Raw genomic sequence first — 57,671 nt, 5'->3', positions numbered from 1 at the left:
CTTGATATCCCCAATCGACCCCAGCAGTCCAGCGATAATCTGGATGCTGATATTCTCCACCTAATTCACGTATGGTGCCATCTTCACGCTCCTGGTCGAAACTATTTACCCAAGTCAGGTTGTAGCTCAAACCGAATTCGCCCACATTAGTGGTTGCCAACTTATATTTAATATCGAAATCAATACCATCTGTGGTTTGGCCACCTAAATTGCCAAATTGGTCATAAATTCTAATAATACGACCAGGAATACCGCCCGCAGATGGCTCACGCAACACTGCACTTGGGTTATTTCCTTGGGTGTTGACCAAGTGCTGAGTATCAGAGGTGATCAAGCCGTCTTGGTCATAATTCCAATAATCTATACCCACGCTCAAGTCATCGGTAATCCCCCACACAGCCCCTAAGTTATATGAGGTTGATTCTTCTGGTCGAAGGTTTGGGTTACCAGAGAAAATCACCGTACGCTCTTGGGGGCTACAGTCGTCTTCAATCCCTGTCATAGGACAACGTACTGAATCAACAAGCCCAGGAGATTCCTGTGCTGCACCAAGACCTAACTGAACTAGCGAGGGCGCTCGGAAAGCCTCCCCCCAACTTGCACGCAAAGTTAAGTTATCAAGGGGTGTATAGCGCAGCGCAATTTTGGGGTTAGTGGTGTCACCAAAGTCACTGTAGTCCTCATAACGTAGCGCAAGCTGCGCTTCCAGACGTTCAAATACCGGTACCGCAAATTCAACAAATAATGATTTTTGATCCCGAGTTCCGCTGGCCTCTGTCGCTTCTGTACCAAAAATCTCACCGCGCTTAAAGAGTTCATCGGGGTTATCTGACAGCTCTTCTTCACGATATTCAAAACCTACTGCCATGGCGACCGCACCCGCTGGCATTTCAAATAAGTCACCGGCAATTTTTCCGTCAACGGCATTTGTTGTGGATTTGCCACTTCGAGTCGTACTCACACTAAGTCTATCTATGATATCCCCTTGCTGAGTCGTTGCTAACGGATTAAAGGCGCCAGAATTAATCGCCTCTTGCAAACGCGGAGTCCATACGAAACCTTGCTCACCAAACTCATGATTTCTATTATATGAATAGGTGTAGGCCAGTTCCCATTCCCATTCTGAAAGCATGCCATTTAATCCCATCACTATCCGGGCGCTATCAGACTCTGATGATTTTTGTCTAGCACCAGCTTCAGTCAGGCGACGATTCATGGTTAAGTCTTCACCAGGAAATGGGTTTATTGCTGCACCGCTAACAAAAAGAGGATTATCTTTAAGCATATAAAATTCGCCAAAAGAAGGACTCGCCGCCCCTTTCACCACACTTTCATTATGCTGATACATCATTTCCGCAAATAGTTTAAGCTCATCATTAAATTCATAATTTTGGAAAACTGATAAGCCAACTCGGCTAGATTCAGGGGTCGAAGTCATTCCTGCTGCATAATCAAAACGGCAAAAATCACCTCTAATACTGCTGGCAGCGCAATTAACATCTGGGGTCCATTTAAATGAGCCAGTATTAGGTTCAATCTTTCCATTGGCATCTATTGTTGCTGGGATATAAGTACCAGGATTTCCTGCTGATGAACGTAAGTCTGGGCCGCCATTGGCCGTTTGGTTAGCGGACTTGGAATAATCACGGTCACCAAACAGGGTTTCATTTTCTTTAAAGTAATCAAATATGACCGTAGTGTGCGATTTTCCGTTATCAGCATCGGTACCAAACAAAATGGAACCAGATTGTTGACCGCCACCGTCTTCTACATTCTCAGCCACTTTGCCATTAACTTCAAAACCTTCGAAGTCTTTCTTCAAGATAATATTAATAACCCCGGCTATGGCATCTGAACCATAGGTTGCTGAAGCGCCATCTTTCACAATATCAATTCGTTTAACAGCAGAAATGGGGATCGAGTTAATATCGACGAAGGCTGTATCGATGGATTTAGCAAAGGATGAAACGGCGATACGACGACCATTTAATAAAACGAGAGTGGAGTCCGCACCTAAGCCACGTAAAGACACGGCCGCGCCGCCGTTTGCAGTATCATCTGAGTTATTACCTTGAGTAGAGAAGGTACCGCTACCAGCAACGGGCAATTTACTCAATAGCTGAGAGATATCTTGGGCTCCAGAGCGAGCAATATCCTCCGCAGTCAAAACTGCCATAGGAGATGCGCCTTCCATATCGGTACGTTTAATGTGGGTACCAGTGACTTCAATTCTCTCCACGGCTGCATCGGCGGCAACCACTTGTGGAGCTAATGATAATGATATTGCGATAGCGCAAGCACTGCGTAAGAGGTGAGCTGTATTCATGATCTTCCTTAATTCATTTTATGAGTCATTATTATTTGATATATGCAGAACCTAAATTGATACATCAAATACACATTAAACATACATTTAATTAACATTCACAAACTAAACTAAAGATTTATATGAAAAAGTCAATTTCAAATTTACACTCATATGTTACAAAAATTAGCATTTACATCCCCTGCATATGCCAGTAGTGAACATTCTTTTTTATACGATATTAACTATTGGTCTTAATCGATGCTCAAAATAACATTTCACACGGTAAAGTTATCAAACCATGAGCGATACAGTTATACTGTGAGTTCTATAAATTGACAGCGCCCATGCGCCAGAGAAACCTATGATTAACAATGATATTCTTCGCCGCGTTCGTTTTGTATTTGATTATTCAAATGCCAAAATGATCACTATTTTCGCTAAAGCTAAAGTGGAAATCTCTACCGAGCAAATTATTGCTCTGTTAAAAAAGGAAGAAGAGGAAGGCTACCAAGCCTGTAATGACACCTTGATGTGTCAGTTTTTAGATGGGTTAATCATAGAAAACCGTGGCCTTAAGCCTGGTGCTGAAATCCCTACACCACTTAAGCAGTTGACGAACAATTTAATCTTTAAGAAGTTACGCGTCGCTCTTGAACTGCGTGAAGAAGATATCATAGCCGCATTAGCCTCAGCTGACTTCGCCATGTCAAAATCAGAATTAGGCGCGCTCTTTAGAAGCCCTGATCATAAAAACTATAAAGCGTGTGGCGATCAAGTGCTACGCAACTTCATCAAAGGCTTATCGATTAAACACAGAGGCGTATAAGGTCTTTGTTTAAACTTTAGTAAAAAGCTTTATCTAACGCACCGTTTTCGGTGCGTTTTGCTATCTAATACAATGCTATTACTGTTTAAATCCTCCCAATAAGAGTTAATTTAAACTCTGCTCTGTTAAAAACAGTGAAAAGCCTCACATAACAGACCACAAAGTTTTTAAGACGTGATAATCTTACTTCATTAACAAATGTTAAATTGTGAATCATCATAAAAGGTTATCTATGGACGATAATAAACGCCCTCTCTATCTTCCTTTTGCAGGCCCAGCGATCCTTGAAGCCCCTTTAATCAATAAAGGCAGTGCTTTTAGCGAAGAAGAACGCATTTTCTTTAACCTTGAAGGGTTACTTCCTTACGTTATTGAGACCATTGAAGAACAAGCTTTCCGTGCCTATGCTCAGTTCAGCAATTTCAGTAATGATCTTGATAAGCATATTTATTTAAGAAATATTCAAGATACTAACGAGACGTTATTTTACCGATTAGTGCGCAACAATATCACTGAAATGATGCCCATCATCTATACCCCAACAGTGGGTCTGGCTTGTGAACGTTTTTCTAAAAACTACCGCCGTAACCGTGGCCTGTTTATCTCTTATGCCAATAAAGACAGAATTGACGACATCTTAAACAACTCGACTCGCCACAAGGTAAAAGTCATTGTTGTCACTGATGGTGAACGTATTTTAGGTCTTGGGGACCAAGGTATTGGTGGTATGGGGATCCCTATTGGTAAGTTATCCTTGTACACAAGTTGTGGTGGCATTAGCCCAGCCTACACCCTGCCCATCACATTAGACGTAGGTACTGATAATCAAGAATTATTAGACGACCCTATGTACATGGGCTGGCGTCATCGTCGCATCGAAGGCCAAGATTATGCTGACTTTGTTGAAGCCTTTATGGAAGCCGTACACCGTCGATGGCCAGATGTATTGATCCAATTTGAAGATTTTGCCCAACGCAATGCTATGCCATTACTTGAGCGCTACAAGGATCAATACTGCTGCTTTAATGATGATATCCAAGGTACAGCGGCTGTAACTGTCGGCTCATTATTAGCGGCAAGCAAAGCAGCCAAGACTCAGCTCAGTAAGCAACGAGTTGTATTTTTAGGCGCAGGTAGCGCTGGATGCGGTATCGCCGAAGCCATAGTGGCACAAATGATTTCTGAAGGCATAAGTGAAGAGCAAGCACGCTCACAGGTCTTCATGGTTGACCGTTTAGGCCTACTACAAGATAACACCTTGAACTTATTGCCATTCCAGAAAAAACTTGCCCAAAGTAGTGCGGCGGTAAGTCAATGGCACATTGAAGGTGATAGCGTGTCATTGCTTAATGTCATTAATAACGCAAAACCTACTGTATTAATTGGTGTTTCTGGTGCACCAGGGCAATTTACTGAAGCCGTTATTCGCGCTATGCATTTGCATTGCCCACGGCCGATAGTGTTCCCGCTATCAAATCCTACTAGTCGTGTTGAAGCCACACCAAAAGACGTATTGAACTGGACTAACGGCCAAGCATTAGTGGCGACGGGTAGCCCATTTGAGCCTGTCACAGTTGGTGATGAAACCTTTGAAATTGCTCAGTGTAATAACAGTTTCATCTTCCCTGGTATTGGTTTAGGTGTATTGGCTTGTCGCGCTAAACGCGTTTCTGATGAGATGTTAATGGCATCAAGCCGTGCCTTGGCTGAATGCTCCCCCCTTGGCACCACTGGGGTGGGTTCACTATTGCCTAAGTTAGGTGATATTCAAAAAGTCAGTAAATATATTGCCTTTGCGGTTGCTAAAGTCGCTATGGGTCAAGGCCTTGCATTACCACTGACCGACGAGCTATTGAATAAGGCTATCGAGAAGAACTTTTGGGAGCCTAAGTATCGCCGTTATAAGCGTACCTCGTTCTAATTACTCATCAACTTAGTAACAAAATCCCAGCAATAGCTGGGATTTTTGTTGAAAGTGACCACTGTAAACAAGAATTATGGCGCCATCACTTGCTTAAAGCTATTGAGCATAGAGCGTTCGGTACGGGCTTTTTTAAGCTTACGTAAGCACTCTTTTAATGATTGCTCAGCCAAACGTCCAAACACTCCATCGTACTCATTGTTATTCATCTCTTCTTCGTTTTCAGCACTGTCGGCAATCTCTTGCGCGACTCGGCTAAGTTGCATCCACGCATTGGCAATATAGAAACCATGGAATTCAGCTTTTGGCATCAGTTTTTGCGCACTAGCAGGTAATGCTTCCCAGCTGCGAGTGAATAATCCGGCTTTATCTTCAATTAATTCACTGAATAGCCCTTCATAAGCTTCCGCTAAGGTTTCGGGTAGTTTTGCCATAGGTAAGACTTTATTGGCAACATTATAAGCAATGCTCTTGGCCGTAGCTTGGTACTCGGAGCTAACTTGGGTCATGATTTTTCTCTATACAAGGATCCCATGCAGGACCACAGTAAATAAAAGGGCTGCATTTATACCTTGAGCAGCTTAAAATTGCAAAATGCTTAACTTAAGTATTTTTCTACCATTCTAATTTTCCAGCTAAAGCATATTCACTAACTATACTTAAGCCGACACCACAACATGAGACGAGTCTTTGAAAATATTTTTATACAAAACAATGCTATTGATGAGCCTAGTCTGCTTATTTATAAGCCCTAATAGCATGGCTTGGAAAAATAATGAGCGAGCCGATAAACTGCTCAATATCCTCTATCGTGGCGATCTGAATACAGAAGAACAAATCAAAAAATATTTATCAGAATTAGAACAGCTCATTCCTGCTGATGACACTGTACGCCAAGAAAAATTACTAACCCATCAATGTTGGAACCATGAAATTGATACAATAGCAAAGCAAGAGCTGGCGTTAGCTTTTGCCGTTACTCATGAAGCTAAGTTTCAATCCCAAGCCCCCTCGGTAACCCACACCGACTTACTTTTATGCAAGGCCTTCTTTTTAGAATATGCAGGTCAAGCCGATGACGCTCTTATTCACTACAACGCGGCGATAGAAGAAGCCTATAAGCTGGAAAGCCCCAAACTTATCGCTGATGGACTAAACCTCAGGGGAGCTATGCTCTCCTACAGGGGGGAGTTCACACCTGCGCTTAAAGACCTCATCACTGCCCAAAGTATCTACGATGATTTGCACCTAGATTATTGGGCCCGTAATAATATGAATCAATTAGCCACCAGCTACCGGCGTATGGGGGATACAAAAACAGCCATTCAGTACTTTAAAGCGTTAGAGAAAACCTACAATGAACATGAAAACTTTAATGAGGCCATTGAATCCAATCAACAAATAGCATTTGCTTTTGAGGAACAAGGACAATATCAACAAGCTTTAGTGCATTATCAGAAAAGCTATGATTACTGGCAAAGTAAGAATAATCTGCTTCAGCGCAGTGTTACCGCAGTGCACATGGCTGGCAGTTTGCTTAAATTAAACCAAATCAAAAAAGCCAACAAATTATTAAACGATGCTCTGCTGTATATCACTATTAACCAAGATAATCCCTATAGTTATATGCAGCTGTATTTTGCCCAGATTAAGCTGCTAGAAAATCAGCCACAATTAGCATTAGCGCATATAAAAGAAGCTGAAGGTGCGTTCAATTTAAGCGACAACCAAAGAGGACTCGTTGAGCTATTACAGATCAAAACAACGACTCTTGCTCAACTGGCACTGTGGAAGCAAGCCTTTGAAGTGCAATCAGAATATGTACAATTGCACTTAAGCTTAGATAAAAAATCCATTTCTAAGTTAACCACAGAAATGCGTACACGCTTCGATGTCGATCTGGTGGAAAAAGAAAATCGCATGCTCATCGAAGCTCAAACCCAAAAACAAAAAATGCTCGATACATTGCAAGAAAATGAATATCTTCAACGCATTATCATCATGCTTGTTGCTCTCATTCTGGTGATTGTTTCTATTTTTGCGTATGTGCAGCTAAAACGTAAAACTCGCTTTAAGCACTTAGCCCTCACCGATGAACTCACCAAGCTTGCCAATCGCAGGCATTGCTATGCTAAAGCCAATATTTACTTAAAAAATGCACTCAAACACAAGAGCCCGCTTTCAGTGATTTCATTTGATATTGACCATTTTAAATGGGTCAATGATAAATGGGGTCACGATATAGGAGACAAAGTGTTGATTGCCATGGCTGATATTTGCAGTAAGTTAATGCGCAAGAGCGATATTATAGGTCGCATCGGTGGTGAAGAGTTTCTTGTGGTACTCCCCAATGCTAATAGAGAGCAAGCCTTAGAAATTGCAGAGCGTATCGTCACCAGTGTTGCTCAGGCTCAATGGCAACATTTAACGCCAGAGCAGCCTCAAACTATCAGTGCTGGTGTAGCAAGCTTGACGAATGAGTCTTCTTTAGGGCAATTACTATTAAAGGCAGATCAAGGTTTATATTTGGCTAAATCCGCAGGACGCAACTGTGTTAGGCAGGTATAATACTAGGGTCTTTCCTTAACCTTATACAGCCTTATGTCCACAGCCTCCACTGAAACTCACCATCATGTTATTTCAGCCAGCGAATTAAGCTTACTGGCAAGGCAAGTTAAAGTCTGGGGACATGAGCTAGGCTTTGCTCAGGTGGGAATCACAGACACAGAACTCAAGGACGAAGAAGCTAAACTCCAGGACTGGCTCGATAAGGGCTACCATGGCGAAATGGGTTACATGGCCAACCACGGCATGATGCGTGCCCGCCCCGATGAACTCCATGCTGGCACCAAACGGGTAATCAGCATGCGCATGGACTACCTGCCTCCCAGCGCGGGCTTTGCCATGAATCTGACCAATCCTAATTTAGGTTATATCTCTCGTTATGCTGGCGGCCGTGATTATCACAAATTGATGCGTCAGCGGATCAAAAAACTCGGTGATAAAATTGAAGCCTATTGCCAAGAGCAAGGCTTTGGCGCCACAGACTCACGTCCTTTTGTGGACTCTGCCCCTGTGATGGAGCGTCCGTTAGCCGCCAAGGCTGGGATCGGTTGGACAGGTAAACATTCATTAATCCTTAATCATAATGCTGGCAGTTGGTTCTTTTTAGGTGAGCTGTTTATCAACCTGCCGCTACCTATAGATATCCCGATTGGTGATGGCTGCAATACCTGTGTCGCTTGCATTAAATCTTGTCCCACAGGCGCCATCGTTGAGCCCTATGTGGTAGACGGCAGGCGCTGTATTTCTTACCTCACCATTGAACTTCAAGGGGCTATTCCTGAAGAGTTTCGCTCTTTAATGGGCAACCGTATTTATGGCTGTGACGATTGCCAATTGGTGTGCCCTATTAACAGCCAAGCCCCACTGACCGAAGAACATGATTTCCATATTCGCCAGCAAATTCTGCAACCTGAATTATTGACCTTATTTAATTGGAGCGAGAAAACCTTCTTATCCCTCACCGAAGGCAGCGCCATTCGCCGCATCGGCCATAAACGCTGGCTAAGAAATATTGCCATCGCCCTAGGTAATGCGCCGGCTAACCCAACTATTATTGAGGCGCTTAACGCAAGAAAATCATCCGATGAAGTGGATGAGGTCGTGCTGGAGCACATTGACTGGGCGCTGGCTCAACAGCAGGCTAAAGCACAGCAAGCCGTACAACTAGAACCTGTAAGAGAATCATCCGCCCAGCGTAAAACTGCGCGGGTTATTCGCAGCATAGAAAAAGGCCTCCCAAGGGACGCCTAATACCATTCAAGACTCAATTTAAGACATCAAGTCAGGCTGCGTCTCAGGGTTTTGGCCGCGGCGACCATGTTTTTAAGGGCGGGCTCCACTTCATCCCAAGTGCGTGTCTTAAGACCACAATCTGGGTTTACCCATAATTGCGCCACAGGTATTTTGGCTGCGGCTTTATTAATAAGCGCCACTATTTCATCCTCAGTTGGGATGTTGGGAGAATGGATATCATACACACCAGGGCCAATATCATTGGGATAATGAAAACCCTCAAAGGCATCGAGCAGGTCCATATGAGACCGTGAAGTCTCTATGGTAATAACGTCTGCATCCATGGCGGCGATAGCGGCAATAGTCTCATTAAACTCGCTGTAACACATGTGAGTATGAATTTGAGTACTGTCTTTAACCCCTGAAGCGCTGAGCCTAAAGGCATTCACCGCCCAAGCTAAATAGTCATTCCAGTCTGAAGCTTTAATTGGTAAACCTTCACGAAACGCAGGCTCATCGATTTGAATAATATTGATCCCCGCACGTTCAAGGTCACAAGCTTCATCACGAATAGCCAGCGCTATCTGCTTTGCAATCACTTCACGGCTAATGTCTTCTCTGGCAAATGACCAATGCAAGATAGTCACTGGACCCGTTAGCATGCCTTTAACCGGTTTTGTAGTGAGGCTTTGTGCATAAGTAGTAATATCCACTGTCATAGGCGCTGGCCGCGACACATCGGCGTAGATAAGTGGCGGCTTAACGCAGCGCGAGCCATAACTTTGCACCCAAGCAAATTCGGTGAAGGCAAAGCCTGCCAACTGCTCACCAAAATATTCCACCATGTCGTTTCGCTCAGCCTCACCATGTACCAATACATCGATACCTATATCCAGTTGACGCTTGATGCTGTCTTGGGTTACTTGGCGAATTTGCTCTTGATACGCTGACTCACTCATTTCGCCCTTGCGCCAGCGACTTCTCAGGCCACGAATAGCAGGCGTTTGTGGAAAAGAGCCAATACTCGTGGTGGGCAGCAGCGGCAGTTTCAAACTCGCCTTTTGCAGTTTAATGCGTTCGCTATAGGCCAGATTGCGTTCACTGTCATTGGGCGTTAATGCGGCGACTCTGGCTGTGACTGCCTTGTCTTCTGCTTGGGCTTTTAGTTTTCTAAGGCTTAAGTTAGCGCTGATTAACTCATCAATGCGCTGGCGATTCTCACCTAAGAGCAACACCCGCAAGTTCTTAAGCTCTTGCAGCTTTTCCTTAGCAAAAGCCAGCTGAGCTTTAAGTGCTGGTGCTAGTTTGGTTTCAGTCTCTAAGGTGACTGGGCAATGAAGTAAAGAGCACGAAGGCGCGAGCCATGCCCTGTCTTTGAGCTCAGTCACAAGCTTTGCAAGGGATGTGCTTATGGCTTGCAGATCGGCCGCCCACACATTTCGGCCATTGATCACCCCAAGGGATAATACTTGGTCAGGCTTAAGCTTGCTGGCAAACAAGGATAATTGCTCCGGCGCTGCGACTAAATCTAGATGTAATCCCGCCACAGGCAGTTCACTCACCCAAGCTTGATTATGGGCAATCGACGCATAGTAACTTGCCAGTAATAGATTAATTTTATTGCCTTTATTCACATTCCGCTCTGCATTCACCTCTTGATCCAGTGCAGCATTCAGTTCGGTATAGCTCCACTGCAGTGCTTGTTGCCACTTTGGGGATAAATCAAGCGCCAGTACGGGCTCATCCAATTGCACCCAAGTAACACCTTGAGCGGCAAAACGCTGCAAAATTTCAGCATAGGTTCGCACTAAACTGGGTAAAAGGCTTAACTTATCAAAACTTGAAAGCGTCTTGGATAAATGCAGATAACTCACAGGCCCAAGCAGCACAGGTTTTACCTTATACCCAAGTTGCTGCGCCTGCGTCACCTCTTCAAAAATTTGCTCAAAGCCAATAGAAAACTGCTGGCCTTCATCAAGCTCTGGCACTTGGTAGTGATAGTTAGTATTAAAATATTTAGTCATCTCAGCGGCGCAAGCCTGATGGCCACTTGGGGCGCGGCCACGGGCAACCCGAAATAAGGTATCTAGGCAAATAGGCAGTGGATTACCTTGGCTGTCCTTTTCTCTGTGACGAATGGGCAGCGCATTTAAGGTCGCACTTAAGGTGAGCACCTGATCGTAATAGGCAAAATCCCCCACAGGGATCAACTCAACCCCCGCATCGGCCTGCCACTGCCAGTGGGTGCGCTTAAGCTCATCAGCCACTGCAATTAATTCAGCTTGAGTTATTTCGCTACGCCAATATTTCTCTAAAGCGAATTTCAACTCACGCTGGCGACCTATCCTTGGAAATCCTAAATTTGCAATCTTCATGCTCAACACTCCTGACATAGTGGCTAACCTTAATTTAAACGCACTGAAAATAAATAAATCAGGCGTCTGGACGTCTAGAAGTTTATTGTGTTAGTCTCAGTTCAAGCAATGGAAATAAATTCAGCAGCAAGATGAGTAAAACTCATGTGGAGCGCAAAATGATAGAATTAAGACACCTTCGCACCCTGATGGCCCTTAAAGAAAGTGGCAGCCTAGCTGCGGCGGCGAAAAAGCGTTTTGTTACCCAATCAGCTTTATCTCACCAGATAAAAGAATTGGAAACCCGCATTAATTCATCGCTTTTTGTGCGTAAGAGTAAACCACTCACTTTTACCCATGAGGGCGCACGCTTGCTGCACTTAGCCGAGCAAATCCTGCCCCAAGTGCTTGCCACCGAATACTCCCTCAAGCAGGGTCTCAAGGGTGATGAACATAATTTAGCTTTAGGGATCGAGTGTCATAGCTGTTTTCGCTGGTTAATGCCGGTTATCGAACGCTTTAAAGAGCAAGTCTATGATGCACAAATTGATCTATCGACGCGGCATTTGTTCGATGCCATTCACGCCCTTGAAACTGGCGCTTTGGATTTGGTGTTAACTTCAGATCCTGTGCTAGGTCATAACATTGCCTATCAGCATCTATTTGATTTTGAAATGAAGTTGGTGGTGTCTGTGGATAATCCGTTAGCTCAAGCTAGCCATGTAACGCCAGCGCAGCTTGCAGGGGTGAACTTAATCACTTACCCTGTGCCACTAGCAAGACTGGATATTTACAAGCATTTTTTGGAGCCTGCAGGAGTCAATCCAGGACCACAAAAACAGTGTGATTTGACCAGCACTCTACTGCAACGCGTCGCCTGTAATGATGGCGTCGCCGCATTGCCTAGCTGGTCAATAAAGGAAGCCTATGACCTAGAATTAGCCACGCTAAATTTAGGTGTTGATGGCCTTAAGCGGCCACTATTTGGTGCCTACCTACAAGACACCAGTAAAGCGCACTTAATCAAGCGTTGGCTTGAGCAAGTAACGCTCCAAGGACAACAACAAGAATAAGGAGAATGAAATTATATATGCATGGGATTAATCAATAAATTCTTAGCCGATAAAACCCGCCTTAATAACAAACCAGGTGAATCAGGGTTGTGAGTTTGGCGTAAATTATGCGCAACCATAAACTCATTACGTAACTCTTCATCTAAGCCTAGTGCGTCAAAGGCTTCAATTGAAAGCGTTTGCTGTTGGTGCTCTATGATGGATTTAATCACCCCGATTGAAATGGCTTTTTCTGAATCAGCATTTAAAAAAGCAAAGGCGGTTAAGGTAATAATCTGACCAAACACACTGAACAGCGCTAAGGTTTGCACTTCATCAGCATCCACATTAGGCGCAGTGCCTTGCTCATATTCTTCTCGCAAAAACTCTAATGCATCCACGGCGATGGCTTCGGTCAGCTTCCAATAACCTTGCACCAATTTTTTATAGGGCTCGTCTAATGCATCCAAACGCTCTTTTAAGTAAAAAGAAAATGCATAACGGTAGATGTTCACCTGCCCTAAACGGATAAGCGCATCTTTTATCGTGCGGTTTTTACTGTTAACCGCGCCTGAGGCTTGAGCTGTATTGCTGCGCCACAACAAGTGTGCCGCCAAGGCGGGATCCGTAGAAACAGTATCTATGATAATTCTGATATCAGCTTCATTAATCAAGGCTTTCTTAAGAGGAACTAGAATGCCACGACGACCAATTACTTGCTCTTCGTTGCCAATAATTGCCCTGACTTGAGTAAAAACTTGCTGCTCAAGATATGTCATAACCTCTTGTTACCTTTTAATAAAATGACGATACACCCGGCTAATATACCCACACTTTCGCACTCAAGGTCAAGCTGTCAGGGTAAATAAGCTGAAAATAAAAAAACCAGGCTAAATGCGCCTGGTTTCAAACTGAGTATTTATTCAAAAAAGTGCACTTTTTAGAAGCGATAACCCGCGGTTAAGCGAATACTGCGTCCATCACCTGAATAAAAACTGTTGCCCCATGCGCTATAAAAACCGGCACTAGCATACTCTTCATCGAAGAGATTATCTAATCTTAAACTGGCCGACCATTCATCTTGACGATAATTCAGCGCCAAATTCCCTAGCACATAACTGTCTAATTCTGGCTCAAGATTAGCGTTGTCGCCACCAAGATAACGCTCACCCGTATAGCTAGCTTCTGTATATAACTGCCATGCATCACTAATGTCATAACTTAAATAACTTCTACCGCTATGAGCGGCTACCCAAGATAGCGCTTTGCCTTTATTAGGCCCTTGAGTGAACTCAGCGTCAACATAATGGTACTCAAGACCAAACCCTAAGTCAGGCATTAACTGCCAATTCCAATTTGCGCTCGCGCCATAGCGGCGTGATGCATCAGCATTCACGTTAGCGCCATCAAAAAAGCCGCCATTTGGCTTGGGTGCACTAGGGTCAAACACTATCTCATCTTCGAGGCTAAGACGATACAAGCTAAGTTTCACAACGTGACTTGCAAGCATCAAATCCCAACCCGCCTCATAGGAGCGACCAGTTTGTGGCTTAAGCCCGATCACACCTGCTGAGGTATAAGCTTGCTCGTCCACTTTGGCAAAACGGAAGTTATCTTCAGCGCGCAAATAAAAACGCTGAGAGGCAGAGGGACGATAATTTAGTCCAAGCTCAAAAGCCTTAGCATCTTGATCAAGCTCGACACCATTAGGGTAAGCGCTGCCATCCACAAGTTCATCTTCAGCCTTAGCATAACGACCGCCCACCACATAACTTAAGTTTGTGGCTAATGGTACTGTTGCTTGTACATAAGCCGCTGTTTGTGTTTGAGTATTACTACGCCCCCAACTGAACTCAGATTCACCTAAGTGGTAATCAATACCAGAGACAATCTCTAAACTGCCTTTTGCCGTAGCAAAAGTCGCCACAGCTTTAGGTGTAATGCTCAATTGACTGCGTTGGTTATCACCCGCAAAGCCAGAGTTTGTCGTATTCGTACTTGAATCTGTGTAGCTCACATCAGTACCAAGTAACCAGTTTTTAGTGGCTTGCTGTTGATAACCACTGCGTACTGAAGTCGTTATTTCATGCTGGTAATCTTTACTGCTGGTCAAGGCTGCAGCTCTTGGATTAACACTAAACTCAGCTTGGCTCAAACCTCCAGCCAACAAACGATGATTATCAAAATAGCCCGCCTCTGAGTAAAAGTGAGCCTGTTCAGACTGATAATCTAAGCGGCCAAAAACTGAGCCGGTTTCGCTATCATTATGATAGCGAAAGTTATCAGTTTCTTTATAATTAGCCGCAGCCACATAACGCCACTGCTCAGTAATAGCACCAGAAATATCACCTTTGTACTCTGTAGTATCAAAACTGCCTGCCGACACTTGCAAGCCTGCTTGAGCGTGCTCCGACGACTTAGTGATGATATTAATCACCCCGCCTACAGCTTGATCACCATAAAGCACACCAGCGCTGCCAGAAAGTATCTCAATACGTTCTATTTGATTAAGGGCTATAGCATCTAAATTTGGCGCGGCTAAATCAATATTATTAAGGCGGCGGCCATCAATTAGCACTAAGGTATTCTGACCTGCTTGCTCACCAGAGAAACCACGCATCGCAAACACAGCACCTGAGTTACTATCCGACACTTGTATGCCACTGCGGCCCCGCAGCAACTGTACCAAATTTGTCGCGCCGCTAGCTTCAATATCGCTAGCATCAAGCACGGCGACATTAGTCGCAATATTTAACACCGACTTATCACTGCGGCCGATAACTGTCATAGTGTCATCAACGTTGGCCACAGGTTCATTTAAGGGCGCTGCATACACAGGGGCGCCCCAAATAGATAAACCTAAAATGGTTGCTAGTGATAACGAAATTTTTGTTGGTTTAGAACCCATTTACCTTTAACTCCTGCAAGGAAAAATGGGGCAAATTGTCGTAATCCCAGCAATAGCATAAGTCCGCAATAACATGTGAAACTTGAGGAATACATTTCGAGATCTGCCCACCGAAATCATCGAAATCACCTTAAGGGCCGGTCTCCGGACTTGATCCTATTTCGGCATTGCCTCAGTAGGATATTCACCGTTGCGGGGGCAGCACCAGATTTTCACTGGTTTCCCGATTATCCTCGGCCTTTAAGGCCTGCAGGCACCACAAAAGATTGACTAATTATTGAGTCGAACTCAATTAAGGAGGGAGTATATCTTGCTCTGGAAGTTTTAGGGGATAAAAACAAGCTAACGACCAGATTATTCATGATTCGAGGATAAAATATTCGGTTGCAGATGCTCAATAAAAGCTAAATAGTTATCTTCCGTTAATGGAGCATTATCGTTACTAAAAGCGCCACCGCGCATAGATTTATGCAGCATCATTAAATCATTATCCAAGCTCACTACTGCGAAATAGCCCATCTCGCCTTGCAACTGACTCATAGACGAAGCATGCTCTGCTTGATGTAAATTAGGCAAACTGCTGCAGCCTAATAGTGCATGGTATGCATTTTTATCACCGAATTGAGTCTCTCCTAATGGCTGATAAATTAATTCACCTTGGCAATTACCTTTATATGAGCCAACCATTTCAGCGAAGAAGACTTTTGGGCTGGCATGACGCCCCAGACCTTTAAAACCTTGGACACAAATCATTTCAGACCACATATTTAAGCTGCTTTTAGTGGATATAAATTCAGATGTGCTCATATTATTTTCACTGCGACTAAATGCCAGCTGCCAATCTTGTGGTAACTGAAATTGCAGTTTATTGGTAAAAATGTCGACACTACCAATTGAAGATAACCCATCAGGCTGAGTTTTGAATACCTCAACTTCAGTATTGGCATTAAAGAATTGATCACCGCCATCCATTAGGCTGGCAAAAACATAGTTCTTAGGAGATAAATAGGCAATGCCTATGATGACTATTACGCTAATAGAGAGAAAAAACCATTTCATGCCAAATTCATCCTTGTAAATGGAACGGTATCGCTGAGTTAAAGAGGTTATATCGCAAACAACTAGCCCTTACCATCCTGATAAGGGCTAAATAACAACCTATTTCTGATTACTGCACTAACATCTGCAGATTTTTAATCGCAAGATGCAATAAAATATCCTGCTCAGTTCCAGATTAACCTAATTCTTCATCGTCTAGGTCATCTTCAGAGTCGCTTTCTTCAAACTCTTCGTCCACTGCTGATTCTGCAGCAATGGCGGCGGCTAATGATTTAGCCTTTAAATGTTTTTCAGTCTTACGCTTATTGCGCTCCATTTGCGCAGACAGGAAACCTTTCAGTTCCAACTCGCCCCACGCTGTCGCCTCGGCCTCGGTGGCAAAACCATCATGGCTCTTAGATACCACGGTTTTTGTGGCCGTCATGCGGCGAGTAATTTCAGTTTTCCAACCATTATCTAGCTGGCTAACACGAAAATCATACTTCTTACTTTTGCTCATACTCTACTCATTATTGATTTAGCCGTTCGAGTAGCATACTCAAACACAAACTCTGGCTAGTTTACGTTAAATTGATTATTAAGGGCAGCGATTCGCAGCCTGCCTTAAGATTTAATTATTGACTCGCTTGCTTAACCTGCTGATTAGTGCCAACAATCATCATTTCGCATTTTTGACAGTCAAACACTAGCTTAAGCTTATCTTTACCAACATCTAAAAACATAGGGTCAGCCTTAATGCCTTCAACTTCCTTAGGGCAAAGGTTAAAACTGTATCTCAGGCAATGCTTAGTCACCATTAAAGGCGCATCGTGCAAAATCTTGTTCTTTTCATAGGTGTCTTCAATCTGAATAACTCCATGTTGCTCATAAAACGACTTGGCTTTTTCATTAGCGACATTAGACAAGAAGCTTAATGCTTTTTGCGGGAAGCGGGCATTTTTATCATGCTGCCAACGCTCGGGGCGCTGATACGACTCAAGACGCAATGTCATTAACGCCTCAATGGCATCACGGCGCAGCTCATTTAGCATAGACGCAGGCAAAAACCACATTTGCGCTAATTTAAGGTTAATTTTATTGAGCACAAAATCACTGCTGCCAAGTTTGCCCAGCTGCTTGTTAATATTTTCAGCAGCTTTGGCTTGATCGTTTGCCGCCTCTTTTGGACACGCGTGCGTCACAGTTACGCTATGACCATGCTGATCGCTCATGCTAAGGCCAACGCCTGTCTCGGTATCAAAAAACACCATATCAACACTGATTTTGCGCTTAGCAGACTCTTTATTTAATGTCGCTTCAAATTTATGATCAAAATTACGGTACAGCACCACGCCCACTTTTAAATCTTTAGGCACTTCTGTTAAATGCAGAATATTTCCTTCGGCGCGGTTGACCCTAAGGCCTGCTAATTTATCATCGGATAACCTTTGCTTTTCAAACTGCTCGACGAAAAAGCACAAGCCATCGCCATTATTAAATTGAATATCTTTACCGCTTTCGCTGGTATCCACAGTGACAGAGTCTTTGCCCACTTTAGTAATGCGGCCTACTTTTTCACCGATAAATTTAGGCGAGCTAAAGTGCTCGATGGCTTCAGTGCGTTCATTAACAAAGTAATCGGTTTTACCGCGGTTAAAGCTTTTATCGGGATCGGGGGTGAAGTTAAACTCGCAACGACCATGGGAGATGGATTCAAGATCGTCACGCTTGGCGATTATGGCATCGAGCTGCTGGCGATAATGAGCCGTCACGTTTTTAAGGTAGGTGATATCTTTTAAGCGGCCTTCAATTTTAAATGAGCTTACGCCCGCATCAATTAAGGCTTCTAAGTTATCGGTTTGGTTATTGTCTTTTAAGGACAACAAATGCTGATTCTCGGCCAGCACATCACCATCACGGGTGGTGAGATTGCAAGGTAGGCGGCACATCTGTGAGCACTCGCCACGGTTTGCACTGCGATTTGAATAGGCATGGCTTAGGTTACATAAACCTGAATAACTCACGCACAGCGCCCCATGGATGAAAAACTCAAGCTTCATCTTAGTGCTGGCAGCAATATCAGCAATTTGTGGAATATTAAGCTCACGGGCTAATACCACCTGAGAAAACCCCACCTGCTCTAAAAATACCGCTTTCTCTGGAGTGCGGTTATCCATCTGAGTACTGGCATGCAAAGCGATGGGGGGTAAATCAAGTTGCAACACCCCCATGTCTTGAATGATCAAGGCATCGACACCTGCATGGTACAAGTCCCAAATCAGTGCTTGAGCCTTATCTATCTCGCTATCCATCAAGATGGTATTGAGGGCGACAAAGACCTGAGCATGATAACCATGAGCGAATGCGGTCAATCTTTTAATATCATCAACACTGTTACCCGCGTTATGGCGGGCACCAAACGCCGGCCCCCCAATATAAACCGCATCGGCGCCATGACGTATGGCTTCGATACCATAATCAGCATTTTTAGCCGGTGCTAACAGCTCTAATTGTCGCTTAACCAGAGGCTCTTTTGCCGCTGGAGCTTGAGTTATTTTCGTTGGGGTAAAGATTTCTACCGCTGCCATACTTTTCATCACTGCCGCTGAGTAAAAACAAAAATGCGCCAACACTGATGTCGGCGCACGGTTTAGAATCCAGATTTTAGCAAAACTTTAGCAATTCAGCACAAGCTTAAATGAATAAGTGTTGAATATTTTTAAAGTCGCCTTTGCCTTCAGCAATCTCTTTTGGATCAAGGCCTGAGACTTCATGGGGAAACACCAACCACTCTTCAGATTCATGAATAAAATAATCTGGCTTTAACGGCACCGCGGTGTTTTTAGGCTTGTAATAAGGGCAAGCAATCCGGATATCTGTTGGAGTATTTAAACGCATAAACTTCTGTAATTTACCAATAAGCGCATGAATACTGCGGCCCGAATCAAACACATCATCGACAATCAATAGGCCGTCACTGGCATTGGCATTTTCAATAATATAATGCAGACCATGGACTTTAATGTTCTTGTCTTGCTTGTCTGTGCCTATGCCGTAATAGGATGAAGTTCGCACTGCAATGTGGTCAGTTTCCACTTTTTTGAAATCAAAATATTCCTGCACCGCAATACCAATAGGTGCGCCGCCACGCCAAATACCTACGATAAACTGTGGCCTAAAACCACTGTCGTAGACCTGTGCTGCTAATCTAAAAGAATCTTCGAGTAACTGTTGTGCGCCGATATAATGCTTATCTGTCATGGAAAGGGCCCCTTATTTTTATTGCGGCGAATTTTATACCAATTTGCCATAGCTTGCCTGCTGTAAATTTGCCCTACAACACAAAAAAGATAAAAACACAGCTGTAAAAATCTACTTTGACTCCCACTTAGGCTGTGGCATAGTGGTTTTTATCGCCAATTAAGGATGACATTATGCTTGTTGAAAAATCAGCACTCATGGCCCAAGCCCCCCAAACCGAACTCACGGCAACCAAAGGCGAAAACCCCCTTATTTGGCCGCTATTAAGCCTATTGCAAGCGTCCAATCAAAGCTGGAAAGTGCACCATCTTGCCACGGCACTGCAAGAAAAAGGCTTGATGCATGATCTTGATCCTTCCCCCGAAAAAGACTTATTCAAACGTAACTTTTTATTGATGAATGCCTTGTATGAGTTACAAGAAATTCTTCTGCCCAATCAGTGGCTGCAAGTCAGGGCCATGGATATTCAAATATTTAGGATCATCCCCACTGATATTAATCAACAATTAGTCGCAGACAATAACTTACGAGAATATTATCTCGATTGGCAAAACTACGATGCTAGCGTCAATGTAGTACGGCAGATGTTGGAGTCCTTCTGGTCCAGCTACCAGCAATATATCGGTCTTAATATTAACTTGATGCACAAGACCTCAGCCCTGATAGTATTTGAACTTGATAACACCGCGACCGATAGAGACATACGCAAACAATGGCGTAAACTGGCACTAAAATGGCACCCAGACAGACCTGACGGTGATGCGGCGCGCTTTAGAGAAATCTGTGAAGCTTGGCAAACATTACGAGAAAGTGCATAACTTAGCCCTTATAATAAGTTAGCCCGCTGAAACATCTGCAAATAAAAACGCCAAACCTGAGGGTTTGGCGTTTTTATTACATTAAGTTACCTAAGTTACTTAAGTTGCTTAAGTAACTTAGGTAACTGAGCCTGCTATGGCTATTGTTATAACGACATCAAGAAAGCCACTAGCTGATTGCGCTTAGCTTTATCTAGCCCCATAAAGGCTTGTTGACTCGCTAAGGCTTCGCCGCCATGCCAGAGTATCGCTTCTTCTAAGGTCGCCGCGCGGCCATCATGTAAAAAGCCTGCTTGAGGATTCACTGTCTGAGTCAGCCCTATCCCCCACAGCGGCCTTGTCCGCCATTCATTACCATTGGCTAAAAAGTCTGGACGACCGTCGCTAAGTCCATCCCCCATATCATGGAGTAACATGTCGCTAAAGGGGTAAATGGTTTGGCCTTTAAGGGCCGCTATCATAGGTTGACCACCAATATCACCATGGGTTTTAGTCACAAAGGAAGGCGTGTGACAAGCGGTGCAATTAAGTTCAGTGAATAACCTAGCCCCTTCTCGAACCTCAGTATTACTGACATTACGTCTTGCTGGGACGGCTAAGGTTTCCGCATAAAACACCACGTCATCGCTAAACTTTGCACTAGCCTCTGGAGCGCCATTCACATCAACACCTGTATCCACAAAGCCTGTGCGAGTTAAATAAGAGTCATGCAAACTGGTGCCTGCAATGCTTTCTTCTGGAAACAGTGGGTTAGTTATGCCTATGTCGCCGCGAAGGGCACCTAAAGATTGCACTCGCACGCTTGGGGTATTGGCTTTCCAGCCAAAGCGCCCTAAAGACACAGGATTTGACTCGCCCGCATTGGCTTTAATCACATCAAACACCCAGTTGGCTTTGCCGCTTATGCCATCATTATTGCTGTCTTGTTCATCCACCAGCGCTAAAATCGCCGCCTCTGGGATGGCTTCCAATAAACCTAAGCCAAACACAGGCATACCGTTACGCCAGCCCATGAGCACGTCATCTTGCAATAAGTTAGAAGTGACATTGCTACTCTGCTTGGTTTCTCCTGGGGCATCATAGGGGTTTTCAACCTCAAAAATCGGTTTCTTTAATGTTACTTGGCTGCCATCAGCATAGGTCACTGTGCTGCGCTCATAGGATAAATACACATCGGCCTGCCCACCAAAATTATGGTCTTGCCAATCGGCGCGGGCTTTTAGCACCCCGCGGTGAAACAGTTGTCCACCAAAATCTGGCACAGGAATGGGGGCGCAGTAGTTATTTTCAGCGCTTCCTTGGGTACAAGCTTGATTAGGCGCTTTGCTTATCCGCAAGAAAATCCCCGCCTCTGTGCCCAATTTCAGCCGCGTTTTATCAACACCAACCGATGGCGTTGAATTACGGCCATCGCGCTGATGACATGAATTACAATCGGCGTTATTAAATACCGGTCCCAAACCATCAAGCTCAGGATGGGCAGCATTCGGCGCTGTGGTAAAAGACACCTCAAAGTTTGCATCACCCTCAAGGTGCTGAGCCAGTTCAGCGGCGGCTAAGTTTGGCGCCGGGGTTGAAAAGCCGTGGCCTGAATTGCCGGCCTCAAAAGTGGTGGTCGCGCCGCCGCTTGCGGTCACATCAGTGTAACTTGGGTAGCTTATAGCAGGGGGCTCAGGCGTGGTTGGAGTATCATCGATAGGATCCCCTGAGCCGCCACAACCCGCTAAACTCGTCGTTAGCATTAAGGCTAAGGCAATCAAAGATGATTTATTATTAATTTGTTGTTTTTTCATACTTTACTCACACGATTGCGCACAATATTGTCAGCCTTCAGGCTCATCAATCTGACATTGAACGGTAGATAACACCCAGCTTAGGGGTTCCAATCCCCTAAGCCGAATGGTTTTAATGCCCTTAAGCAGGTTTCCACTTAGACAAGAGTGGAATAACATCAGACTCTAAACTTGCCTTCAGCTTAGTGAGCGCATCTATGGCCGTTTGAATGCGCACTCGGCCATTGGCATCTTTAATGGCTTGGCGAAACGGCATGTTATTACTGCCAGAAATCGCCTGAATTTTAATGATGGCATCATCAATTTCACTGGCCACCCGCACAGCAAGATTGGCATCAGCGGCATTCACAAAGTCTTTAAGGCCCTGTTTATCGGCATTACCGGTAAACTCACCTTGGTACACATTGCGCACCCCTTGGATATTGTTGGCAAAATCGGTCAACGAATTCCAAGAATATTGTGACTCCACTTTTGAGGTATCTGCATTTGTGATTGAATCACCGAAAGGATCGGAGATTTTACCGTTCCCCACTTCATCGACTATGCCTATCATGCCGTTGATAAGCTCTTCGATAACTGCAAGTTCAGATGAATACACAGTATTACCAGCAACACCGGGTTGACTTAATAGCTCAGCATATGGCTTGGCATTGGCATCGTCTGGCTTGTGATTTACCTGCCAAGCATCGTCCAAGGTCTTAGCATGGTCATGAAACACTTGAGCTAAGGCGATTAAATACTCGCGCTCTTTCACTGTAAGCTCGCTAATGTCTTTAGTGTTGTCGCTAATACCATCACCAAACAATAAATACTCCATGGTGTGGAAGCCTTGCACATCATCATTCCAAGACTTTATGGTTTCAGCATCAAAGCCTGCAGCCGTGGTTAACTGAACGTTTAAATCTGTGGTATTTAGCGGCCAGCTATCTAGGTGGGGATCGATACTTAACGAGTCAACTGGACCAAAAATGTGTGATTCACCTTGCTCCCATGGCTGACGAGCCGCTTTCCACGCATCTTGAGCGGCGACTAAGTCTGCTTGATTGGTGGAGTTGATTAGCTTTTGCGTCGCCAATACCAGCTCGCTGCCTTTGGCTGCTAAGTCCGCGTAACCTGTCACTATGACGTCTTGAGTCAGATTGGTAATCATGGCTGTAGCGGCAAAGCTAAAACCCGTATCTGGGGTTGTCGGCGTGGTTGGGGCTACTGGTTCACTTGAACCTGAACCACCACAAGCCCCTAGGACTGAGATCAAGGCAATTGCGAGAGCTGAGTGGGTAAAAGATTTCATGTAAAACTCCATTTTTTCGATAAAATTTGCTAACAAGGTCGATAGAACTAAAACAAGAACTAAAGCCAGAACTCACTAAAGCGAGAACTGGTAGCCCACGCCTAAGGCGAAGAAATTAGTGTCAGGGATTGCAGCCACGGCCACTTGATGCAAGCCGCCTTCGGCTTTGATCACCACTTCAGGAATAGGGAAGTAGTTAATGCCGACACTGGTCCAAGTATTTTCAAAACGCTTAGTCGCAATGCCAGACTCCACTTCCATCAAGGGGTTGGAATAATCTATGTTGGCAAACACTGTGATGGGTAAATCGAACCAGCTATCAAGCTTCACCCCAGCTTCAACAAAGAAAGCTTGTGATTTTGAGCCCAATTGTGCAAAGTTGCCGGGACGTAAACCCGGAGTGGTTTTATTGGCTTGAGTAATCGCATCGCTGTCAGATAAAGTGCCGTAGAGGTACTGACCACGTAAGATCCACGGCCCTTCAACCAGTGCCCCAGCCACAGATACGATACTGATAGTGCCATCAACATTAAGCTTGTTGGTTTTGTTGCGGTTACCCGAGGTATTGCCATAGTAATAGCCCACACCAACGGCACTGCCGGTCTTGAAATTGCCGTAATCGATACGACCTGCAAAGGCTAAATCATCACCATTAACATGCTCAAAACGAGTTTGATGGCCAGATGCCGCCCAATCATAGGTGCGGAAAAACTCAGAATTTAACCCGCTGACAATTTGAGCTTGATAATGGAAATCGGCAACTTCACCGTACACACCAATACCATTTTCATTCCAAACCGCAGGCAGCATGGCCGCTTCACTCTTGTGACGCTGTACGGTTAAATACTGATTAGGTTTATGTAATGTGCTTGAAAGCCCGATAGGCAAATGAATGTTACCGAACTTAATCCCGAAAGCTTTACTGGGCCGATAACGCAGTTCGGCTTTTTCAACCACGACTTCACCGCCCGCTTCGATTTCTGTTTCAAACTCACCAAACTCATCGAAACCATCATATTCAAGGGATGCCCCCGTGCCACCATGCTCATATTCGATTTCGACTTCCATGCTCCAATCATCATTAAACTGGTAACCAAACTCGGTGACGATACGCTCTAAATCAAAACGGCTACGGCGCTCAGGGCTGGTATCTTGCACATTGTCAAAATACTCATCATTAGTAAAAATGGCGCTGCCATAAGATTTAAACGAGAAACGGCTTAGGGCATTCACGCTCTTGCTGGAATAAAGATTTGTCTTGGGTTGAGCGCTTTGAGTGACACTAGCATGCTCAACAAGCTGTTTTTGGGTAACGTCTTGCTTAGCTAATTGCTGCTGCGCTTTAACCAGTGCTTGTTTTTGCGCTTTATTTTCAGCGAGCTGGCTCGCTTGTTGCTGGGCAAGTTCTTTTAACTGTAATTTAAGCGTGACTAACTCAGCTTCTTGCTTAGCAATCGCCTTAGCTAAATCTTCACTGCTCACGGCTAATGCTTGCGGCGCAACTAACACACTGGTAATCGACAGCGCCAATAAGCTCAACGTCTTACTCATCTCATTCTCCACACATTTTATTATTCATCATTAGGGCGCAGACAAAATACACCAAATGATAACAATTTGCATTAACATTAGTGTTAAAATTGTGATCTCTGCGACATAAACTTATGCTTAGCGCTGCAAGAAAAGTGTGCAATCATAGGAAAAATAAGTAAATTTACGGGCTCGTTATGCTAAACAAACAACCACAACAGTTACTTCTGTGGATGACCTTTGTCATGTCTATGGTATTTGCCGTCTGGCAAGCATTGCTGAATAATTTTGTTATCGAGCAAGCGGCGTTTACCGGCGCGCAAATCGGCATACTGCAAAGCTTAAGGGAGGTGCCTGGGTTTCTGGCTTTTACTGCGGTACTGGTTTTGTTGGTATTAAAAGAGCAAGTCTTTGCACTGTTATCCCTCGCCCTGCTGACTATAGGGGTTGGCATAACAGGGTTTTTCCCCAGCGTTGTCGGGCTTTACTTAACCACGGTATTGATGTCGATAGGATTTCATTATTTTGAAACCATCAATCAATCGCTAACCCTGCAATGGGTCGACAAACCAGACACGGCTGCATTTATGGGTAAAGCGTTAGCATGGCGCTCCGCCGCAGCCCTGCTGGGCTATGGCAGCATTTGGCTGGTGATGACTTGGGCCGAGCTTGATTATGTGTGGATGTACGCCATCATCGGCTGTTTGGGGCTGTTATTGGTTGTGTTCATGGCCAGTTACTTCCCACAATTCCCTATCCATAGCCTGCAACACAAAAAACTTATCCTCAGAAAACGCTACTGGCTGTACTATTCATTGACGTTTTTCTCCGGCGCCCGCAGGCAAATCTTTATGGTGTTTGCAGGCTTTATGATGGTAGAAAAATTCGGCTATTCAGTATCTGAGATAACCGCGCTGTTTCTTATTAACTATTTAATCAATTTGTTCTTCGCTCCGGCCATAGGCCGTTTAATTGGCCGCATCGGCGAGCGCAATGCGCTAGTGATTGAGTATCTAGGACTCATCGTCATTTTCATCAGCTACGCCTTGGTGGAAGTTGCCCATATCGCCGCTGCACTATATGTTATTGACCACTTACTGTTTGCCATGGCCATTGCGATGAAAACCTATTTTCAAAAAATTGCCGACAAGCAAGACATAGCCTCAACCATGTCGGTCAGCTTCACCATCAACCATATCGCAGCGGTTATCATTCCAGCTTTGCTAGGGATTTTATGGTTAAGTTCCCCCAGCTTGGTATTCTACATAGGTGCTGGATTTGCCATCTGCTCACTCTGCTTGGCAGCACTGGTGCCGAGCAATCCAGAGCCTGGACAAGAAACTCGTTTAAGTCCGCTATTGTCGGCCAAAAGTTAATTTAGGGATCACTCAAAATGAGCGAGCAAGATACTGATAACCTTCAAAGCCAACCCGTATCTGATAATCAAGATAAGAATATGTCCGCCCGCAAGAAGGCCTTACTACTTGCTAGGGTGATTGGTCTTGCCAGTGAAGGGGATTATCGCCCTGCGGACTCATCTGTTGCAGAACGAGCACTGCACAGGCAAAGAAAAACCCTCAGCCAGTATCAAAGCAATCTTGAAAGCATTTTTACTATGGCACTGGAATTCACGCCGTCAGATGTTACTGGTTCAGATCTCGATGTGGATTGGAGCCACCAGTTTTTCCAAATGGCGGAGCAAATTCATGGCCGTAAGATGCAGCAGCTATGGGCAAAAATTCTTGCCAGTGAAATTATAAAACCCGGGAATTACAGCCTAAGAACCTTAGCCACTTTGAGGCAACTGACACTGAGGGAGGCGGTGATCTTAGAGAAAGCCTTGGGGATGTCGGTGCGTTTTAATCAAGAGCCCAGACTAAAACTGCTCAATAGTTATAAATTAACCGGCGGGGTGAAGCAGTACTTTCGTAAATCGACCACCAGCACCATGGGTTTATCTCAATTTGGCATGCCTTACTCGAATATTTTAACCTTGATTGAGGCGGGGATTTTATATAGCAGTGAATTTGAAACTGGATTGCTCGAGGCCCGTAGTCCAATGACATTAACCCTATCGGACAGTCAACTTAGGCTAACGCCAAAACAGGGACACTTGCTATTCAATTACTACCGTTTCACCCCTATTGGCGATGAATTATGTAGCCTTATTACCCCAAGGCATGACAGTGAATACTGCAACCACCTTTGCCAAGTGTTAAAAATGGATTTCAAAGTAGAAACTTAAGCCCATCATTAACAACTAGGTTTTTGGTACAAATGCAGGTACTTATGCTTATGTTCATCAAATAAAAATTGCCTTAACCTTGCCTGTTGCCCAGGCTCCAGACTGATCGTTGCAGCCATAATGCCATCACTAAAGCGAATTGGAGTAAAACTAATTCTCATATTTTCCCCCTCAGGAAGCACAAGTTTACCATAGCGGCAACTGTGCTCACTGTAGTGTCTGAACATGGGTATTTCTCCTTGGCTGCCAAGGTTGAGCGTCATTCCTGAACTCGACAGCGACAGCACATCAACCATGTGTTGGCTGTCATCATCAATCAGTTGGATATCGCCTTTGCCCCGCAGGCGCCAACTGCGTTCTCCACCACGAATATCCAATACTTCAGGGGTACCTAAACTGGGATTAAATTGACCTAATTCGTCTCTTTCTAAAAAAACTGGAAACCAGAGTTTGTAGTGGCCCACTTCAGCCAGTAAGGTCATCTTGGCTTTCCCAAGAATATCCCCTAGCACCTTAGGTATTTCAGTTGAGACACTGAGGTAGTGTTCCGAGCCATCGATTGTCGAAGGGACGGCTATAGGCGGGCGAAAAAGCTCACTAAAACATGCGAGCTCTTCATCTGATAGTGTGGCTTGTAATTCCATTACGGCGTTATCCTGTTAACTCAGTCGTTAACCTCTGTAGTTAATGCTGGATAATCTACCACAAGCTTGAATTTTGAACAATTTTTAGACTGAATGTGACTTTATTTTTTAAGGTCACTTTGGATTTCATCCACCAATAACACAGGGGCGGCATCAATATCATCAGCATCCATCATAGATGCAATACGTTCAACGGCCGACAATAGCTGGCTTTGCTCCCACTCATGCAATGATTGGTAACGTTTAATGAAATGCTCTTGCAACGGTTTAGGCGCCTGAGTTAATAAGGCCTTACCATCATCGCTCAAATACAAATGTACTTTACGTTTGTCGGTTTCACTGCGCTTTCGAATAACCAATTGACGACTTTCAAGCCGATCAATAATAGTGGTTACCGTAGCGGCGCTTAAGGTGATTTCTGTGGCCACTTGCTTAGCAAGAGGGGCATCTAGCTCGGCGATTTTCTGCATCACCATCAGCTGTGGTCCGGTCAGGCCGGATATTTTATTTAATTGCCGCGAATGTATATGAATGGCGCGGATCACTCGTCTGAGCGATATCAATAGTTGGTCGTATTTTTCCATAAGCTCCTCATTATTTGGCGCCAAGATTACCATAAAAAACCAAGGCCTAAGCGATAAAAAAGCAGAATAGTGGAAAACACTATTCTGCTTAATTTAGCAACCAAGTAAACCCTTGCTAGCCCCTTAGACTAAGCTAATATTTAGCCGCCGAAGGTTCTTGATACAGAAAATACCACTCGTGCGTCGGCATTCTTAACATCGTAGTCAGTATCTTCGGCTGCTAAGCTGAAATTAAAACCGGCATAGCTTGTCATGTAGGCAATACGCGCATGGTTATAGCTCGATTCGCCATCCCATGACCATAATTCTTTATCCATTGAGGTTGAACGGTCAAAGCTGATGCGAATGTCATGACCTTCTGCAACAGTGAAGGTATGGGCAACCATGCTAATATAGTGATCTGCACCGCCACCGAAGTAATCCCATGTGTACCAAAAGTTTAGCTCTGTTTGACCTAAGTCATTGGCAAAACCAAATTTAGTGTACATTTCTGGGTACTGATACTCACTTGAGCCATCATCGCCATGATAAGTGTAGTAAGCGATACCGGCATCTAAGCTCACTGCATCAGTTAACTGGAAGTACTGACCAGCGTAAAAATCCCACTCAAGGTTAGTATCATCGCCGGAACCGAAATCGACATTGGATGCCCAGCTACCCACGTACCAACCTGCATCTGCAGCGTAATCTAAACTGCCTTGCAGAGCAGGATCGTTACCCGTTTGGCTCACACCGTTAAAAGTATAATCTGATGCTGCTGTCACTGTGGCTGAAACGCCTGCCTCGGCAGTTTGAGCAAACATGAATAAACCTGATACGGCTAACGCTAATAATGACTTGTTCATCTTAATCCCTATTATGATTATCAATTGTTATATTTATAGACTATTTATATTTAATTAGCTTTTTGCTGCACAACTTTCTTATGTGAAGCCATGTACAGCAAGCGGCTTATCGCTAGAGCTAGCGGCTGAGTCACAGTTAGTCTGCAAGCTCTATCTTAGTAAAATCAATTTCATTTTCTTTTGGCGACTGCTCGATATTATTTACTTTTTTATACTTATTAAGCATCAAGTAACCAAAGCAGCTAAAGATAAGTCCAATCGCCAACGCACCAACCCACTGGATCTCTAGGAAGTCGAGTTTAAACAGCAAGGTCAAACCTGATAGCAACACTAGATTACCTAAGAAGTATTTCACCTTACCAAAACGCTCAACCGTAAGATTTAAATTATCTGTGTACAAGCGCACCAATGAATCCAGTGAATTAATCACGAAGGTAACACCTACAATCACCATGGCTAAGTTGTAGAAACCTGAGGTATCTATGCCATTAGCGCTGTAGTAATAAAGTACAGTAAACCAAATTGCAATAGGGATTGACGGGAAAATCATCATGGCTGCAAGCACTTGATAGGTTTTCATGCCGCCCACAAAACGAGAGGTAAATTGACCTATCATAATGCTCCACGCAAACCACCAAAATAGGTAGAACTCATGATAATCATTCATAGGCAATACAAATTCATGAATATTAGCGAAGTAATCACCAATCAGTGCAAAAGTGGTGAAAAACTCACCCACACTGCCCGATTCACTTAAAAACGCACCCGCCCACATCAAGGCAATTAAGCCCATGAATAACCAAGTACTGGCCAAACTTAAAATACGCACATACTTCATGCTGGTGCTTGAATAAACGGCGGCAGCAATTACAACAAAAACAATCAAATAAAAGCTACTAACAATGGTTTCGCCATCACCCAACTGAGGTAAGTACCAAGGTAAATTAGTCAGTAATAAATAAGCGGTAAAGGCACAGGTACCGATAATGACTAAGTTGTTGATGAACTTGATCAGCGGAATTTCAAAAAACTTCACTCTGGGTTCAATCACACAGAAATAGAAACAAGTTAAGAAATAAAAGCCCCAGATCAAGAAGGCCCAAAAGCCAAACTCAACCGCTAACGGATTAGTAAACGCATAAGCGGCATCCGTGGCATAACCTGAAAACTCAGTCAGCGGGAACATGATCAGTCCCACGTCTAGGCCAGAGGTAAATAAAATCGCGATAAAGGTAAAGGTTCTTACTGGCGTTACGCCAACACATTCAATATTCCCCCAACGAAATAGCACAAAGGCGATTGCCGCAAAGGTGAATAGAATTCCCATAGATAACCAAATGGTCATACTTGATACTCCGTGTAACTGTTTTTATCCCAGCAAATGCCGAGCTAACGCTTCATTTTTAACACTGAGTCAATTTTAAAGGCGGTACTTCACATCCTGCCCTCAAACCTTAAATATCGCATGCTTCATACGGCTAGGCTGAGCCTAATCATGATTGAGTGGCGATAGTTAAATTCTGATAGTTGACTCGTGTTGACTATTGGCCTTTTCACTTGCGTGAGGCAGGCCTAACCTGTTAACGCTTATCTTTTAGGCAAGTTTTGACGCTGCTTGGTCTGCCAGTCAGCACCTAATACCACTTCGGCATTAGATGGGGCTAAAGGCGTTTTACCTAAAATCAAATCTGCAGCACGCTCAGCCAACATTATGGTTGGCGCATTCAAGTTGCCATTTGGAATGGTCGGAAAAATGGATGAATCCACTACACGTAAACCACTCACACCATGCACTCGGGTCTGGGGATCAACCACAGCCATCTCATCAACACCCATCTTGCAAGAACATGAAGGGTGATAAGCACTTTCAACTGATTGACGCACGAAGGTATCTATTTGCTCATCAGTTTGCACTGCCATACCAGGCTGAATTTCCTCACCACGGTAAGCGTCTAAACCAGGCTGATTGATGATTTCGCGAGTCAAGCGCACACAATCTCTAAATCCTTGGATATCATCTTGATGCTCAAGATAATTAAACAAAATCTTTGGGTGCACCTTAGGATCGCTTGAGCTAATTTTCACACTGCCGCGGCTCTTAGGCTTGTTATGACCTATGTGAACCTGGAAGCCATGACCAGCAAAGGCTTCTTTACCGTCATAGCGCATCGCTGCAGGTAAGAAGTGGTACTGCAAGTCTGGCCACGCTAAATCTGGCTTTGAGCGAATAAATCCACAAGATTCAAAATGATTCGTGGCACCTAAACCTGACTTATTTAAAATCCATTCCGTGCCAATCATCAGCTTGCTAAAAGGGTCTAACTTGCCATTCAATGAAATAGGCTGCTTACACTTAAATTGGAAATAAAACTCTAAGTGATCTTGTAAGTTTTCACCGACACCTGGTAATTCATGAACTAACTCAACACCCGCTGCAGTCAAAGTTTTTACTTCACCTACACCTGAAAGTTGCAGTAAGTGCGGCGAGCCAATAGAGCCTGCACTTAAGATGACTTCTTTAGTGGTAAACACATCGATCAATTGACCTTTACGCTCATAACGTACGCCAGTGGCGGCTTTGCCTTCAAACAAGACTTTATGAGTAAGCGCATGAGTCACAACAGTTAAGTTTTTGCGCTTCATCGCTGGGCGTAAATAGGCATTTGCGGTTGACCAACGCACACCGTTTTTAACCGTCATGTGCATAGGGCCAAAACCCTCTTGCTGCGCACCGTTATAATCGGCTGTCGCTAAATATCCAGCGTCCACCCCCGCATTAACGAAGGCTTGATAAAGTGGATTTTTCATCTGGTTGCCGTTATTAACGGCAAGAGGTCCCACATCACCGCGATAATCATCGCCGCCAAATGCCCAGCTTTCTGCTTTCTTGAAATAAGGTAAGCAATGAGCGTAATCCCAACCTTCTGCGCCATGCTGCTGCCACTCATTAAAATCATGAGCATGACCACGGACATATACCATGCCATTGATTGATGATGAGCCACCTAATACTTTGCCACGTGGGCAATGCATACGGCGATTATCTAAATGTGGCTCTGGGTCTGTCTCAAATTGCCACGCGTACTTAGGCGTATTCATCGGGATAGACAAGGCCGTTGGCATCTGGATAAAAATACTTTTATCGCTGCCACCGGTTTCCAGTAATAACACACTGTTATTAGGATCTTCACTCAAACGGTTGGCTAACACACAACCCGCTGAGCCCGCGCCAACTATGATGTAGTCGTATTTTTTCTTTGTTGTGGTAATTGTTGTGGTCATTGTCTTAGCGCCTCCTAAAATGGGCTTTCAAGAGGCTGCAAACCTACATAAACAGCTTTAGTCTGAGTGTAATGCTTTAAGGTTTCAGTGCCATTTTCACGGCCAATACCTGAAAGCTTGTAACCACCCACTGGCATTTCTGCAGGAGATGCGCCGTAGGCATTTATCCAGCATATTCCCGCCTGCATCTGATGAATAACTCGATGTGCTCGGCTGATATCTTGAGTAAAGACACCAGCGGCTAACCCTAGCTTGGTATCATTAGCGCGGCGAATAACCTCATCTTCATCTTTAAAAGTCAGCACTGACATCACAGGGCCAAAAATTTCTTCCTGCACTATGGTCATATCATCGGTGCACTGAGTGAAAATCGTCGGTGCAACAAAGTAGCCATTAGGGGCGTTATCTGGGCGCAATGCTTTGCCGCCTGCGACTAACTTGGCACCTTGTGCGATACCTTGTTCGATATAACCCAATACTTTTTCTTGATGAGCTTTAGAAATAAGCGCACCAAAGTTTGTGGCTTCATTCATAGGATCGCCGCAAATAATATTTTCTTGAGTGCGCGCTAGAAGCTTCGCCATAAAGACATCATGAATACTTTCATGAATGAAGACGCGAGTACCATTAGTACAAATTTCACCTTGGGTATAGAAGTTAGCTAACATTGCTGCTGAAACGGCGTTATCTATATCTGCATCATCAAATACAATCAGGGGTGACTTGCCGCCAAGCTCCATGGTCACGCCTTTCAAGCTGCCAGCAGCTGCTGTCATCACCTTGATACCGGTACCGACTTCACCGGTAAAAGACACCTTGGCAATATCAGGGTTGCTAGTAAGCCAAGCGCCTACTCGGCCATCACCTTGAATCACGTTAAATACGCCATTTGGAAGGCCCGCTTCAGTGAAAATCTCAGCCAGCTTCAACGCTCCAAGTGGGGTTTCTTCTGATGGTTTAAAAATCATCGCATTGCCACTGGCCAGCGCAGGAGCCGCTTTCCAGCACGCTATTTGCAATGGATAGTTCCACGCACCAATACCGGCACAAATGCCTAATGGCTCACGGCGAGTGTAATAAAAGTCGCCGCCCACTTGCTGCTGTGTGCCCTCAAGACCTGCGACTATGCCCGCAAAAAATTCGATTGAATCAGCACCTGTGACCACATCAACCACGCTGGCTTCTTGCCAAGGTTTACCTGTGTCTTGTACTTCGATGGCGGCTAACTCGTCGTTTTTTTCTCTTAATAGAGCCACGGCTTTTAATAAAATGCGTCCGCGTTCCATGGCGCTCATGGCTGACCATATTTTAAAGCCCTGCTTAGCACTTTCTATGGCTGCTTGCTGCACTTTCTCATCGGCAACTTCCACAACATAGCTCACTTCGCCCGTTGCAGGATTAATCACATCGAAGGTCTCACCGCTCTCATTGGCGAGGAATTGACCGTCCACAAAACTGCTATAACGTACTACTGACATGCACTTTCTCCAGGTGTAGAAACTAAGGTTTCTATAAATTCTTTACATAATTTTTCGGCTTGGGTGAAGGCCAACTCTGGCTCTTGACTCAAGGCGCTGCGTAACCAAAACCCATCGATCATGGCTGCCGCTTGTTTTGCCGCATTTGTGGCTTGCTCATCACTGAGAAGCTGCCTAAAAGAGAAACGTAAATTGCGGTACAAACGTTGACTATTAATATTTTGCAATCGAGCAAGGCCCGGCTCATGCATGGCTTGTGACCAAAAGCTTAACCAAGTCTTAGTTGCTGGGGTTGAGCGTTGTAACTCGGTAAAGTTGGCTTCCACTATCATCATCAACCTTTGCTTAGGTGTAAGCGACTTACCGCTCACTCTGACTAATAGCGCTTGTTTTAATTGTTCGAGTAAATGCCTCTGGGTGGCTTCAATTAAGCCCTGTTTGCCGCCAAAGTAATGACTGATGATCCCAGATGACATGCCCGCTAAACCGCTGATGGTATTGATGGTCGTATGATGCAATCCATGCATTGCTACAGATTCAAGCGTGGCCTCAATCAACTGCTTTTGCCTTAGGGATTTCATTTCTGGTCTGGCCATTGCTTGTCTCCTTGTTGGCATAAAACGTTAATTGAACGTTCAATTAACAACTATACTAATGATTAGTGTTGTAACTATCAAGGTTTTTTTGATCTGAGTCACATTGCCAACAAACCAAAATAGGCCTAGACGAAGCCTTAAAGCACAAACCATCGAGAGGTCAAGCAATGTAAAAGCCCCCGAAAAAAAATAGTTAGATGACTATCTAAAAATATAACGCTCATGTTAGATACCATAACTAACTTGATGTCTGTCCCCATCCAAGGTTGCGACTCACTACTAAGAAAAATTGTACCTAGCAATAGAAATGTTCTAAGGTCGAGTTTATTTGCGTTAAAAGTCAGAATATGTCTAGCTCAGAAAAGCTTAAGCAGCTTGAAGAAATCATCTTGCGTCTTGAAGCGGAAAATAAAGCGCTAAAATTAAACCTACAATTCACCCAAGAAAAGCTCCATGCAGCCTTAGATGGCACGGGACTATGCTTATGGGAGCAAGATATCCCTACGGGTAATCTCACTATACATAATCAGCAATGGGGTGATTTATTAGGCTTTACAATTGAAGAGCTACCCGCACATATAGATAGCTGGAAAGGCAACCTGCATCCCGATGATAAAGAATGGGTCATTGCTGCATTTGACGAACATGTGGCAGGTAAAACAGATATCTACCAAGCCGTGCACCGAATGATCCATAAAGACGGCAGCATAACTTGGGTATCTGATAGAGGCAGGATAACCAGCTACACCCCAGAAGGAAAACCACTGAAGATCATTGGTACCCATGTGGATATCACCCAAGAAAAGCGTTACGAGCAGTCTCTGGCTAAACTTGCTCATTACGATCCATTAACAGACTTACTTAATCGAGCCGCCATTGAACAAAGCTATCTCAGATTACAATCCCAAGCGCTTAATGGTTCATTATGTTTTATCGACCTCGATGGTTTAAAAGTCACCAATGATAAACACGGCCATCATATTGGTGATTTATTACTTATCCATGTCGCAAAAACCTTAACTCAATACAGCATTGAATTTGTGAGCCAGCATCAGGGAATAGATAGAAGCATTAAAATCGCGCGCTTAGGCGGTGACGAATTCGTACTGCTGATTGCCACTCAAGATCAACACTTACTAAAAGAATTTTGCCAAAGCTTGATTGACCATTATCAGCAAGCAATCAATCTTGAAGGCAAAAAAATCACCATAGGTCTTAGCATAGGCGTCTATCGTTTTACCGCCCAAGACAACTTCGCAACCTCATGTGAAATGGCCGATACCGCAATGTATTTTGTTAAAAAACGCGGTAAAAACAATATTGCCTTTTGGCAAGAATCTCTACAACTAGCCTAAGCGTTCACTTTTTATTCTATCAAACTCGCATTAATGACATCCTGTGCAATACTTTGTTAGCTAGATGTTAAACCAGCAAAAAGCTCAACCTAGGGTGTTCTAACTGTTATACCAAAGCCCATACTTGGATTAATTTGCAATTAAAGAATTAACTTTCCGTTCCCTAAACTAGCTTTCAGCGCTAGATACAGGCAAACGTTTAGGTTCCCCCCACGGAATGAATGAACCCTTAAGATGGACAAACTCGTACTTATCTATGGTGCTTAATCTATGAATTTACAAATTAAACAAAAGATGCTTTTAAGTTCAATGATCCCATTGGCTTTACTGGTAATGCTCTGTGTCATGGCTATCAACATGATGGGAAAAATCGAACAAGGGGTAGTACGCATTTATAGTGATAGAGTGGTGCCACTTGAAGATCTAAAAATCATTGGTGATGACTACGCGGTCTATGTGATTGATGCCATAAACAAAGCCAACGCCGGTGATTTTAGCGCTCAAGATGCTGCTAAAGCCCTGGAAGATGCCAAAAGCAATATTGATACGCGCTGGAAAAAATATATGGCGACTGAGCTCACAATGGATGAGTCTCGCTTAGCCAAAGAAGCCGATGCCATGTTTGGCCCTGCAAATAAACAAATAAACTTACTTATCAATAAGCTCGGGGGAATGGCAGGTAACATCAACGGCCAACTTAATGATGAGATTATTCCGTTATACCAAGTTATTGACCCTATAAGTGGTAAAATTGCCGAACTAGTGGCACTGCAAATACAAGTGGCAGGGGAAGAAAAGCAAGCCGTAAACGATGTCTACACCTCATCAATTAGCTTATTTATGCTCATCGCCGTCATTGCCATTGCAGCAAGTTTAGCGTTAAACATTTGGACTCGCAGAAGCGTCATGCAACCTGTGAACGATATTCTAGCGAAACTAAAGACTATAAAAAAAGAGTCTGATTTAACCCAAGTTTTCACCATTTACAACGATGATGAGCTCGGGCAAATATCAACAAACCTAACCGGCGTCATTGAACATTTAAGGGGGATTTTAGAATCAATATCAAGTGCTGCCTCAACCATCCACACTTCAGCCGAAAGCTTGAACAACTTCACCACTGAAACTAATGATCGCATGCATCAGCAGCAAGCTGAAACAGAGCAAACAGCAACAGCGATGAATCAAATGACGGCCACTGTCGCTGAAGTCGCCCAAAGCACCACTGCTGCGGCTGATTCAGCTAGAAATGCTGATGAACACGCCGCTAATGGCGACATCATAGTGCAGCAATCAATAAGTAGTATGTCGGTGCTGTCATCTCAAATTCAACAAACTGCCGAGGTGATTTCGCATTTATCTAATGACAGTCAAAATATCGGCCAAGTGTTAGATGTGATTAAGAGTATTGCCGAGCAAACCAACTTACTGGCACTCAATGCCGCCATTGAAGCAGCCAGAGCTGGTGAACAGGGACGCGGCTTTGCGGTGGTCGCAGATGAAGTGCGCACCTTAGCGAAACGCACTCAAGAATCCACCTTGCAGATTGAAACCATGATTGATGGACTGCAGCAAGGGGTAAAAAAAGCTGTTACTTCTATGCAAGCGGGCATAACCCAAGTGGATGAAGCTAATGAGAAAACCAATATGGCAGGTAAAGCACTGAAAGAAATTGTTAGCTCAGTGGACAGCATTACTGAACTTAATACCCATATTGCTACCGCAGCAGAAGAGCAGTCTAGTGTGGCTGAAAGTATTAACCGCAGCATTATTGCCATCAGTGATATCACCCAGCACTCCAGTCAAGCAGCCGGAGAGTTAAGCCACTCAGTAAATGAGCTGTCAAAGCTCGCCAACTCTATGCGCGATCAAGTAGGCATGTTTAAGCTACATTAATATTAAATTTAAGAGCCAAAAATAAAAATGGGAACCCACAGAGCTCCCATTTTTTACCCCGTTAAACTTACCATAAGGTAAAATTATAAGGCTGAAAATTGAGCTTTAAGCCACAACTCGGCCTGCTTTTCCCCCATTAACTCACCTAACGTTGGCCTTAGCCATAGGGCTAATTCTTGTTGACGCCAAAACATGTAATGAGGCAAAGACTGCACCGCGCCAGCGCCAAAAGTGCGCTGCACTAAACTGGAGTACTCGGCTAAAGTCGACTCGTCAAGCTGCATCAACTTGGGGTAGATAAAGGCTATAAAATTTGAATATTGTTCAAAATCTAACTGCAAACGTTCAGGCTGCTCACTTAACAAACTCAATAACTGAGGCGCACTCCAGTGGCTTAAATTAGCAATATCATTAATCAGCGCCATATTGCGCCTGTGATATTGTTGCCAAGCCAAATCTAACTTGCCTGTTTCCTTCAAACTGCGCCACAGGGTATAAACATCTGCAAGCCATTCATGCTGATAAGCGCTCAAATTTATGGGTAAGATACTGCCCTGCAAGGCAATGTTCTCCAAATGCCCCAACTCATGCCACAGGGTCAGTTGTGCTTGGTGCTCTAAAATAAGCGAATAATATTTGCCAGCAACACTGATGCTCGCCTGGCGTATTGAAATGATACTCGTACTTTTCTCGCTATTTTTTTTGGTAATTTTATCAATACTTTTGTGAGCACTGTCCTCAGTCACTTGCTGCTCAAGCGCCTGCACTAAAGATGGTGCTAACAGTATAATCCCTGCATGCTGACTTTCTTTGACCGACAGGACCATGGCCTCTTGCCGGCCTAAGACATTTTCAGCATACTCAGGGCTAAAGTCTAGCTGCGCTAATGCTGTAGAACTCAGCTGTTGCAGGCACTCATGCCAATGGCTGATGTCACAGATTAGGGCTTTTTTATCTGCAGCCGAAACCCATTGCCAACCTAGATTAGTGAGCCCTTGGTAATCAGACTCACTGGCCGCTAAGCGATTGACACTCAGCATCAGTAATACTATACAGATAACTGAGGTTAGCCTCATGGCGCCCTCACTAGATTTGCCAGCCCTAGCATTACAGCTATAACGCTTAATGATGAGTCTACTGCCTAGACATAATGTTTTGGATAATTGAGGTGGTAGACACTCCATCCTCAAAACCTAGCACTTCAACCTTGCCACCTGCAGCAATCACCTGCGCGCCGCCTGCAATATCTTCAACCTTATAATCGCCACCTTTAACCAAGGCATCAGGTAACAGGCGGGTAATGATCCTCTCTGGGGTATCTTCACTAAAAGGCACGACCCAATCAACTGAAGCCAGACCCGCTAACACAGCCATACGCCTGTCCACTTGGTTCACAGGGCGACCATCGCCTTTTAACCGCTTAACCGAGGCGTCACTATTAACTGCCACAACCAACCTATCACCCAAGGCTTTCGCTTGTTTTAAATAGCTCACATGGCCTGCGTGCAGGATATCGAAACAACCATTGGTCATCACCACTCGTTCACCACGAAGGCGAGCTTGCTCCATGGCATAAGCCAATTGATCTTCACTGACGACGCCAAAACCCGACTCCCCTTGATGAGAGGCCAAGGCACCAATTAATTCAATACGGCTCACCGTAGAAGTACCCAACTTACCGACCACAACCCCAGCTGCGGTATTTGCGATAGCACAGGCTTGAGCCAAAGTACTGCCAGCGCCTAATGAGGTTGCTAAAGCCGAAATCACCGTATCTCCAGCACCAGTGACATCATAAACTTCCCGTGCCACCGTGGGAATGTGCAGTTCAGGTTCATCAGCCGTGATAAGCGTCATGCCTTTTTCTGAGCGAGTCACCAACATGGCACCAAATTGATGGATGCTAATCAACTGCTGCGCTTTTTCAATTAAATCAGCTTCATCTTTAACTTCGCCAACGACTGCTTCAAACTCACTCATGTTAGGGGTGATTAAAGAGGCCCCATAATAACGTGCAAAATCGCTGCCTTTAGGGTCAACTAAGACTGTCACGCCCTTAGCCCGGGCTTTGGCAATAAACGCCCTTGGGTCCGCAATGGCGCCTTTAGCATAATCAGACAATACCAAAACATCGACGTTATCTAGCATAGCTTCACTTTGGGCAAATAAAGCTTGGCTGCTGGCCTCATCAAAAGATTCTTCAAAATCTAAGCGGATCAATTGCTGATTACGAGATAACACCCTTAACTTAGTGATGGTGGGTTTGTCGTTAACCGTTAACCATTGTGGCTCAACACCTAAGGTTTGCACCCCTAGTGTTAAGGCTTTAGCAGCCTCATCTTCACCAACCAGGCCAGCTAACTGAACTTGCCCACCTAATGTTGCAATATTTAACGCCACATTAGCCGCGCCGCCGGGTCTGTCTTCTATCTGATTAATCTTAACAACGGGCACGGGCGCTTCGGGAGAAATTCGCCCTGTGGGCCCTACCCAGTACCTGTCTAACATCACATCGCCAAGGACCAAAATACGGGCTTTTTCAAACGCAGGGAGGGTAACCTTCATAGTGCCATCATTCTCGAGTAAAAAATTAACCATGATTGTACCTAACTTTTTAATAAATTAAGTTAGAATAAGCGCTAATTTAGATAAAAAGGCGTGTTAGCTGTGGTCGAAAAAGCCAAATTCTCTGCTCATTTGCTCCATCCCAAATATTGGCTATTATGGTTTGGTGTCGCACTTATGCGCACCACCCAAGTCTTGCCATTGCGCTGGCAAATGAAACTGGGCGCCGGACTTGGCCGTTTTGTCATGAGAGTTGCGGGTAGTCGTACCCGCACTGCAAAGCGCAATATCAGTTTATGCTTTCCAGAAATGAGCGCACAAGAGCAGCAAACATTGTTAGTGCAGAATTTTGAAGAAACAGGCAAAGCCCTGTTTGACACTATTAATGCTTGGTGGTGGTCAGATAGCAAAGTGCAAGATCATATGCAAATGGCAGGTACTGAACACATAAGCAATACACTCGAAGCGGGCCATGGAGTGATCCTATTTGCAGTGCATTGCTTACCCCTTGAGATGGGTGCAAGAGTGTTTGGACAATTCAATCCTAGTATTGGAGTTTACCGCCCTCATAACAACCGCTTAATGGAATATTTGCAAGTCAAAGGACGTTTGCGCTCAAACAAAGGCTTAGTATCAAAACGGGATATACGTCAAATGGTACGCAGCCTTAGAACCCCTGATGCTGTCTGGTATACCGCAGATCAGGACTTTGGCCGCTCAAGCGCGGTCTTTATTCCCTTTTTTGCCGTGCCCGATGCTGCAACCATTACAGGGGCCACCACTTTAGCCAAATTAGGTAAAGCCAAAGTATTACCGTTTTTTGTTGAACGCAATCAAGATGACTCAGGCTATCGCATTGAAGTTATGCCAGCACTTGAAGATTTTCCAGGTGTTGATGAAGTTAGTGATGCCTTGCGGGGCAACAAGATAATAGAGCAACTTATTAATAAAAATCGTCACCAATACATGTGGCTACATCGACGCTTCAAGACTCGTCCCGATGAAAATGGCCCATCTCTCTATTAGTTGCACTAAAGGTCAAAAACACGATTGGTAAATTTATCGCATTTAAGTGCTTTGCAACTCAAATTTCGGTTGAATTTTTAAACTAAATGAGAGAGGATGCGGCCTTTAATTGTCTGGCTTAACACCTTGTTTCACCAGACTGAAAATCTCTGTTTTAGGAACATTATCAGCTTATGATTAATCCGTTTCGCTCTGCCCTAATCCTTGTTTCGGCACTTTTTATGAGCTCTGCTGTAGCTGTCGAATACCCATTACCTGCTAAAGGCAGTAATTTAGTGGGTGAAAATCAGTATTACGTGGTTCCCGATGGCAAGTTGACCTTAGAGTCTATCGCAGCCAAATTCCAACTTGGGCTTAGCAACCTACTTGAAGCAAACCCAGGTGTTGATCCTTTCCTGCCTAAACCTGGCAGTACTTTGATTATCCCGCAGCAGTTAATTCTACCTAATGCACCTCGCGAAGGCATAGTCATTAACGTGGCAGAAATGCGCCTGTATTATTATCCTAAAGGTAAAAATATTGTTGAAGTTTTGCCCATTGGTATTGGCCAAATTGGTAAAGATACTCCTGAAAAATGGGTCACGACAGTGCAGCGCAAGCGCGCAAATCCAACCTGGACACCTACGCCGCGTATTCGTAAAGAGTACCTAGCTAAAGGCGAAGTGCTTCCTGCCGTTTGGCCTGCGGGCCCTGATAACCCAATGGGGTTATTTGCGCTTTACATCGGTAACTTGTATGCCATTCATGGTACCAATGCCACATTCGGTATTGGTTTGCGTATCAGCCAAGGCTGTATTCGCTTACGTGATGAAGATATTGAACATTTATTTAATAGCGTACCTGTTGGCACCCGCGTGGAATTCACTAACCAGCCGATCAAAGCCAGTGAAGAGCCTGATGGTAACCGTTACCTAGAAGTGCACCAGCCACTGTCTCGCACCATGGCTGAATACGAGTCAGTAGAGCCAGTAGTGCTGAGTATGCACAGAGATATTGCCAGATTTGTTGCTAATGCAGAAACCGACTCTTTCGTATTAAAACGTTTACTTGAGCAACGTAACGGTATCCCAACTCGTATTAATCAATAATTTGGATACTTGATCTTCCAGTCTCTGTGAAGTCAATGTAAAAAAGCCTCAAACTGATAAGTGTTGAGGCTTTTTTATTGTCAAAGCTGAAAATAAGTGTTTTATTCTGAGAGATTAGCTCGCAAGATTTAGCGCATTTAGGCTGCTGTCGCTGGTTTTAGGTTTGCTGGATAACTTCGACTTAGTTTCATGGGCTACTGTCACTAATGCCTCTTCTAGGGTTTGGGTTATATCTACGCCCTTTTCCACTAAAGATTCTTGGGCCACTTCTTGGCTTATTGCTGAGGTACGAGTACCGATAAACTGACCACCATCGTAAATTTCCATTTGCTGGCAAGCCAGTGAGCCATCAACAACACCAGAGCTGACAATAATCAATTTATCACAAAAAACACGCCCTTTAACTACGCCACATACTTTGAGTTCTTTGCAATAAATATCACCTTCAATCACACCTGAAAGCTCCACTTTCACATGACTTGTAGACCTTAACACGCCCTGTAATTGACCAGCAATTAACGCGCCGCCCTGTAACTTAATCTCACCTTGCAATTGGGCATCTACGCCAATGTAAGTGACATCTGCAGCTTTGCTATGCTCGCGAGAGAAATACTTCGTTAACCCTGAATTTGTAGCCATAGTCCAATCATTCGCCTTTATTTACTTACCAATACCTACTCAAAGCGACCTTGATATTTAGAAAATGAAATCAACAATGAATTTGTTTAGCTTAAGGCCTAGTTAAGGGTGCTGATATTTTAAGCATCCCTTTCCACAAATCTCAGTTTATGACAGCGACTCGGGTTCCTTTTCAAATACTTTTTGGTCATACTGCCTGCACTTACTTTTGCTTGGATATCACTCTGTGAATATGTCATCTGTAGATTTAACGTCAACCCTTAAAGATCTGAATTGCCGTAGTAATTTCAACATTCAAAATGTTACTGAATACATGCTGCCACACACCAAAGAAGCCTTTTATGTCCACCAGCAGAGCCAGCGTACCCGATTAATCATCCGCCCTGCTTTTGAAATTTTTTCAGCAGAATTATGCCTAATTGACGGAGTCCACAGTGAGTATGAGTATTACCATAATAACCAAATGACCCGTTTTCCCAAACGACAACATAAAGGAGTCGAGCCGGTACATTATGGCTTAGCATTCTCTTTTGATGACGCCAAAGCATTAAGCTCGTTTATCGAAAAACTCATTTCTATAGTGAATGGGTAGTTTGCTTCAGTACAAACTACTCCTCAAGTATGAGTTAACTCCATAAAATTTATACTAGACTCAATGGACATGCATTAAGTCACTAAAGGATTATTATACTGTTTTGCGAATTCTATCTATTCTGCTTGCAAGCTTATTGAGCTTTACCGCCCATGCTGATGAACTGAACATGGCATTTGGAGAGTCTATTCCTCCTTTTTCATTTCCTGATTCACATTCTGGGATTGAAATAGAAATCATCAGCGCAGCCTTGGCTGTCCATGGCCACAGTATTAATCCCAGTTATTTGCCCTTGGCACGAGTACCTTTTGGCTTTAAACAAGGTGAATTTGATGCAGCTATGACAGACTTAGGCCAAGATATGCAAGCCTTAGGTGCTTATTATGGCGATCCTGCTGTGCTCTACGACAATGTATTTATTAGCCTTGCTGAGCGTAAATTGGAGATTAAAGCCCCAGAGGATCTCCAAGGTCTTAGCATAGTGTCATTTCAAGGAGCCTATAAGCGCTATCCTGAATGGCTGATGACAGGTAAATTGAATGGTTTGTACACTGAGAATTTCAGACAAGAAAATCAAGTGTTGTTGTTAGAGAGAGGGCATTTCGACTTAGCACTCAGTGATATCAATATTTTTAAATATCATCAAATTCAAGTTCACCAAAATCTGGGCACACCACTAAAAACAGTAAAATTTCATCACTTTGTCAGACTAGATCCCAATGATTATCGCCCAGTATTTTGGAAAAAAAATATTCGTGATGACTTTAATGATGGACTCAAAAAGATAAAAAAAACCGGTGAATATCAAGCGATTTACGATAGGTACTTAATCGCCCCCATGACAGCCTTAGAAACCATAAATAACACCACCTTAGAGACAAAAGTAGTAGATTAATTGCTAAGCTTTTCTTATACAGGCACAATCAGCATCATTTAATACTGCCAATAGATAACAAACTCATGCCTGATATCGTCATCGCCTTTTTTGCTCTTGGATTACTCGCTGGACTGATTAAATCTGATCTAAAAGTCCCCAAAGCCACTTATGAGACCCTATCTATCCTACTGATGCTGACCTTAGGTTTAAAAGGCGGCATGGCGCTTCACGGTCAGACTCACACACTAAACTATCTAGAGTTATTGGCAATTATCGCCATGGGATTGATTATCCCTCTAAGTTTATATCCGCTGTTGACGAAAGTGATTAAATTGCATCGCACCGATGCTATTAGTGTGGCAGCCCATTACGGCTCAGTCAGCGCGGGCACCTTCGCAGTTGTCATGGCCATGGTTGAAGTCTCAGATTTACCCCTAAAACCTGAAACCACTCTTTATTTAGTGTTACTCGAGCTACCTGCAATTATTGTCATGTTGTGGCTTTACCGCCATTTACAGGCGAAAGACAGCACGGATGTAGGAAGTTCATCCAATTCAAGCGTACTCCATGAGGCCATGACCAGCCGCGGCGTTGTCTTGCTTTGTGGAGGAGTATTAATTGGTTGGATATATGGCACTGATGGTATGGCGCCACTGACTCCTATGTTATTGGGCGGTTTTAAAACTTTATTAGCATTATTTCTATTAGAAATGGGGATTACAACAGCAAAAGTGTGCTTCCCACTGCCTTATAAACAATGGCGCTTATTGATATTTGCAGCTGTAGCCCCTTTTATTTTGGCCTGGGTTGGGATCTTAGCGGGCCTATGGCTTGAATTACCTCAAGGTAGCACTTTAGTATTGGCTGGGCTCAGTGCCAGCGCTTCTTACATCGCCGCCCCTGCCGCCATTAAGGCCGCGATTCCCGATGCCAATATTGGCCTTGCTATGCTGGCATCTCTTGGGATCACTTTCCCAGTTAACGTATTAATTGGCTTACCTTTGTACCAAAACTGGATAGCACAATTATATTAAGCCTTGAGCAACTCTTGATACAACTCAAGTATCGGCTCAGTTTTATGGATCACGCTAGCCAATGCCAATACGCCTTTGGCATGTTGTAAGGTTAATCTGTGGTTTTCATCTCTGAGCCAACAATAGGTCTGGGTTAACAGTTGAGCCTGCATCACAGGTAATAAACCCAGATCTGCCAGCACCTCAAAAATTCTCACGTTATCAGACCATAAGGTTAAATCTTCATACTCATTAGCGTGAGCAAGTACCAGGTATTGACCAATAAACTCAATGTCAGCAATACCGCCTGGGCTTTGTTTTAAGTCAAATTCATCAGTGCGAATTTTAAGCAGATGATCGCGCATCTTAGTGCGCATATCCCGCACCGCTTTTGCAAGCTCAGCCTGCTCTCGGGGCATCTTAAGCACTGCTGCACGAATATCATTAAAACGCGCCGCCATACTTCCTGAGCCAAACACAAATCGTGAACGCACTAAGGCTTGATGCTCCCAGATCCAAGCTTCTGTCTGTAAGTATTGATAAAAACCTTCTATATCACTCACAAGTAGCCCAGATTCACCAGAAGGTCGCAGTCGCATATCCACTTCATAAAGCTCGCCCGAGGTGGTACGGGTTGCAAACAGGTGGACTATTCGCTGGGCTAATTTAAGGTAGAACAGCTTAGCTTCGATGGAGCGATCGCCATCTGTAATTCCAAATAGATCGTTTTGATGCAAGAAAACCAAATCAAGATCTGAGCCATAACCTAGCTCAATACCGCCCAATTTACCGTAGCCAATAATGGCAAAACCCATGTTATCTATACTGGTGCCAGCAGGGACTCCATGGCGGCTAGCCACCTGATGCCAAGCTTGATGTACCACTTGCTCTATGATGGCTTCAGCTAAAAAGGTTAAGTGGTCACTCACCTGCATCACAGGTAAGACACCTGTGACATCGGCCGCGGCAATTTTTAACTGCTGCGATAATTTAAACTGCCGCAATGCTTCCATCTGCTGCTCCATGTCATCTTCTGGCACTCGCAGTAAATACTGACGTAACTCACTAGGATAATCGTCGATAGAAGTGGTGTCGTAAAGCTGAGAGGGATCAATAAGCTCATCCAGCAACATAGGAAAATTAGCTAATTCTTTAGCCACCCAAGGGCTAGCGCAGCACAGGCTCACCAGTTGCTGACGCGCACCGGGGTTTTCACACAATAGTTCAAGATAAGTGGTGCGTGTGAGGATTTGATCTAGCACCTGCATTACAGACTTGAATGCTTGACTTGGTTTCATCATCCCGGTGAGTTCATCCAATAACCTTGGCATAAGTTTATCTAAGGTTTCCCTGCCTCTTGGCCCTATGGTGCGCTTAGCCACCACGGCGCGCCAATGGCTGAGTAACGGCCAAAGTTCATCATCTTCTATTTGCTGTTCATCAAGTAACGCCTGTGCATGGTCGTCTTGTTGAATATTCCACAGCTGTGAAGTCCAATGCTCACTTTGTTCTTGGCTATCCATACCGCCCACAGTGGCATTAAAATGCTGATGAATTAATCCCATGGCTTTTTCAATATGGGTACGTAAATCAGACTCATTTACCCTGTCTAAGCCATAACAAAGCCGCTGCCAATCTAATCCACGATTTGGCAAGGTTTGGGTTTGCTTATCATCTATGGCTTGCAGCAGATTTTCCACTCGGCGCAGTAACACATAACTGTGCTTTAGCTCATCAACTGCCAAGTACTCCAACTGGCCTAAGCTGTACAGCACATCTATGGCACCAAATAGGCTCTGTTGTCTAAGAGCTGGCTCGCGGCCGCCACGAATAAGCTGAAAACTCTGCACCACGAATTCCACTTCACGAATACCGCCGGCGCCTAATTTAATGTTATCAGTCAATTGACGACGACGGACTTCTTGAGCGATCAATTGCTTCATTCTGCGCAATGAATCAATAGCAGAAAAGTCAATGTAGCGGCGATAAATAAAAGGCTTGAGTAAAGCATGCAGCTCATCGCTGTAGCCATTCCAAGGGCCTAAAGCGCGAGCCTTAACCATGGCATAGCGCTCCCAGTCACGGCCTTGCTCTTGATAATAATCTTCAAGCCCGCTAAAGCTCACCACCAAAGGGCCGCTCTCGCCGTAAGGCCGAAGGCGCATATCAACCCTAAATACAAAGCCATCGACAGTGAGTTGATTAAGTAAATTAATCAATCGCTGCCCCATACGAATAAAAAACTCTTGGTTGGTTTGTGAGCGCCGTGCCCCTACGGTTTCACCGTGCTCAGGGAAGGTAAAAATCAAATCTATGTCAGAGGAGAAATTAAGCTCTCGCCCGCCCAGTTTCCCCATACCTAAAATAAGCAAAGGTTGTGGCCGACCTTCGCTATCACTGGGCGTGCCGTATTGCATGCACATTTGCCTATAAAGCCAATCACGCCCGGCAATCACTAATGCTTCCGCCAGCGCCGATAAATCTAATAATGAAGCCTCTAGACTGCTGTAATTCATGAAATCACGCCATGCCAAGCGCACCATGTGTAGATTTCTAAACTCTCTTAGTACTTTTTTAGCTTGTTCATCATCGGTGGCAGCCGCTAATAATTTGTGCAGCTGGTGATCAAAGGCCTGCCTATCGACTTCTTCTAATAGCCCTTGTTCAAACAAGATCAGAATCCAGTCGGGGTGACGGCATAATTGCTGCGCGATATAATCACTCAAACCCAGTACTGTTTTCAGCTCATCTTGCTGCGCTGTACTCAGCTGATTTTGCGCCTCAGGCCAAACTTGAATAAGCGCAGTCCAATATTGCACCGATGTCTGTGCCAAAGTGGCCGGATAAACTTTGTGGCTCTGACTGGGTACAGGCATAATATTCCTTAACAAATTAGCGGTCGACATATTATGTCGCGAGTGTTATATAACTAGATACAAAGAATAAAGTTCTAAAGCTGCATCAAGATTACTATAAGCTATGCACCAGTCATATCGAATTTGTAGCTGAAACCAACCCAATTTGGAGAAAACATGAGCGGCATGCTTCCCCGCATCCTCGGTATCTTGTCTGTTATCATCTCTAGCTTAGTATTAACTGGCTGTGGCGACGATAGGCCAGAACAAATCGAGCAGTATCAACAGCTCAGCCAACAGCGCTTGAGCCAACTTGCCACCATGCTTGATAATAAGCAGTTAAGAAACGCTAACTTACTGAGTCAGTACGCCCAGATTTTAGCTAAAAACAAGCCAGATCTCAGGCCATTAATCGAGGAGCTAGAAAAAGATGCTGGGACCCAAGGCCCTATGTATCAATCCCTTGTGCGGCGCCTTCAAGAATTAAAGACTAGCGCCAATTTTATCGATGTCGACCAGCAACTCAATGAAGCACAAAATCTATATCAAGCCTTAGACCCAAGCTTGTATAACGATTTATTATCAGATCCTGTCAATGTGATTGCCGATATGTCCAATGGTGCCTTAGCCCGCGTTAACTCCATCAGCAAAGAAGCCTCAGTGCTTGCCAATGGCGGCGAAGATTTTGGCCCTGGCAGTCAACTTGTGGGTAATCCTGGCTATGGCAGCTGGCAAACCAACAGCAGCGGCACCTCATTCTGGGCTTGGTATGGCATGTACGCCATGTTTTCTAATGTGTTTAATCGCCCCATTGGCTATGATCGCTGGTCTAGTCGTCGTGGTTACAGCTACTACAATGATGTCGGCCGCTACCGTTACACCTCCCCTAAACAAGCAACGAGTCAAAATAGCACCTTTGAACGTGAGAAAAAGCGCTTTAGCTCTCAAGGCAAGCGCTTTCAAAGCCCCTACGCTAAGACTCGCACCGGAGCCACTAGCCTATCTAAGCAAAGCAGCTCAGCCCCAGCGGCAAGTACCGCCGGTAATCGCAGTAAGTTTCGCTCAAATTATTCTAAAGACAGTAGTTTTCGCAATTCCAGCAGCCGAACTAGTCGCGGCGTGAGTCGAGGAAAATAAGGAACCATGATGACATTATTTCAAGACCTAGGCTTAACCCAAGAGCTGATGAGTATTCTCGCTATAGATTTAACCATAGCCGTGGTGCTGCTCACCTTAATGCGTTATCTGCAAGGCTGGAGCGTAAAAGTGAACAGTAGCGCCGAACTTGCTGAGCGCGACAACTTCGCCTTTGGCATAAGCACAGCGGGCGCCATTGCAGCTCTGGGCATTGTGCTCACAGGCGCCATCACAGGGGAAGCTGCAAGCTCCTTGGCAACAGAAGCCATAGGCATGACAAGTTACGGCCTGTTTGGTTTAATTCTGATTAAACTGGGGCGCTTCTTACATGACAAGATAGCCCTAAATGAATTTGATAAAAACGCAGAAATCCTCAAGGGCAATGTCTCAGTTGCAGTGGTTGATGCCTCGGTCGCGATTGCGACAGCTATCATCATACGCTCAGTATTGATGTGGGCTGAAGACATCACTCTAGATACCTTTATCGCCATTTTTAGTGCTTTTATCGTATCGCAGTTTATCTTAGTGCTGTTGACCCGTATGCGCGAAAACCGTTATGCCAAACGCAATCAAGACGCTTCAATGCAACAAGCCTTTGTTGGCGGGCAAACCGCTCTTGCCATACGTCATAGCGGTTACTTGATTGCGATGGCATTAAGCTTTAACGCCGCCAGTCACTTCATTATTTACGACCCCACAGCCTACCTTGCTAACATTATAGGTTGGACTGCATTTTCACTTATCATGTTGATTGTACTATCTTTACTGATAACCTTAGTGAAAGCCTTAGTGCTTGCTCGCATCAATTTGGCCCAAGAAGTCGAGCAGCAACACAATATTGGTATTGCCGCAGTAGAAATGGCCATTAGCATTGCCATAGCGTTAATTCTCACCGCACTAATGGCGTAAAATCAGATATGGCGTTAGGGTTAAAAACCAATAAAACCACAGGTGTTTCATGGCTAGATGATGCGCTGCTATTAGGCATAATGGCGTCTTTAGCAGCCTGCGGTTTGATCTATGAGTATCTGCTTTCTCATTATGCTGGGCGTATTTTAGGGGCGCTGGAAGCCGCGATTTACACCATGATTGGCTTGATGATCGTATCCATGGGCTTTGGGGCATTCGCAGCCCGCAAAATCCGTTGTGCTTTCACAGGCTTTGTAGTGCTTGAGCTACTCGTCGCCTTGTGTGGCTCCCTTGCCATCATAATCACAGCTGCAGTCATAGGCTTTGGGCAACAATTTCCTTTGATGCTGGCCAATACCTTAGGCCTGCCCGCCGATCACCTCCCCGATGGCGGCTTTATTGCCAAACTGCAAAATCTGAGCGAGTACTTACCCTACTTATGGGGACTTATTCTGGGCTTAATGATTGGCATGGAAATCCCCTTAATTGCTAGGGTGCGTCAATCTTTATCAGAGGCACATTTGCTCCACAATGCCGGCACCATTTATGGCGCAGATTACTTAGGCGCAGGTATTGGCGCCGCCATCTGGGTCGCATTTATGCTGGCCATAGATATTCAATTGGCAGCAGCCCTCACCGCCAGTGTTAACTTACTTGCGGGCCTAGTGTTTATTTGGCGTTTTTGGGATCAAATTATTAGAGTTAAACTCTTACTGGCGCTGCATTTTGTGGTGGGACTCATCTTAATCCTGCTGGCCTGGCAAGGGCCAAGTTGGGAGCAAGACTTTAATAACTTACTCTACAAAGACAAGGTCGTTTACGCTAAAGCCACCCGTTTCCAGCAGCTCAATATTACTGAGCGGCTACGAGGCCAAGGCTTACCGCCAGTATATTCGCTGTACATTAATGGCCGGCTGCAATTTTCCAGTAGCGATGAACACATCTACCACAGCTTTTTAGTCCACCCAACACTCGCCGCCAGCGCACGGCAGCAAAAGGTACTTATTATCGGCGGCGGCGATGGCCTAGGCTTGAAACAAGTGCTTAAGTGGCAACCTGAACAAGTCGTCTTGATGGATTTAGATAAAGACTTGGTCCAGCTGTTTAAACAAGCCCCTGAGGACATGCCTGAGGCCCTAGCCCGTGAACTTAAGCGACTTAATGGCGATGCCCTAAATGATCCTAGGGTTGAAATTATGTTCGATGATGCCTTTAATGGGGTCGATAAACTCATCGCTAAAGAATTAAGCTTCGATAGCATCATTGTCGATTTGCCCGATCCAAGTCACCCTGATTTAAACAAGCTATATTCTGACTTTTTCTATCGAAAACTCAACGAACTATTAAGCGCAGATGGTGCGATTACCGTGCAATCCACCTCCCCCTATCATGCACCTAATGCCTTTATTTCTGTGGGTAAAACCTTGGCATCAGCCGGTTTTAAGGTAGAACAGTATCATCACAATGTACCCAGTTTTGGCGAGTGGGGCTGGTCAATGGCGACGAAATCTGGCGACAGCCCTAAGCAACGTTTAGCAAAAAAACTTCACTTACCGGCTGATGAAACTTGGCTAACTTCAGGGTTGATCTTGGGGGCTTTTGAATTCCCCGGGGATTTTTACCGTGAAAAAGCTAAGATAAAAACAAATAAACTCAATTCATTACAGCTTTATCAGTACCATTTAGCTGACTGGTCAGAGAATCGATAAACGCTTTATTGAGTTGATTAAAATTATCAAAAAATAGCGCTTGACATATTATGTCCTGATGCTATCTTAACTCACAGACATAATATGTCATAAGGACAACTATGAACATACATAAAATAGCCAGCCACCTAAATGGCCTTGGCGATCTGAGCCAGACTGGGTTTCAATTTGATTGTTACCCTATCGATGGTGATGTTGAAGTATTACAAGTTAATATTGTTGGCCGTGAAGAGATCCCTGTATTTGTTTCTGTCACTGACAACCAAGTGTTATGCATAAGTTATCTGTGGGGTGAGGATGAAGTTAATCAAACTCGCCGCGCACAAATGTTTGAAACCATGTTAGAGCTGAATATTCCAATGCCTTTATCATCATTCGCCAAGATTGATGACAAATACGTGGTCTATGGTGCCTTATCGGTACAATCTAGCATGGAAGAAATTGAACAAGAACTGGCGGTATTGTCGGATAACTGTTTAGAAGTTATCGATGAACTTGCCGAATTTTTGAATTAAGGAGCCACACTATGGGTATTTTAAATAAGATTCTAACTGCGTTTCGCGGTGGTGCAACCGAAGTTGGCCAGACAATCGTTGACGCTAATTCAACTCGCATTTTTGAACAAGAAATTCGTGATGCCGAGAAACATTTAACCAAGGCAAAACGTGAACTCACCGACGTGATGGCCAAAGAAATGCAAGCCAGTCGTGAAGTTGATCGCTTAAAGCGCAGCATTGCAGAACATGAAGGCTACGTGACTCAAGCCCTAGAGAAAGGCAATGAAGCCTTAGCCGTTGAAGTGGCTGAAAAGATTGCCCAGCAAGACCAAGAGTTATCTGAGCAGCAAAGTGCTAATGAGAGCTTCTCAGCCCATGCACTGCGCCTGAAAGATTTAGTGAAAAAGACCGAGCGTCAGTTATCAGACTATCAACGCCAGCTCAGCATGGTCAAGACCACCGAAAGCGTGCAAAGAGCGACTGCAACCATTACTGACTCATTCGCATCAAGCAACTCAAAGCTGCTTAATGCTAAAGATTCACTGGAGCGTATCAAGGCACGTCAGCAGCAATTTGATGACCGCCTAAAAGCCTCTGAAACCTTAGCGGAGGAAAACAGCGACAAGTCATTGCACGCTAAGTTAGCCGAAGCCGGTATTGGTGAACAAAAATCCAGTGCTAATGCCGTGTTAGATCGCATTAAAGCCCGTAAAGGTTAATGGATTATGGGATTTCTAAACAGCCTATTTGGCAAGAAAGAAGCCCCGACGCGTCAACTCGACCATCCAACAAAGCTCATCAAGGGTGACATGATTACCCTTGATGACAGCTTTGCTTTGCCGCCGCAACTTAAAGGGCAGCAATTAAGAGTCGAGGCCGTGCACACCTATGAATATGAACGTAGCCAAAATTGTGAGTTCTTACTTCGTGGTCACAGCGGTGACGCCATTTTCCTTACTTATGTAGAAGAAGATGACAGCTATTTAAGCTTATCTATCAAGGTAAATGCAGCGCAAGTTGAGACCTTGTTCGATATGGCAGAATTTGAGCAAATATTCGAAGAACCTGGCCAAGCTAAACTAACCACTCAGCCACTGGCAGATACGCTCGATGATGAATTCGGTAAATGGCTTGGGGAAGATTATCATCAAGTTGAATTTGCCGGTTTTGGTTATTTTCACAGGCAGGACTATCGCGGCCAGAAACCACCTCAAGATCAACAAGGCGAAGCTTTTGAAAGCTACAGCCTAGTGACTGGTGAGGATAGCCACGCTATCGATATCGAGGTTTATGAAGGCGGCGAGACCGAGGTGATGCTCACCTTATATCGACCCCTAACAGATATCAGACAATATTGGCCGGTAAGCTAAGCTGGCGTAGCAATAGGAGCCAAGGATCCTTATGACCAAAGGGAAAACCTTACCCGAGAAGTGGCTTAACAACCAAGCGGCAGCAAAAGCAACTCAAGTGGCGTTTGACTTGGATGAGAAGTTTCAGTACTCCATTCGCAAAGCCGCCTTAGATGCTGGCGTTAGCCCTTCAGATCAGATTCGAACTATTTTAGGTTTAAGCCTGGCTAAAAGACCAAAACGGCCTCGGCTTACTGTGTCACTGAGCCCTGAAGATTATGCTCAGCTAGCTATTAAATACGGCCTTGATTCCCAATCACAATTAGAGATCAAGAAACGGGTATTAGATGATTTAGTTCATTTTGTAGACACAGAATAATTTCCAACAGCACGCAACTTCCACCCTTGGTTGCGTGCTTTTTTGTTTTTTAATACTTATAAAACAATCCCATTCAAAACTAGATAAACTTGCCTGTGCTGTGCTCAGCTTGCTATTGTCTAATAAATTCGTAGCCTTAAGAGTCAAGGCTTGCTCATTACAATTAACTGCCAAGCATGGCTGTTCAATTATGTCGGAGGATAAAAGCCGTGTTAGATAAAAAAACTTCCGCACTTAAAAGCATCAATGTGTTGCACCCGTTTCAACTCGCTATGATGGTGTTATCTTTCGTGTCAGTGGCCTTAGTCCTCGCCATTGCTTTTGGTGAGTTTGACAAAGAAACCCAACGCTTACTGCTATTTATCGACACTGGAATTTGTATCATATTTCTTAGCCAGTTTTTCTGGGGCTTAGCAAAATCCAGAGATAGAAAATACTTTCTTAGGCATCATTGGATTGATTTTGTTGCCAGCATTCCCGCTATTGAAGCCTTGCGCATTGCCCGAGTATTTCAAATTCTACGAGTTATTCGTCTTATTAGCATGAGTCGCTCAGTATTACTACCATTGCTCAAGCAGCGCAGGCAAACCACTTTGGCAAGCCTACTGGTCGCCATGGTACTTATTTTAACCTTATCTTCTGTGGTGATTTTACTTGTGGAATCAGGCACCCCTGGTGCTAACATTCACACTGCGGAGCAAGCCCTGTGGTGGGCCTTAGTGACTATCTCTACCGTAGGCTACGGTGATTATTTTCCAACAACCACACTAGGGCATGTGATTGGCGCCTTAGTGATAGTCAGTGGCGTGAGTTTTTTCGGGGTGATTTCAGGCTATATGGCCTCAGTGTTTATCACCCCTGAGGACAATGAACGTCATGAGGCTCACCAAGAAAATATTAAATCAGATCTAGATAGAGCCCTGCTCAGAATGGAAGAAAATCAGCAAAAAATGGAGCAAAACCAAGCGCAAATGCTCAATGAAATAGCCAGTTTACGTCAAGCTCTACTCACAAAAGAGCCACCAAAAAATAATTAATGCATTGATAATAAAAACCTTAATCCCGCAATAGATTAACTAAAGCTAGCTGCGCTTGCCCATAGGCTAAGCTATGCCACTGCTGAATTAAACGTCCTTGACGATTTAACTCTAAGATTAACAAGGTCCAACAGGGCATGATGTTTAACGCCTGCCAACCCAGCGGCTCAAGGCTACTATCTATATAGCTTAAATTTGATTTAAATCTCGACCATAACTCAGCTTCAGTGGCGATATCAGCCGCAGCACTTAACAGCCCATCGAGAACCTGCCAATTTTCAAGGGCAAGCCCTATCGCGGCGGTACGTTCCTCTTTCTCACAACTTGAAGCTAATACAGGCAAAGGTTTAAGGTCCGCTACACTTGCCAAGGCTGAATTTCCACCTAAACGATAACCTCTCTGAGCCTTACTGGCTTTGCCTAACCTTACCGCTATTTTTAGTGCAATATCAGCGGCTAAACTCAATAATGACGCTTCTTCGCCATTTTGTAATTCAAGCTCTAATTCACATAAGGACTCATGGTTTGAGCCTGCAATAATGTCACCTTGATCCAATGCCACTTCAATTTGACTGACGCCTTGTTTAGCAATCCAGATATTACGTTTAAAATTGGTTTCAAATAAGCAATAAAGTTCTTCTTGAAGCTTAGCGAATTGAGTATTTTTAGGCCAAATTTCCACAGGAAATAGACTTAAATCTGGCACATCACCGATACACCGGGCGTTGTATTCAGGCCGAGAGTGGATCCCACCAGCCACTTGACCGGCAGTTTTAATGGTTTGCTCTTTGGTATTATTTTCGAAGCTTCTTATTCTTAATCCCATGTCCCAATGGCGTAATTGCAACGCTTTGGTATCGAAATAGGCATTTTTTAATAATTTAGTTTGTTTTGGCACAAGCCCGTCAAGACTATCTAATATTTTTACTAATAAATCATAATCTTGAGCCTTAAAAAACAGTTTAAGCTCTACTTCTTTAGTCATTTATTCTTGCTCACTTCGTCATCAAACGTTCACCAATGCGTCATAATTAAGTCATAATGTCACATTGCTGTAATAAAAATCCCTTAGGATAGCCCGACTCAGTTCATATATACTGAGTCGCAATAACTGTAGATTATATCGAAAACACAGTTTCATTACGTGGACGCTTGGGTTAACATGCGCCCGCTTTTCCAAATCTGGAATCATTAAATAGGTAACGGCTATGCCAGTAAACTCTATTTTAGGTGTGTTTGCAAAATCACCTCTTAAGCCTTTAGAACAGCATATAGACAAGGTGCACGAATGTGCGTCTCTACTTGTCCCTTTCTTCGCAGCGACCACCTCAGGTGACTGGGATGAAGCGATAAGAATACGTAAGCAAATTAGCTTGCTTGAGAAAGAAGCTGATTCTTTAAAGCGTGAAATTCGCCTTACACTTCCAGGCGGATTATTTATGCCTGTTGAACGTACTGACTTGCTTGAGTTATTGACTCAACAAGACAAAATTGCCAACAAAGCTAAAGATATTTCAGGTCGTATTATTGGCCGCCAACTTGTATTACCCGAAGCTGTTCAAGAACCGTTCAATGCATATTTGCAACGTTGTTTAGATGCAGTGTCTCTCGCCAAAAAAGCCATTAATGAACTCGATGATTTGCTAGAAGCAGGTTTCCGTGGTCGTGAAGTGCAATTGGTGGAAAAAATGATCAATGAACTTGATCTCATCGAAGAAGACTCGGATGACTTGCAGATCCAGGTGCGTCGCAAGCTGTATAGCGAAGAAGCCGGCCTGAATCCTGTCGATGTGATGTTCATGTATAAAATTATCGAATGGGTTGGGGGTTTAGCAGATCTTGCTGAGCGTGTAGGTTCCCGCCTAGAGCTAATGCTAGCTCGTAACTAATCACAAAGTTATCAAGGATACAAAATGGTTGATGTACTAGTCGCCAACGGCCCTATGCTTATTGCACTTGCGGCAGCGTTTGGATTTTTAATGGCATGGGGTATTGGTGCAAACGATGTTGCCAACGCCATGGGAACCTCAGTCGGTTCTAATGCTATTACGATAAAGCAAGCCATCATCATCGCGATGATTTTTGAATTTGCTGGGGCTTATCTTGCTGGTGGTGAAGTGACCAGTACTATTCGCAGCGGCATTATAGATTCAAGTTACTTTACAGATGCACCACA

At 44.3% G+C, this 57,671-nt stretch carries 49 protein-coding genes and 1 riboswitch (2 of these 50 cut by a window edge); of the genes, 25 read left to right on the top strand and 24 right to left on the bottom strand.

Annotated features, from left to right (window positions below; translation table 11 throughout):
* Positions 1–2,326, bottom strand: the 5' portion of a protein-coding gene (locus H5073_RS06985; protein WP_182678294.1) for a TonB-dependent siderophore receptor. Its footprint begins 266 nt before the window's first position; 2,326 of the gene's 2,592 nt are visible here — the first part of the coding sequence; it begins with the start codon at positions 2,324–2,326; its stop codon lies off the left edge, out of view.
* 343 nt (positions 2,327–2,669) lie between these two features.
* On the opposite strand from H5073_RS06985, the gene H5073_RS06980 reads away from it, so the two are divergent.
* Entirely contained in the window at positions 2,670–3,134 is a 465-nt protein-coding gene (locus H5073_RS06980) for a DUF1456 family protein (protein ID WP_182678292.1), read from the top strand.
* 232 nt (positions 3,135–3,366) lie between these two features.
* Positions 3,367–5,055, top strand: a complete 1,689-nt coding sequence (locus tag H5073_RS06975) for an NAD-dependent malic enzyme (RefSeq protein ID WP_182678291.1) — start codon at positions 3,367–3,369, stop codon at positions 5,053–5,055.
* A gap of 74 nt (positions 5,056–5,129) precedes the next feature.
* Here the strand turns inward: H5073_RS06975 and H5073_RS06970 are convergent, their stop codons facing one another.
* Positions 5,130–5,564 (bottom strand): DUF3069 domain-containing protein, encoded by a 435-nt coding sequence (locus H5073_RS06970; RefSeq protein WP_182678289.1) that lies wholly within the window; start codon positions 5,562–5,564, stop codon positions 5,130–5,132.
* A 250-nt stretch (positions 5,565–5,814) separates the two neighbouring features.
* Between H5073_RS06970 and H5073_RS06965 the strand changes: the two genes are divergently transcribed.
* Both H5073_RS06965 and queG read left to right on the top strand, forming a co-directional pair.
* On the top strand, positions 5,815–7,623 hold the full coding sequence (locus tag H5073_RS06965) for a tetratricopeptide repeat-containing diguanylate cyclase (RefSeq protein WP_182678287.1): 1,809 nt from the start codon (positions 5,815–5,817) through the stop codon (positions 7,621–7,623).
* Between the two features lie 33 nt (positions 7,624–7,656).
* Complete coding sequence (gene queG / locus H5073_RS06960; RefSeq protein ID WP_182678285.1) at positions 7,657–8,871, top strand: tRNA epoxyqueuosine(34) reductase QueG; 1,215 nt, start codon at positions 7,657–7,659, stop codon at positions 8,869–8,871.
* Positions 8,872–8,897: 26 nt separating this feature from the next.
* Here the strand turns inward: queG and metE are convergent, their stop codons facing one another.
* Entirely contained in the window at positions 8,898–11,228 is a 2,331-nt protein-coding gene (metE, locus tag H5073_RS06955) for a 5-methyltetrahydropteroyltriglutamate--homocysteine S-methyltransferase (protein ID WP_182678283.1), read from the bottom strand.
* 158 nt (positions 11,229–11,386) lie between these two features.
* On the opposite strand from metE, the gene H5073_RS06950 reads away from it, so the two are divergent.
* Positions 11,387–12,280 (top strand): LysR family transcriptional regulator, encoded by an 894-nt coding sequence (locus H5073_RS06950; protein ID WP_182678281.1) that lies wholly within the window; start codon positions 11,387–11,389, stop codon positions 12,278–12,280.
* A gap of 11 nt (positions 12,281–12,291) precedes the next feature.
* Here H5073_RS06950 and H5073_RS06945 read toward each other — a convergent pair whose 3' ends face one another.
* The 6 genes from H5073_RS06945 to H5073_RS06920 all read right to left on the bottom strand — a co-directional run bounded on the left by H5073_RS06945 (position 12,292) and on the right by H5073_RS06920 (position 19,466).
* The gene (locus H5073_RS06945) at positions 12,292–13,038 is read right to left on the bottom strand and encodes an HDOD domain-containing protein (RefSeq protein ID WP_182678279.1); all 747 of its coding nucleotides are present in this window, start codon (positions 13,036–13,038) and stop codon (positions 12,292–12,294) included.
* Positions 13,039–13,199: 161 nt separating this feature from the next.
* On the bottom strand, positions 13,200–15,167 hold the full coding sequence (locus H5073_RS06940; RefSeq protein ID WP_182678277.1) for a TonB-dependent receptor: 1,968 nt from the start codon (positions 15,165–15,167) through the stop codon (positions 13,200–13,202).
* 117 nt (positions 15,168–15,284) lie between these two features.
* A riboswitch (cobalamin riboswitch) is annotated at positions 15,285–15,443 on the bottom strand.
* Between the two features lie 78 nt (positions 15,444–15,521).
* Positions 15,522–16,226 (bottom strand): hypothetical protein, encoded by a 705-nt coding sequence (locus H5073_RS06935; RefSeq protein ID WP_182678275.1) that lies wholly within the window; start codon positions 16,224–16,226, stop codon positions 15,522–15,524.
* Positions 16,227–16,401: 175 nt separating this feature from the next.
* Positions 16,402–16,725 (bottom strand): DUF3622 domain-containing protein, encoded by a 324-nt coding sequence (locus H5073_RS06930; protein WP_182678273.1) that lies wholly within the window; start codon positions 16,723–16,725, stop codon positions 16,402–16,404.
* A 115-nt stretch (positions 16,726–16,840) separates the two neighbouring features.
* Entirely contained in the window at positions 16,841–18,793 is a 1,953-nt protein-coding gene (locus H5073_RS06925; RefSeq protein ID WP_182678271.1) for a U32 family peptidase, read from the bottom strand.
* A 106-nt stretch (positions 18,794–18,899) separates the two neighbouring features.
* Complete coding sequence (locus H5073_RS06920; RefSeq protein WP_011495180.1) at positions 18,900–19,466, bottom strand: phosphoribosyltransferase; 567 nt, start codon at positions 19,464–19,466, stop codon at positions 18,900–18,902.
* Positions 19,467–19,639: 173 nt separating this feature from the next.
* Between H5073_RS06920 and H5073_RS06915 the strand changes: the two genes are divergently transcribed.
* The gene (locus H5073_RS06915) at positions 19,640–20,284 is read left to right on the top strand and encodes a DNA-J related domain-containing protein (RefSeq protein ID WP_182678270.1); all 645 of its coding nucleotides are present in this window, start codon (positions 19,640–19,642) and stop codon (positions 20,282–20,284) included.
* A gap of 146 nt (positions 20,285–20,430) precedes the next feature.
* Here the strand turns inward: H5073_RS06915 and H5073_RS06910 are convergent, their stop codons facing one another.
* The 3 genes from H5073_RS06910 to H5073_RS06900 all read right to left on the bottom strand — a co-directional run bounded on the left by H5073_RS06910 (position 20,431) and on the right by H5073_RS06900 (position 24,919).
* The gene (locus tag H5073_RS06910; RefSeq protein ID WP_182678327.1) at positions 20,431–22,026 is read right to left on the bottom strand and encodes a di-heme oxidoredictase family protein; all 1,596 of its coding nucleotides are present in this window, start codon (positions 22,024–22,026) and stop codon (positions 20,431–20,433) included.
* A gap of 172 nt (positions 22,027–22,198) precedes the next feature.
* Entirely contained in the window at positions 22,199–23,368 is a 1,170-nt protein-coding gene (locus H5073_RS06905) for an imelysin family protein (RefSeq protein ID WP_182678268.1), read from the bottom strand.
* Positions 23,369–23,443: 75 nt separating this feature from the next.
* Entirely contained in the window at positions 23,444–24,919 is a 1,476-nt protein-coding gene (locus tag H5073_RS06900) for a hypothetical protein (RefSeq protein ID WP_182678266.1), read from the bottom strand.
* A gap of 176 nt (positions 24,920–25,095) precedes the next feature.
* Here H5073_RS06900 and H5073_RS06895 point away from each other — a divergent pair, with 176 nt between their 5' ends.
* Together H5073_RS06895 and H5073_RS06890 are read left to right on the top strand one after the other, a co-directional pair.
* Complete coding sequence (locus H5073_RS06895) at positions 25,096–26,274, top strand: MFS transporter (protein ID WP_182678265.1); 1,179 nt, start codon at positions 25,096–25,098, stop codon at positions 26,272–26,274.
* Between the two features lie 80 nt (positions 26,275–26,354).
* On the top strand, positions 26,355–27,143 hold the full coding sequence (locus tag H5073_RS06890; RefSeq protein ID WP_404948382.1) for a TIGR03899 family protein: 789 nt from the start codon (positions 26,355–26,357) through the stop codon (positions 27,141–27,143).
* Between the two features lie 8 nt (positions 27,144–27,151).
* On the opposite strand, the gene H5073_RS06885 is transcribed toward H5073_RS06890, so the two are convergent.
* The 7 genes from H5073_RS06885 to betI all read right to left on the bottom strand — a co-directional run bounded on the left by H5073_RS06885 (position 27,152) and on the right by betI (position 34,572).
* On the bottom strand, positions 27,152–27,787 hold the full coding sequence (locus tag H5073_RS06885) for a hypothetical protein (protein WP_182678261.1): 636 nt from the start codon (positions 27,785–27,787) through the stop codon (positions 27,152–27,154).
* Positions 27,788–27,888: 101 nt separating this feature from the next.
* Entirely contained in the window at positions 27,889–28,371 is a 483-nt protein-coding gene (locus H5073_RS06880) for a MarR family winged helix-turn-helix transcriptional regulator (protein WP_182678259.1), read from the bottom strand.
* 140 nt (positions 28,372–28,511) lie between these two features.
* A complete protein-coding gene (locus H5073_RS06875) occupies positions 28,512–29,216 on the bottom strand; it encodes a TorF family putative porin (protein WP_182678257.1) in 705 nt (234 codons plus the stop codon).
* A gap of 136 nt (positions 29,217–29,352) precedes the next feature.
* Positions 29,353–30,561, bottom strand: coding sequence for a BCCT family transporter (locus H5073_RS06870; protein WP_182678255.1), 1,209 nt, complete (start codon positions 30,559–30,561; stop codon positions 29,353–29,355).
* A gap of 242 nt (positions 30,562–30,803) precedes the next feature.
* Positions 30,804–32,498 carry a choline dehydrogenase gene (betA, locus tag H5073_RS06865; RefSeq protein ID WP_182678253.1) on the bottom strand — a complete coding sequence of 565 codons (1,695 nt, stop codon included), beginning with the start codon at positions 32,496–32,498 and terminating at the stop codon, positions 30,804–30,806.
* Positions 32,499–32,512: 14 nt separating this feature from the next.
* On the bottom strand, positions 32,513–33,976 hold the full coding sequence (betB, locus tag H5073_RS06860; protein ID WP_182678251.1) for a betaine-aldehyde dehydrogenase: 1,464 nt from the start codon (positions 33,974–33,976) through the stop codon (positions 32,513–32,515).
* On the bottom strand, positions 33,967–34,572 hold the full coding sequence (gene betI, locus H5073_RS06855; protein ID WP_182678250.1) for a transcriptional regulator BetI: 606 nt from the start codon (positions 34,570–34,572) through the stop codon (positions 33,967–33,969). The genes betB and betI overlap by 10 nt, the downstream gene beginning before the upstream one ends.
* Before the next feature lie 347 nt (positions 34,573–34,919).
* Here betI and H5073_RS06850 point away from each other — a divergent pair, with 347 nt between their 5' ends.
* Positions 34,920–35,927: a diguanylate cyclase domain-containing protein gene (locus H5073_RS06850; protein ID WP_182678248.1), complete on the top strand. Its 1,008-nt coding sequence runs from the start codon at positions 34,920–34,922 to the stop codon at positions 35,925–35,927.
* A gap of 270 nt (positions 35,928–36,197) precedes the next feature.
* Complete coding sequence (locus H5073_RS06845; protein WP_182678245.1) at positions 36,198–37,823, top strand: methyl-accepting chemotaxis protein; 1,626 nt, start codon at positions 36,198–36,200, stop codon at positions 37,821–37,823.
* An 83-nt stretch (positions 37,824–37,906) separates the two neighbouring features.
* On the opposite strand, the gene H5073_RS06840 is transcribed toward H5073_RS06845, so the two are convergent.
* Entirely contained in the window at positions 37,907–38,899 is a 993-nt protein-coding gene (locus tag H5073_RS06840; protein WP_182678243.1) for a hypothetical protein, read from the bottom strand.
* Between the two features lie 58 nt (positions 38,900–38,957).
* Complete coding sequence (hldE, locus tag H5073_RS06835) at positions 38,958–40,388, bottom strand: bifunctional D-glycero-beta-D-manno-heptose-7-phosphate kinase/D-glycero-beta-D-manno-heptose 1-phosphate adenylyltransferase HldE (protein WP_182678325.1); 1,431 nt, start codon at positions 40,386–40,388, stop codon at positions 38,958–38,960.
* Between the two features lie 102 nt (positions 40,389–40,490).
* On the opposite strand from hldE, the gene H5073_RS06830 reads away from it, so the two are divergent.
* Entirely contained in the window at positions 40,491–41,414 is a 924-nt protein-coding gene (locus tag H5073_RS06830; RefSeq protein WP_182678241.1) for an LpxL/LpxP family Kdo(2)-lipid IV(A) lauroyl/palmitoleoyl acyltransferase, read from the top strand.
* A 173-nt stretch (positions 41,415–41,587) separates the two neighbouring features.
* Positions 41,588–42,502: a L,D-transpeptidase family protein gene (locus H5073_RS06825; RefSeq protein WP_220487995.1), complete on the top strand. Its 915-nt coding sequence runs from the start codon at positions 41,588–41,590 to the stop codon at positions 42,500–42,502.
* A 114-nt stretch (positions 42,503–42,616) separates the two neighbouring features.
* On the opposite strand, the gene H5073_RS06820 is transcribed toward H5073_RS06825, so the two are convergent.
* Positions 42,617–43,141, bottom strand: a complete 525-nt coding sequence (locus tag H5073_RS06820; RefSeq protein ID WP_182678239.1) for a polymer-forming cytoskeletal protein — start codon at positions 43,139–43,141, stop codon at positions 42,617–42,619.
* Between the two features lie 232 nt (positions 43,142–43,373).
* Between H5073_RS06820 and H5073_RS06815 the strand changes: the two genes are divergently transcribed.
* From H5073_RS06815 to H5073_RS06805, 3 genes are all read left to right on the top strand, one after another.
* The gene (locus H5073_RS06815) at positions 43,374–43,733 is read left to right on the top strand and encodes a hypothetical protein (protein ID WP_182678320.1); all 360 of its coding nucleotides are present in this window, start codon (positions 43,374–43,376) and stop codon (positions 43,731–43,733) included.
* A gap of 103 nt (positions 43,734–43,836) precedes the next feature.
* A complete protein-coding gene (locus H5073_RS06810) occupies positions 43,837–44,628 on the top strand; it encodes an ABC transporter substrate-binding protein (RefSeq protein WP_259394844.1) in 792 nt (263 codons plus the stop codon).
* A gap of 65 nt (positions 44,629–44,693) precedes the next feature.
* Positions 44,694–45,644, top strand: a complete 951-nt coding sequence (locus H5073_RS06805; RefSeq protein WP_182678237.1) for a sodium-dependent bicarbonate transport family permease — start codon at positions 44,694–44,696, stop codon at positions 45,642–45,644.
* On the opposite strand, the gene glnE is transcribed toward H5073_RS06805, so the two are convergent.
* Positions 45,641–48,499 (bottom strand): bifunctional [glutamate--ammonia ligase]-adenylyl-L-tyrosine phosphorylase/[glutamate--ammonia-ligase] adenylyltransferase, encoded by a 2,859-nt coding sequence (gene glnE / locus H5073_RS06800; RefSeq protein ID WP_182678235.1) that lies wholly within the window; start codon positions 48,497–48,499, stop codon positions 45,641–45,643. The genes H5073_RS06805 and glnE overlap by 4 nt on opposite strands.
* Before the next feature lie 156 nt (positions 48,500–48,655).
* On the opposite strand from glnE, the gene H5073_RS06795 reads away from it, so the two are divergent.
* The 8 genes from H5073_RS06795 to H5073_RS06760 all read left to right on the top strand — a co-directional run bounded on the left by H5073_RS06795 (position 48,656) and on the right by H5073_RS06760 (position 55,495).
* The gene (locus H5073_RS06795; protein WP_182678233.1) at positions 48,656–49,615 is read left to right on the top strand and encodes a hypothetical protein; all 960 of its coding nucleotides are present in this window, start codon (positions 48,656–48,658) and stop codon (positions 49,613–49,615) included.
* A 9-nt stretch (positions 49,616–49,624) separates the two neighbouring features.
* The gene (locus H5073_RS06790; protein ID WP_182678316.1) at positions 49,625–50,524 is read left to right on the top strand and encodes a DUF350 domain-containing protein; all 900 of its coding nucleotides are present in this window, start codon (positions 49,625–49,627) and stop codon (positions 50,522–50,524) included.
* Positions 50,525–50,532: 8 nt separating this feature from the next.
* Entirely contained in the window at positions 50,533–52,233 is a 1,701-nt protein-coding gene (locus H5073_RS06785) for a polyamine aminopropyltransferase (RefSeq protein ID WP_182678230.1), read from the top strand.
* 101 nt (positions 52,234–52,334) lie between these two features.
* Positions 52,335–52,748, top strand: coding sequence for a YjfI family protein (locus H5073_RS06780; protein ID WP_011495153.1), 414 nt, complete (start codon positions 52,335–52,337; stop codon positions 52,746–52,748).
* An 11-nt stretch (positions 52,749–52,759) separates the two neighbouring features.
* Positions 52,760–53,449: a PspA/IM30 family protein gene (locus H5073_RS06775; protein WP_182678228.1), complete on the top strand. Its 690-nt coding sequence runs from the start codon at positions 52,760–52,762 to the stop codon at positions 53,447–53,449.
* A gap of 6 nt (positions 53,450–53,455) precedes the next feature.
* Positions 53,456–54,100 carry a hypothetical protein gene (locus H5073_RS06770; protein WP_182678226.1) on the top strand — a complete coding sequence of 215 codons (645 nt, stop codon included), beginning with the start codon at positions 53,456–53,458 and terminating at the stop codon, positions 54,098–54,100.
* Positions 54,101–54,131: 31 nt separating this feature from the next.
* On the top strand, positions 54,132–54,458 hold the full coding sequence (locus H5073_RS06765; protein ID WP_182678224.1) for a hypothetical protein: 327 nt from the start codon (positions 54,132–54,134) through the stop codon (positions 54,456–54,458).
* 209 nt (positions 54,459–54,667) lie between these two features.
* Positions 54,668–55,495, top strand: a complete 828-nt coding sequence (locus H5073_RS06760; protein ID WP_404948381.1) for an ion transporter — start codon at positions 54,668–54,670, stop codon at positions 55,493–55,495.
* A 19-nt stretch (positions 55,496–55,514) separates the two neighbouring features.
* Here H5073_RS06760 and H5073_RS06755 read toward each other — a convergent pair whose 3' ends face one another.
* Positions 55,515–56,480, bottom strand: a complete 966-nt coding sequence (locus H5073_RS06755) for an inorganic triphosphatase (protein ID WP_182678220.1) — start codon at positions 56,478–56,480, stop codon at positions 55,515–55,517.
* Between the two features lie 223 nt (positions 56,481–56,703).
* Here H5073_RS06755 and H5073_RS06750 point away from each other — a divergent pair, with 223 nt between their 5' ends.
* Together H5073_RS06750 and H5073_RS06745 are read left to right on the top strand one after the other, a co-directional pair.
* Complete coding sequence (locus H5073_RS06750) at positions 56,704–57,384, top strand: TIGR00153 family protein (RefSeq protein WP_182678218.1); 681 nt, start codon at positions 56,704–56,706, stop codon at positions 57,382–57,384.
* 24 nt (positions 57,385–57,408) lie between these two features.
* Positions 57,409–57,671 carry the 5' end (the start) of an inorganic phosphate transporter gene (locus tag H5073_RS06745; protein WP_182678216.1) on the top strand. It continues 1,006 nt past the right edge of the window, so only the first 263 of its 1,269 coding nucleotides appear in the window; the start codon lies at positions 57,409–57,411; its stop codon lies off the right edge, out of view.

The sequence above is a fragment of the Shewanella sp. SR44-3 genome (assembly GCF_014163735.1).
GTDB lineage: Bacteria > Pseudomonadota > Gammaproteobacteria > Enterobacterales > Shewanellaceae > Shewanella.
The sequence above is the reverse complement of the archived record's forward strand: the minus strand, read 5'-3'. Positions and strand labels throughout refer to the sequence as shown.

Coding starts and splice junctions, on each gene's coding strand:
- H5073_RS06980 (WP_182678292.1), top strand. CDS start 2,670: ATGATTAACAATGATATTCTTCGCCGCGTTCGTTTTGTATTTGATTAT.
- H5073_RS06975 (WP_182678291.1), top strand. CDS start 3,367: ATGGACGATAATAAACGCCCTCTCTATCTTCCTTTTGCAGGCCCAGCG.
- H5073_RS06970 (WP_182678289.1), bottom strand. CDS start 5,564: ATGACCCAAGTTAGCTCCGAGTACCAAGCTACGGCCAAGAGCATTGCT.
- H5073_RS06965 (WP_182678287.1), top strand. CDS start 5,815: ATGGCTTGGAAAAATAATGAGCGAGCCGATAAACTGCTCAATATCCTC.
- queG (WP_182678285.1), top strand. CDS start 7,657: ATGTCCACAGCCTCCACTGAAACTCACCATCATGTTATTTCAGCCAGC.
- metE (WP_182678283.1), bottom strand. CDS start 11,228: ATGAAGATTGCAAATTTAGGATTTCCAAGGATAGGTCGCCAGCGTGAG.
- H5073_RS06950 (WP_182678281.1), top strand. CDS start 11,387: ATGATAGAATTAAGACACCTTCGCACCCTGATGGCCCTTAAAGAAAGT.
- H5073_RS06945 (WP_182678279.1), bottom strand. CDS start 13,038: ATGACATATCTTGAGCAGCAAGTTTTTACTCAAGTCAGGGCAATTATT.
- H5073_RS06940 (WP_182678277.1), bottom strand. CDS start 15,167: ATGGGTTCTAAACCAACAAAAATTTCGTTATCACTAGCAACCATTTTA.
- H5073_RS06935 (WP_182678275.1), bottom strand. CDS start 16,226: ATGAAATGGTTTTTTCTCTCTATTAGCGTAATAGTCATCATAGGCATT.
- H5073_RS06930 (WP_182678273.1), bottom strand. CDS start 16,725: ATGAGCAAAAGTAAGAAGTATGATTTTCGTGTTAGCCAGCTAGATAAT.
- H5073_RS06925 (WP_182678271.1), bottom strand. CDS start 18,793: ATGGCAGCGGTAGAAATCTTTACCCCAACGAAAATAACTCAAGCTCCA.
- H5073_RS06920 (WP_011495180.1), bottom strand. CDS start 19,466: ATGACAGATAAGCATTATATCGGCGCACAACAGTTACTCGAAGATTCT.
- H5073_RS06915 (WP_182678270.1), top strand. CDS start 19,640: ATGCTTGTTGAAAAATCAGCACTCATGGCCCAAGCCCCCCAAACCGAA.
- H5073_RS06910 (WP_182678327.1), bottom strand. CDS start 22,026: ATGCTAACGACGAGTTTAGCGGGTTGTGGCGGCTCAGGGGATCCTATC.
- H5073_RS06905 (WP_182678268.1), bottom strand. CDS start 23,368: ATGAAATCTTTTACCCACTCAGCTCTCGCAATTGCCTTGATCTCAGTC.
- H5073_RS06900 (WP_182678266.1), bottom strand. CDS start 24,919: ATGAGTAAGACGTTGAGCTTATTGGCGCTGTCGATTACCAGTGTGTTA.
- H5073_RS06895 (WP_182678265.1), top strand. CDS start 25,096: ATGCTAAACAAACAACCACAACAGTTACTTCTGTGGATGACCTTTGTC.
- H5073_RS06890 (WP_404948382.1), top strand. CDS start 26,355: ATGTCCGCCCGCAAGAAGGCCTTACTACTTGCTAGGGTGATTGGTCTT.
- H5073_RS06885 (WP_182678261.1), bottom strand. CDS start 27,787: ATGGAATTACAAGCCACACTATCAGATGAAGAGCTCGCATGTTTTAGT.
- H5073_RS06880 (WP_182678259.1), bottom strand. CDS start 28,371: ATGGAAAAATACGACCAACTATTGATATCGCTCAGACGAGTGATCCGC.
- H5073_RS06875 (WP_182678257.1), bottom strand. CDS start 29,216: ATGAACAAGTCATTATTAGCGTTAGCCGTATCAGGTTTATTCATGTTT.
- H5073_RS06870 (WP_182678255.1), bottom strand. CDS start 30,561: ATGACCATTTGGTTATCTATGGGAATTCTATTCACCTTTGCGGCAATC.
- betA (WP_182678253.1), bottom strand. CDS start 32,498: ATGACCACAACAATTACCACAACAAAGAAAAAATACGACTACATCATA.
- betB (WP_182678251.1), bottom strand. CDS start 33,976: ATGTCAGTAGTACGTTATAGCAGTTTTGTGGACGGTCAATTCCTCGCC.
- betI (WP_182678250.1), bottom strand. CDS start 34,572: ATGGCCAGACCAGAAATGAAATCCCTAAGGCAAAAGCAGTTGATTGAG.
- H5073_RS06850 (WP_182678248.1), top strand. CDS start 34,920: ATGTCTAGCTCAGAAAAGCTTAAGCAGCTTGAAGAAATCATCTTGCGT.
- H5073_RS06845 (WP_182678245.1), top strand. CDS start 36,198: ATGAATTTACAAATTAAACAAAAGATGCTTTTAAGTTCAATGATCCCA.
- H5073_RS06840 (WP_182678243.1), bottom strand. CDS start 38,899: ATGAGGCTAACCTCAGTTATCTGTATAGTATTACTGATGCTGAGTGTC.
- hldE (WP_182678325.1), bottom strand. CDS start 40,388: ATGAAGGTTACCCTCCCTGCGTTTGAAAAAGCCCGTATTTTGGTCCTT.
- H5073_RS06825 (WP_220487995.1), top strand. CDS start 41,588: ATGATTAATCCGTTTCGCTCTGCCCTAATCCTTGTTTCGGCACTTTTT.
- H5073_RS06820 (WP_182678239.1), bottom strand. CDS start 43,141: ATGGCTACAAATTCAGGGTTAACGAAGTATTTCTCTCGCGAGCATAGC.
- H5073_RS06815 (WP_182678320.1), top strand. CDS start 43,374: ATGTCATCTGTAGATTTAACGTCAACCCTTAAAGATCTGAATTGCCGT.
- H5073_RS06805 (WP_182678237.1), top strand. CDS start 44,694: ATGCCTGATATCGTCATCGCCTTTTTTGCTCTTGGATTACTCGCTGGA.
- glnE (WP_182678235.1), bottom strand. CDS start 48,499: ATGCCTGTACCCAGTCAGAGCCACAAAGTTTATCCGGCCACTTTGGCA.
- H5073_RS06795 (WP_182678233.1), top strand. CDS start 48,656: ATGAGCGGCATGCTTCCCCGCATCCTCGGTATCTTGTCTGTTATCATC.
- H5073_RS06790 (WP_182678316.1), top strand. CDS start 49,625: ATGACATTATTTCAAGACCTAGGCTTAACCCAAGAGCTGATGAGTATT.
- H5073_RS06785 (WP_182678230.1), top strand. CDS start 50,533: ATGGCGTTAGGGTTAAAAACCAATAAAACCACAGGTGTTTCATGGCTA.
- H5073_RS06780 (WP_011495153.1), top strand. CDS start 52,335: ATGAACATACATAAAATAGCCAGCCACCTAAATGGCCTTGGCGATCTG.
- H5073_RS06775 (WP_182678228.1), top strand. CDS start 52,760: ATGGGTATTTTAAATAAGATTCTAACTGCGTTTCGCGGTGGTGCAACC.
- H5073_RS06770 (WP_182678226.1), top strand. CDS start 53,456: ATGGGATTTCTAAACAGCCTATTTGGCAAGAAAGAAGCCCCGACGCGT.
- H5073_RS06765 (WP_182678224.1), top strand. CDS start 54,132: ATGACCAAAGGGAAAACCTTACCCGAGAAGTGGCTTAACAACCAAGCG.
- H5073_RS06755 (WP_182678220.1), bottom strand. CDS start 56,480: ATGACTAAAGAAGTAGAGCTTAAACTGTTTTTTAAGGCTCAAGATTAT.
- H5073_RS06750 (WP_182678218.1), top strand. CDS start 56,704: ATGCCAGTAAACTCTATTTTAGGTGTGTTTGCAAAATCACCTCTTAAG.